We start from the raw sequence: 57671 nt of genomic DNA on the forward strand, positions 1-57671 counted from the left end.
ACCCAATTCGTCCTGCTGGAAGCGGTTAAACAACTGCTCGATAGGATTCGAGTGCGCTCGTGCCTTGTGTGGGTAGTGCGTACCGCCCTCACGTGCCACTATATCCGAGTATAGTTCCTGCATTCGTGCCGATTTGTGTCCTGTTTGACGATCGTAGGTAATCAGGTACGGACGGCATCCAGCGGTTTGTATTCCCATTTCAATACTTTCAAAGTGCGTGTGCATGTTTTCTGCGCCTTCTACAAAGGCGTAGCCTATAATTTTTTCCGAATAATAATCGACTACTGCGTCTACCGTGAGGCGTGCGCGACGATTACCTTCTTCTAAATACATTAAGTCAATTTTAGTCCCGTCAATCATCCAGTAAGCATTCGGGAAATTGTCGGTTTTGTTCATTTTTAGTTTATGACCAAAAATCTTGCGATACTCTTCCGTTCCGTCGCGGTTAATAATCCACTTGCGCATATTTACAGGCTCGTATAAATAGTTGTAAATGGCTTGGTGGGTTACGGCTTTCCATCCCTTTTCACTGCGTACCTGCTCGTGTAACTTGTGCAAGGCAGGTATATCGTACTTAATGGGTAGGGCATACATAGCGATGAGCCAATCGCCCACCTCAGGGGTTATTTTGACTGAGTTCACGTGTCCTTCGCCTTTATGGACCAGTATTTCATATTGTCTAGGAACGTAGGCTAAATATTTCTTTTTGAGCAACCGCCCGTTTAAAGGCAGTTTAAAATCGAGTTTGTCCTGTAAGGCTTTGAGTGCATCGCTCAAATTTTGCCATATCTTGGTGGAGTTGACTCGGGCATTAGTGGTTTTAAAGAGCTTTTGAATGGCATTTAAAATCATGGCTGAGTTGTAAAGCTGTACTTGTTTTTCGATGCTCAAATTATCGCCATTGGGTTTTTTATGTTTGGCAAAAAAACTAATCGCCTCTTTATCCCGTTCCATTAATTGCTCCAGTTGATAGGCGAGCTTATTGGTTACCTCCGTGGGGAATTTGCCCAATTGCTGGATGCAGACCTCTTTAAAATCAACCCCACGATGCACGGGTAAATCCTCTGCCGATACATAGGCCTCACGACCTTCGCCTCGACCTTCGAGGGTGCGGACTAATTTGCCACGCACACACATTTTTTTATAATTTTCATAATCGACCAACTGCCATTCTTTGTAAATGAGCCTTGCGGGTATAGATATTTTGTTATTGATAAATTGATACATGACCAATTGTGTTTGTTTAGGTTAATTGTTCCCGCCGTGGTGTCGAAACCACGCAATGCCGTGGCGGGAGTTTTACTATATTTGTAATCTCACTTAAAAAATATAGTTGTATGGATAGTATTGATTTTTCGCAATGGCTGAAAGAATCCTTTAACTTTGATAGTAATTTAAATGTGCTGTTTAAAAATGCTTTAGAGGAGTCTTTTAGGGTATTTGCTAATTCTAGTTTTAATGGGATTCCCTTTTTTGATTATTACAAGGACAATCTTTATCAAGAGTTAAAGCGGCATTATGTAGGGCATCTAGAATTGCTGATAGGACAGATTCCCGAACCTCACTCGAGAGTTTCTCTAAAAATTTTGAATATTCCTCTGAATGATTATTACCGTCAAAAGAAGGAACTTCTACAACAAGTTTCCCTACTAAAGAGTTGATGTTTAAAGTTATCATTGGTTAATTATTAAAGTTAGTTCCCGCCGTGGTGTCGAAACCACGCAATGCCGTGGCGGGAGTTTTACTATATTGTAATCTCACATAAAAATATAGTAACAGTTTTTTTTAATGATTATATTAAGGGGCAGTACATTGAGATTTAAGAACCCAGTCGAAAAACTCTTGAGCCATGCGCAAATTACCCTCTGCTAGTTTTAAACAATCCATTTTTATATAGTGCAATCCACTATCAGTTATAGTTTCCATCATCAAATCAGTAGCTTTTGATTTTAATTTTTCAATTGCTTCCCTCAATAGCTCATCTTTTTCGTTTAGCTCTTGCTCTAATTCTGAGATTCGTTGTTGCTGTTCAATCTGTTCTTGTATCATATTTAAAATAAATTTAGTTGCGCTGGGTTAGCTGGTGGGAGTTGTTCTACCATTTGGGCATTGTCACGGTGGGCTAAATAGTAATTGGCGATTCCTTCGCTGATATACCAGCCGTTTTTGCCTTTAATGAATTGAGTTGGGTTTTTTCGGATTCTTGATCGAAACGCTCCACTATTCACAGAATAACCATTTTGAAGTAACCAATGCGTATAAGAAAAACAAGTAACACCGTTTGAAATTACTTTTTCAGGAATGGCAATGGTGTTTTGGCGTTGCTCCTTTTCAATTCGAATAAAATACTGACGTGCTTTTCGTCCTTTATCATTCTTTTCAACCATAGCCAACTCACTTTGCCATATCTAAAGTGATGGCGTATTCTTTTTTGTTGTGACCACCTCTTTGGTTTTGCTCGCCAAAATTGGCGAGCAAACTAAAATCTTGATCCTCAATAAATCCGTACTCTTCAATTCTGTTTTTTATCCAGTTGCTAAAATCTCTACCCACTTCTAAAAAATCGTGTAATTCTCTTGCGTTTACTACTTGGTTGCCGTTTTGCTGGCTGATGCTAATTAATTGATTCATATAGAATTATTTTTAAATTCATTTATTAATTGTTCACGTTGACACACAATGATATATAAAGCTCTATATGTTTTTTCGTCTTTACGTGTCATACGCATACGAATTGCATCAGTCGTCATGTTAAACATTTTAGAAAGTGTATAAACATCACCTGTTTGTTTATTTTGTTCGCAAATCGTAACAATCTCCGATAATTCAACTACTTTTGTCATTGTTATAATGTTTTGATGTAGCAAATATAAATACATTTTGTACTTTAAAACAAATAAAACAATACTTTTTGTATATATTTTTTATAATAAATGGACAAACAACTGATTTTAAATAAGATAAAAGAATATTATAAATTCCAAAAAGATAGCCAATTTGCTAAATTTTTAGGAATACCAGCTCAAAACTTGTCAAAATGGAAGAATAGGAACACTTATGATGCTGAATTAATATATACAAAATGTACTCATATTAATCCAGAATGGCTATTAACAGGACAAGGTGAAATGCTTAAATCGGCAGGATCCACCACGGTAGTACAAGAAAATAGTACGCTAGATTATAAAGAGCTGGCAGATGCTAGAAAAGAAACTATAGAGTTATTAAGGAAAGATAATAGTAGACTGGAGCAGGAAAACGCACAATTAAAGGCTAAGCTATCGGGTTACGAGTCGCAAGAGAGCGCCAGAGTTGCGGGTTAAAGTGCCTGTAGGCTGGAAAGTGATCCGCAATGTGCTGGAGGAGGTGTAGTTATTACTAAAATATGCCAAAAACCTACCATTCTATATAATGAAATATGCATAGGGTATGGCAAAATATAGGGGGCATTTGGGCTAAAAACGCTGGGAACCCTTGTAAAATATAGGAAAACGCATAAAAATAGTAGGCATTCGCTACCCACTTATTCGCATTTTTTGTATGTTTTACCTATCTATAGTCGGCAATAGGTGGCACTTTATTCGTTAAAAAACAAGTAAATTTTGTCCCCGTAAGCTTCCCCCTAAGTTTCCCTGTACTGGGTAAAAATCAAAAAAGCGGTTTTTGGGTGTTACTCAAATTTGAGTAGCAAAAAGGCGTTTTAAAGGCTTGTTTTGGGTTGGTGTGGTTATGTTGTAGGCTTTTGTTTTAAAAGGCTTTAAAACGGCTGGGGTTTAGTGTTTACAGGGGTTTTGGTGGGTTTAATGGTAGTATATAAGGGCTTTTTATAGCTCAAATGGTAGTACCACGGGTTTTTTGGAGGGTTCTGCTTTTCTAAATGGTAGTATAATGGTACTAAATGGCACAATATGTACATTTCAATTTTTCCATAAAAAAAGCCCTAAACGGTCGTCAGGGCTTGTGTTTGCTGGGTTTTTGAGGGGTTTTTTATGTTTGTGGTTGTGTATGTTTTAATTTGGGGGGCTTAAATGGAAAATCTGTAATATACAATTATCCCATTTTGTTTCATATACCACAAAATTCTAATGATTTAGAAATCATTAGATAATAAAAAATAGGTTTAACTACATTAAATCAATCATAGATTAGAGAATTACCTAATGAATTTTTATACTAATACTCCTTTAATAACCTTCAAAATTTTTAATAGAAAATTTAACAAACGGTTTGCTTTAATGGAGCAAGTATGAAACTAAACCTCCTAGCACTAAAAAAACAAGTTAAAAAACTATCATTTCAGCTACTACATATAACTTCTCTGTCCAAGTAAAAAATAAAATACCTTCGTTATCAATTCTATGAGGAGAAGTCAAATACAAATCATCAAGCATAGATTTCATCCAAAAAATATACTATTACAAAAGCAAGACAAAAAAATCATATAACTTTCGCCTTATTCATTAGATTTATAATTAAATTTGCGAGCTAATTTTTTTAAAATGAAGAATTTTTTCAAAGTATATTTTTCAGTATTGAGTTTAGCGGTTAGCGCACAAACACCTAAAATCAATGCGGAAGTAAAAAGACCTAAACTAGTTGTAGGTATAGTTGTAGATCAAATGAAAATGGAATATTTGAATCGTTTTTATAGCGACTTTTCAGAAAATGGATTCAAACGTTTATTACGAGATGGTTTCACATATCATAATATGCACTATAACTATATGCCTACTTTTACAGGTCCTGGACACGCTTCTATCTATACAGGAACTACACCAGCAATACACGGAATTGTAGGCAATGAATGGTTTAACAAAGCCACAGGGAAAAACCTATACTGTACAGATGATACCGATGTTTCTACAGTAGGCAATGGAACGGAACAAGAAGGTAAGATGTCTCCCAAAATTTTACAAGCGTCAACCATTACAGACGAACTAAAATTAAGTACCAATTTTAAAGGAAAAGTAATTGGCGTAAGCGTTAAAGATCGTGGGGCAATTTTGCCAGCTGGACATTTTGCAGACTGGGCTTTTTGGTTTAGTAAAACCGGAAATTTTATTTCCAGTACATTTTATGGCAAATCATTACCTTCTTGGGTAACCCAATTTAACAATGAAAAAAATTACGAAAAATACGTTAATCAAAATTGGGACTTACTAAAAGATAAAACAGCTTACAATGAAAGTTTACCAGATGATAACCCATACGAAGGAAAACTAAATAAAAAACAGGCTTTCTTTCCTTATTCCCTTTCGGAACTAACAAAACCAGGAGATGTAGGAATTTTAAGAACAACCCCTTTTGGAAATAATTTCTTAGCTGATTTTGCTCAAAAAACAATAGAAAATGAACAACTGGGAAAAGATGAAGACACCGACTTTTTAACCGTTAGTTTTTCTGCTACTGATTATATTGGTCACATGTATGGCCCACGTTCTATTGAATTACAAGATACATATTTACGCTTAGACCAAACATTAGCAAGCTTTTTGCAATATTTAGATCTTAACGTAGGCAAAGATAACTACTTACTTTTTTTAACAGCAGATCATGCAGGTGCTGAAAACGTTATGCACCTAAAAGACAATCGCTATGATGTAGAAGACACCAACGAAAAGAATATAGAACACGCTATAGCTGAATTTACAAAAACACAATTTGGAGAAAACTTATTATTACTATACGATTCTTTTAATGTATTCTTAGACAAAGCAAAAATTAAAGAAAAAGGCTTAGAACTTAGCAAAGTTAAAAATGCCGTTAAGGAATTTTTATATACACAAAAACATGTTAAAAGAGTATATGATGAAAATGAAATCATAGCAGGCTCTGTAGCCGATAATTATTTAAACTTTGTATCCAAAGGTTATGACCCAGTTCAAAATGGAGAATTGATCATTGTAGACAAACCCGCTTATATGCAATACCAAACCACAGGAACTTCTCATGGCTCACCTTATAGCTATGATACACACGTGCCTTGCTTATTTTATGGTTGGGGAATTAAAAAAGGGGAAAATTTTGACAAAAAAGACATTACTCAAATTGCTCCTACCCTAGCTCTAAAACTAAAAACAACACTACCTAACAGTACAGATGCCATACCGTTAACCGAAATTTTACCCAAATAACAAAAAAAGCGTCTTTTTAAAAGACGCTTTTTTTGTCTTCAAATCTCCTTCTAAACCAGTATTATAAAGATCGCTAAAACTTTCTTATTTTTACTCTCTATAAAATACCCTAACATACCAACTATCCCTAATCATGTCTAAATTACCACACATTACAACCAGCATTTTTGCTACCATGTCTAAGCTTGCACATGAAAAAAAAGCCCTTAATCTATCACAAGGATTCCCTAACTTTCCTGAGGACAAACGATTAATTGAAATAAGTCAACGACTCTTAAAAGAAAACATCCATCAATATACTCCTATGGCAGGTTTACCTACCTTAATGGAAAAAATTGCAAAACAAACCCAAACCCAGTACCAGCGATCTGTAGATTGTAATACAGAAATGCTTATTACCGCTGGTGCTACACAAGGTATATACAGCACAATCAATGCGTTAATATCTACAAATGATGAAGTAATTATTTTAGACCCATGTTATGATAGTTATGAACCCTCCGTTTTAGTAGCAGGCGGAAAACCAATACGTCTTCCTCTAAATCCAGACTATACCCCAGATTTTAACATCATAGAAAGAGCTATCACTCCTAGAACCAAAATGATTATCATCAACAATCCTCATAATCCAACAGGTAGAATTTGGACCGAAAAAGATTTTGAATCACTGGAAATCATATTAGAAAAACACCCTAAAATCCTTATTTTAGGAGATGAAGTTTACGAATATATTACTTTCAAACAAGCCCATATTTCGTTTAACACGCGAAAAAAATTAATTCATCGTAGCATAATTGCTTCCTCCTTTGGCAAATCTTTACATGTTACGGGATGGAAAATTGGTTATTTAATAGCCCCTGAATCAATCATGAATGAAATTAAAAAAATACATCAATTCTTAGTCTTCAGTGTCAACAGTTTTTCCCAATTTGCTATTGCGGAATACCTAGATGTAGTTCATTTTGATGAAGTTTCAAATATGTACCTCAAAAAAAGAAATTTATTTCAAGAGTTATTAAAAAACAGTCGTTTTGAACTGATGCCATGTGACGGAACTTATTTTCAAGTTGTAAACTATGAAAACATTTCAAAAGAAAATGATATAAAATTTGCAAAAGAATTAATTGATAAACAAGGTGTAGCCGCCATTCCTATGTCTGTCTTTTACAATAATCACACAGACCGAAAGATGCTTCGTTTTTGTTTTGCTAAAACAGACGAAACATTAATTCAAGCCGCTGAAAAACTTCTAAAAATATAACCAAGTCAATAAAATAAAGCATTATAAAATGACATCTAGATCATTTATTAAATTGTTAACAAAATAGATTTTCAAAACCCATAAATAATTGTATTTTTACGGCTCAAAATTTCGAATATCAAGATGGGTAAAATAATTGCAATTGCTAACCAAAAAGGTGGTGTAGGTAAAACAACCACTTCCATTAATTTAGCGGCCGCTTTAGGGGCTTTAGAAAAAAAAGTATTACTTATAGATGCTGATCCGCAGGCAAATGCTACCTCTGGATTAGGTATTGATGTAGAGTCAGTTGAACTAGGCACCTACCAAATTTTAGAGCATAGTTGTACGCCTACAGAAGCCTTAATTAACAGTACAGCTCCTAATGTAGATGTAATTCCTGCACATATTGACCTAGTTGCTATTGAAATAGAATTAGTAGACAAAGAAAATCGTGAATATATGCTTAAAGAAGCATTAAAATCCGTTTCTGACAACTACGACTACATTATTATTGATTGTGCTCCTTCTTTAGGATTACTCACATTAAACGCACTAACTGCAGCTAATTCAGTAGTAATTCCTATTCAATGTGAATATTTCGCACTAGAGGGACTAGGTAAATTATTAAACACCATTAAAAGTGTTCAAAAAATTCATAATCCTGATTTAGATATTGAAGGCCTTCTACTAACTATGTATGATTCACGTTTACGATTATCTAACCAAGTAGTAGAAGAAGTACAAAAACACTTTAACAATATGGTATTTGACACCGTTATTCAGCGTAATATCAAATTAAGTGAAGCACCTAGTTTTGGTGAAAGTATTATAAATTATGACGCCACCAGCAAAGGCGCTACAAACTATTTAGATTTAGCATCTGAAATTATCAAAAAGAATAGTTAATCAATTAAGTTTAGGAGGATTATATGGCATTGGCAAAAAAACAAGCAATGGGAAGAGGATTATCGGCTATACTGAAAGATCCAGAGAATGATATTAAATCAGCAACCGATAAAAATGCAGACAAAGTAGTAGGTAATATCCTAGAAGTGGATATTGAGTCTATTGAAATTAATCCTTTTCAACCTCGTACTAATTTTAATGAAGAAGCTTTACAAGAACTAGCAACCTCTATTAGAGAGTTAGGTGTTATCCAACCCATTACAGTTCGTAAAACTGATTTTAATAAATACCAATTAATTTCAGGTGAACGTCGTTTACGCGCTTCTAAAATTGTAGGATTAAAAACAGTTCCTGCCTATATTCGCTTAGCAGACGACAACGAATCGCTAACAATGGCGTTAGTAGAAAACATTCAGCGCCATGATTTAGATCCTATTGAAATCGCCCTTTCGTATCAACGTTTGATGGATGAAATCCAACTAACCCAAGAACAAGTAAGTGATCGAGTAGGAAAAAAACGCTCTACTGTTGCTAATTATCTTCGTTTATTAAAACTAGATCCAATTATACAAACCGGCATTCGTGATGGTTTTATATCCATGGGACACGGTCGCGCCATCATTACCATAGAAGATCATGATGCACAGGCTTCTATATATCAAAAAATAGTAAGCCAAAACCTTTCCGTTCGCGAAACAGAAGCTCTAGTAAAAGCTTATCACAATGGCGAATTAGACAAACCTACAACCAAGCCTACTGAAGCTGCTTTTGATATAGGTCTAGACGAAAAAAGATCTTTCAACGACTACTTTGGAGCCAAAGTAGATATTAAGGTAGCAGGTTCTGGAAAAGGAAAAATCACGATTCCTTTTCATTCAGAAGAAGATTTTAACAGAATTTTAAAACTAATAAACTCTTAGTGAAATATTGCATATACATAGTTATTGTTAGCTTTAGTTTAGGTCTTCTTTCCGCAAATGCACAAAATAAGATAAGACTAATAGCTAACGATACTATAACTAAACAAAACATAGACCCTTTACGTCCTGCCAAAGCTGCTTTTTACTCAGCATTACTTCCAGGAGCTGGACAAGCCTACAACAAAAGTTATTGGAAAATCCCCATTGTATATGCTGCAATAGGAACAGGAGCCTATGCTTATTTCTGGAATCAAAAAAAATATGACAGTTTCCGAACAGAATACATCAAAAGATTAGCTAAAGATCCCGATTTAAATCCAGAATACAATCGTTTAACTGACGATAAGTTAATTCAAGGACAACAATTCTATCAAAGAAATAGAGACTTATCCCTACTCATCACAGTAGCTCTTTATGCACTTAATATTATAGATGCCAATGTAGATGCTCATTTACAACAATTTAATGTAAACGACGGATTAACCATTCGTCCTGAAATACAAACTAACGATTTTAACACACAGCAAAACATAGGCCTTGCTCTAAACTTTAAATTTTAACCAATGAAAATAGCTCTTTTAGGATACGGCAAAATGGGGAAAGTAATTGAAAAAATTGCTTTAGAACGAGGTCACGAAATTATCTTAAAAAAATCAAGTCAAGATCTTTTTGACGGACTTGAAAAAGCAGATGTAGCCATTGACTTTAGTGTTCCAACAAGTGCTGTAACAAATATTACAACTTGCTTTGAAAAAAACATTCCTGTAGTAAGTGGTACAACAGGCTGGCTAGAACAATACCCAAAAATGGTTGATTTATGTAACCAAAAACAAGGAGCTTTTATTTACGGATCTAATTTTAGCTTAGGAGTTAATATTTTCTTTGAACTAAACTCTTATTTGGCTAAAATGATGGCCAACCTAGAACAATATAAAGTTTCTATGGAAGAAATCCATCATACCCAAAAATTAGACGCTCCGAGCGGTACCGCTATTACCTTGGCAGAAGGAATCATACAAAATTCAAAATATGAACATTGGACCATGAATCCTCCTAGCAATACACAAATTCATATAGAAGCCAAAAGAATAGAAAATATACCAGGCACACACTGTATTTTTTACGATAGTACAGTAGACCAAATAGAAATAAAACATACCGCTCATAATCGAGAAGGCTTTGCTTTAGGATCTATAGTAGCCGCAGAATGGTTAATAGGTAAAAAAGGTGTATTTACCATGAAAGACGTACTTTCCTTAAAATAATTTAATTACAATAACATTTTAGTCTAAACAAAGTTCTATAATATTATAAATTCTAACATTAAAGATGACAGCAACACAGTGGTTTATTTTTGTCTTGGTCATACAAATAATTCATGGCCTAGGAACTTGGAAACTTTATCAAAAAGCAGATAGAAAATCATGGGAAGCTTTTATTCCTGTTTATAACGCTATCGTTTTGATGAAAATCATTAATCGTCCAACTTGGTGGACAGCTTTACTTTTTGTACCTGTAATAAATTTAATTATGTTTATTGTTATATGGGTAGAAACCTTAAGAAGCTTTGGACAAAATAAAGAAAAAGACACCCTATTAGGCGTTCTAACACTCGGTTTTTATATTTATTACGTCAACTATTTTTTAGATGTCGAATACAAAAGAGACCGAAGCTTAGTTCCAACCACAAAATCAGGAGATACCATTGCTTCTCTACTGTATGCTATTGTAGTAGCTACATTAGTACATACTTATATCATGCAACCTTTTAACATACCTACCTCATCATTAGAAAAATCATTATTAGTAGGTGACTTTTTGTTTGTAAGTAAATTTCACTATGGTGCTAGAACCCCCTCTACAGCCATAGCCATGCCAATGGTTCATGATAGTATGATGATCGTAAAAGCAAAATCTTATTTAAGCAAACCCCAATTACCTTCTTTCCGATTCCCTGGATTACAAAAAATACAACACAATGATATTGTTTGTTTTAACTGGCCAGCGGATACTGTCTATCAATTTTTTGATCGTTCAGGAAGACACATAGATAAACCCAAAGATAAACGTTCTAACTACGTAAAACGTTGTGTAGGACTACCTGGTGATAACCTATCTATAAAAGATGGATATGTGTACATTAATAATAAAAAATTAATTTTACCCGAAAGAGCAAAACCTCAATATTCTTATTATGTAACAACAGATGGTAGTGATCTAGCTTCTTATGCGAGTTTACTCATTGAAGAATTAAAAATAACAGATGGCATCTATCCAACTGACAAGCCAAACGAGTATTTCTTTGGAGCAGTTACAGATGAAAACATAGCGCGTATTAAAAATATACCCATCGTAAAATCCGTTACCAAAAACCTAACACCCGCTCCAAAAGAAATAGATAAATCTATTTTTCCTCATAACCAAAAATGGTCTTTAGATAACTTTGGTCCTATTTATATTCCTGAAGCCAATAAAACAATTGTCTTAAATAAGGAAACACTCCCTTTTTATAAAAGAATTATCACCATTTATGAAGGCAATACTTTAGAAGAAAAAGGAGGAAAAATATATATTAATGGCAAAGAAGCTACTAATTATACTTTTCAACAAGATTACTATTGGATGATGGGAGACAACCGTCATCGCTCGGAAGATAGTCGTTACTGGGGATTCGTTCCAATGGATCATGTGGTAGGAAAACCTGTATTTATCTGGTGGAGTATTGACCCTAACATTCCTTGGAGCAAAGCCATTGACAAAATTCGTTGGGATCGACTATTTTGTACTGTGGGAGGTGACGGACAACCTACCTCTTATTTCAAATTTTTCTTAGTGGCACTTGTTGCTTGGTTTGGCTTTGATTGGTACAGAAACAAAAAGAAAAAAGCATAATTTAAATCAATAAATTTATCTCAGGTTTCAAATTTCAGGTCTATAAAACTTGAAACTTGAAACCTTCAATTTTTAAACAAATATGAATCTATTAATCCACCCTACTTATTTTCCCTCTATAAGTCATTTTGTGGCTATTGCACAAGCAGAAAAGATAACTTTTGAAATGGATGATAATTTTCAAAAGCAGACTAATAGAAATAGAATGTATATTTATAGTCCTAATGGGATTCAATTACTAAATATTCCTGTAAAACATTCTAAAGAAACCCATCAAAAAACAAGAGATATTCGATTAGAAACAGCTTTTGACTGGCAAAAACAACATTTTAAATCCCTAGAAGCGGCCTACAGAACCTCTCCTTTCTTTGAATACTATGAAGATGCTATTGCTCCTATATTTACAAAAAAACACGAGTTTTTAATGGATTTAAATTATCAAACCATCGAAATCGTTTCTAAATGTTTAGGATTGCATTTTAACTATGATAAAACAACAGAATACTTTAAAGAAACTACAAACTTTACTGATTTACGGTCATTAGCAAACGGCAAAAAAGATTCAACACAACTTACACCTTACACACAAGTTTTTGATGAAAAACATGGTTTTATAAACAATTTAAGTGTTTTAGATCTTCTTTTTAACGAAGGTCGTTATGCCAAGGACTATTTATTAAATCAAAACATATTTTAGTATAACGAAAGCCTAGTTAAAATAGGTAAATGATCTGAATTAACAAAATTTGGAAAATTTTTAAAACTCTTAACATTCATCTTTGGATCTGCAAAAATATAATCAATTCGGGCAGGATAATATTTAAAGTTATAAGTCTGTCCGAATCCTTTTCCTGCCTCTTCAAAAGCATCTTGCATACTTCCTTTTACCGTTCTATAGACATACGAAAAAGCACTGTTATTCATATCTCCACAAACAACTAAAGGATAAGTACATTCTTTTTTATGTTCTACGAATATTTCAGCCTGTTGTTGTTGTTTTTTAAATGCTTTTCCTATACGCTTAAAAATCATTTCTGATTTAGCCTGACTAAAACCTTCTGCTTTCTCTGATATTTCATTTACATCAGGGGAAATTTTAATTGATTCTAAATGTAAATTATAAACTCTTACAATATCTTTTCCTATTTTAATATCCGCGAATATGGCAATATTATTAGATTCCGGAAATACTACCTCTCCTTCGTTAACGATAGGAAATTTTGAAAATATAGCATTCCCTGTTTTAATTAAATTCCCTTTTGTAAAAATAGCTCGGTATGGATATAACTTAAAATCTACCTTAGATGATGCAGAGGTAGAATACTCTTGAATAGATAGAATATCAGGATTATTCTCATTTATAAATTCTAAAATTTGATCTGCTACATCCTCTCTTGGTATCCATTTAAATAAATTAAATAACCGAACGTTGTAATTCATTATCACAAAATCCTTTTCAGAATCCGCTAATTCTTTAGAAGAAAACTTATAAAATTTATTAACAAAGGTAATTCCTAATAGTAGTATTAAACCTGAAAAAATCATTTGCCTCTTTAATAATAAAAGCCAATACAAAAAAAACAAAGCATTGATTATTAAAAAAAAGGGTAAAATCAAGGTAAGTACAGATAAAAATGGAAACCATTTAGGTGCTAAAAAAGGCAGTGCATACGCTAAAAATGTCAACAACGTAAGCAAAAGATTAGCAACAAAAACGAGTTTATTAAACCACGTAAGGTTTTTCATTTTATTCTATTTGAAATAATTACAAAGAAACAATTTTTTATCAGAATACACTAATTATTTGCCTGCTCTAAAAAGAAACTCTTTTTCTTCTTTCGTAAGGCTTTCATAACCTGACTGGCTAATTTTATCCAAAATTTCATCAATTTGTTGTTGTGTTTTATCTTTCCTAATAATCCTGCTTTTTATTTCATTAGCTGGAGTAACGTTTTTATAAACAGATTTAAAAGGGGCTCTTTTTTTCACGCTGAATACACCAACCAATCTATCTAAAAACCAATTTAATCCTTTACCTAAATCAAACCCTTTTTGTAATAATTTTATATAAATAAAACCAAAAAAAGCACCTCCTAAGTGTGAAATATGGCCTCCTGTATTTTCTAGAGGCAATTGTACTAAATCTATTATTAGGAAAGCTAACGCAATTTGCCATACATAAATATTACCAAACAAAACTAATCTAACCCTCATATAAGGTTGATAAGTAGCCGTAGCAAAAACAATAGCCATAATAGAAGCTGAAGCCCCAACAAGCAAAACTGTTTTAGTAGACAAAGAAGGTAATAATAAATAAGTAAAAATATAAATTAATCCAGCAAAGAAGCCTCCCAAAAGATACACGGACAAAAGTTGCTTTTGTGTAAAATAAGTCGTAAAAATTCGACCTGCAAAATGCAACATTAACATATTAAATATCAAATGAACAAAACTACTATGAAAAAAACAGTAACTAATCAGACTCCAAGGTCTACAAAACAACTGTTTAAAATTACTTGACAAAGCAACCCATTCATAAATATTAAATTCTGTTCCTCCAATTTTTAATAAATAAACAGTAAAGACTGGAAAAACAAATAATATAATATTCCAAAAAATTAATTTCAAGGTTAAATCACCTACTTTATATTGCTGCTTTAAGTCATATAAAATATTCATATCATGTAATTTAGTTCCAGTTTGTTTTTATTATTTTTTAGTTCCAACGTTTATCGTTAAACGAGTTCTTTTTCCAATACCACATCATCAAAAAACCTATTAAAGCTCCACCTACATGTGCAAAATGCGCAATATTTCCTCCAAAAATTGAAGATCCTGTAACTCCCGAAAACAAATCTAAACCAACGACTATTGGAACAAAATACTTTGCTTTTATTGGCACTGGAATAAACATCATCATTAATTCAGCATTTGGGAACATAAAAGCAAAAGCTGTTAAAAGACCATAAATAGCTCCCGAAGCCCCCACTGCTCGTGATAAATAGGTTGAAATAAAAGAAGTTAATTCTTGTTGGGTTAAGATTTCTTCCCAAGCTAATTTATATTTCCCTTCTTTAAGTATTTCAAAAATCTCTATTTTTTTCTCACCATTTTCTAGCAATAAATTTAACCCTTCTTGAAAATGAATATAATTTACTCCTGAATGTATTAATCCCGCTCCTATACCACATGAGATATAAAAAAATAAAAATTTCTTAGCTCCCCAAAAATGTTCTAATGCAGTTCCAAAGGAATATAGAGCAAACATATTAAATAAAATATGTATAAAATTACCATGTATAAACATATAAGTTAGTAATTGCCACGGTCGAAAATTTGTATTTTCAAAATAATACAAAGCTAATATACTATTTGAATGTTGTACTAAATAGGTTCCAATAAAACAAATAACATTAATGATTAAAAGTTGCTTAACTGTTGGGGTAATTTGTATCATATACTAAACTTTTTATCTATATCTTCCACACTCAATGTAATAAATGTAGGACGATTAAAGGGTGAAACGGATTGCTCTTTACAAGCAAAAAGATTGTTAACTATATTCTCTTGTTCTAATTCGGTTAAAAAAGTCCCTGTTTTAACAGCTAAACTCCTGGCCATAGATTTAGCCATACTATCCATTTGACTAAAACTGCTATCAGGTATTTCTTCCTGTAAATCTGCTATTAATTGTTCTAAAACTTTAGTTACTTCACTTTCTGACATTGTAACAGGAATTCCTGATATTACTACTGAACCCGAAGCGGCTGATTCAAAAATAAATCCAGCATTTTCTAACGAGGCTTTTAACTCTAAAAACAATGCCATTTCTATTCCTGAAAAATACAAAGTCAAAGGAAAGAGCAATTGCTGACTATTTGCTTGTTGAACAGTTATATTTTTCAACAACTGCTCATACAAAATGCGTTGATGTGCTCGTTGTTGATCTATAATCAACATTCCTGATTTTATAGGACTTATTATGTATTTTTTTTGTAATTGATAGGTTATAGATTTTGATTTTTCTATTTCTGTATCATTAAATAAAGATCCTGTAACTGATTCTGATTCAAAATTTATTTCCTCTGATTCAAATGCGTCTTTTAATCCTACATAAAGACTCTCCCAACTCTGATTCTCCTTTTTAGAATGATAATTAAAGCTGTTATTATTTGAAGAAGAACTAAAACTAGTAGCAGATGTTTTTTTAATTACAGGTTCTTCTTCTGCAAAAGGATTAAAACCTGCATCTACTTGTATAGTAGGCATTTCGGCTTCTTTCCCTACATAACTATAAGGTGTATCGAGGTTTGCATCGCGATCAAAATCTAAAACAGGTGCTACGTTAAACTGTCCTAAACTATGTTTTACAGCCGAACGTATAATGGCATACAAAGCCTGTTCATCATCAAACTTTATTTCTGTTTTAGTTGGATGAATGTTAATATCAATGGTATGAGGAGGAACATCTAAATAAAGGAAATAACTGGGTTGCATACCTTCTTTTAATAAACCTTCATAGGCCGTCATAATAGCATGATGCAAATAACCACTTTTAATAAAACGATCATTTACAAAAAAGAATTGTTCACCTCTACTCTTTTTAGCAAATTCAGGTTTACCAATAAAACCTTTTAACTTAACAATCTCAGTATCTTCTGTTATAGGTACTAATTTTTCATTTGTTTTAGCAGCAAATATGTTAACAATACGTTGACGTAAGTTAGACTGAGGCAAGTTAAACACTTCACTTCCGTTATGATAAAATGTAAAATGTATGTTTTCATGCGCTAGAGCTACTCTTTGAAAATCATCAATTATATGACGTAACTCTACGCTATCTGATTTTAAAAAGTTTCTACGTGCTGGTATATTAAAAAATAAATTTTTAATAGCAAATGAAGTCCCTTTAGGTAATACGGAAGGTTCTTGTGATACAAATTTACTACCTTCTATGATTAAATGGGTCCCTAATTCTTCTTGATCTTGTTTTGTTTTGAGTTCCACATGCGCTATTGCTGCTATAGAAGCTAAAGCTTCTCCGCGAAAACCTTTAGTGTGTAAATCAAACAAATCTTCTGCTTTTCTAATTTTTGACGTTGCATGACGTTCAAAACAAAGACGTGCGTCTGTTACACTCATACCTTTACCGTTATCTATAACTTGTATAAGTGTTTTACCTGCATCTTTACAAATAAGCTTAATATCAGTTGATCCTGCATCAATTGCATTTTCCACCAATTCTTTGACTACCGAAGCAGGTCTTTGTACTACCTCTCCTGCCGCTATTTGGTTAGCCACATGATCGGGTAGTAATTGTATTATACTTGACATTAAATGAGTTACTAAATTAATTTTCTAAATGGGTTGGAGAACAAATTTAAAGAAAAGGAATGGGTTTTTACACCCAAGTTTTTTAATTTTTTTACAAAAAAACCATTCTATTACATTGTAATTAGAATGGTCTGTTATTATTCTTTTTTCTTAAGTTTTTTATTAAAAAATAATTTTTCTTTAGATTAAAACTGATTCCTTAAATCCACCATTTTTATAGCTGCTATTGCTGCTTCTGTTCCTTTATTTCCGTGAGCTCCTCCACTCCTAGCTATAGATTGTTCTTCTGTATTATCTGTTAGTACACAAAAAATAGTAGGTACATCGTATATGACATTCATATCTTTAATTCCTTGTGTAACACCTTCACAAACAAAGTCAAAGTGCATAGTTTCTCCCTTAATAACACAACCTATTACAATAACGGCATCTAAATCTAGGTTTTTATGCATTTGACTTGCACCGTAAATTAATTCAAAACTCCCTGGTACATTCCAACGAATAATATTTTCAGGCAAAGCACCACAATCTAAAAGAGCTGTTTCGGCTCCTTTAAAAAGACCTTCTGTAATTTTGTCATTCCATTCAGAAACGACAATCCCAAATCGAAAGTCTTTCGCATTTGGGATCATGTTTTTATTGTATTCTGATAAATTCTTATTTGCTGTAGCCATGTATTCAGTTTACAGTATTCCGTTTACAGTCTTTGGCTAATACCAAAACACTATAACTTGTTAAATTAATTATTGCGCCATTCCTATTAAAGCATCAATATTTTGAGCTTCTGGAGTGTCTTCGTATTTTTCTTTAATTTCATTAAAATATTTCAAAGCATCTGCTTTATTTCCTTTAGCAAAAGCTAACTGTCCTGCTTTTAATAAAAAACGTGGTGTTGTTAACTCATTTACATTACTTTCGGCTGCCTTTACATAATACTCTAAAGCTTCGTCTGCCTTATTTAACTCTGCGTTTGCATCACCTATAGCTCCTAAAGCTAAAGCATTCGTGTAAGCATCATCTGATTTATAATCATTCAAATATTCTATTGCTTTATCAAATTGTTTTGTATGCAAATAAGCCATACCAGCATAATAATTGGCTAAATTACCTGCGTCTGTACCACTGTGATTTTTAGCAATATCAATGAAGCCTTGTTTTCCTTCACCTCCATTTAGTGCTAACTTAAATAAAGAATCATTTGCTTGTGGTGCATCAACTGCTTGTTGAAAATATTTTTGCGCCTGATACATATCACTCGCCGCCTCATTTTCAGCTGGCGTTGACACAAATTTGTTATACATCAAATAGCCCACTACAACTAAAGCCACTCCTCCTAGAACAGATAAAATCACATTCTGATTCTTTGCAACAAATTCTTCTGTTTTACTTGCTGTTTCGTCTAAGGTATTAAAAACGTTAGCGGTTGTACTTTCACTTTCTTCAACCGCAATGGTTTGTTCTAAATCAGCTACGTTTTCAAGTACATCTTCTTCAGTCTTCTCAACTTGTGGTTTTGGAGCTTTATATCCTCTTTTATTATAAGTTGCCATTATAATTTTAAATTAGTGAGGTGCAAAAATAAAATTTTTATTGAAAAACAAAATAAGTTTTCACTTTATTTTTAATAATTTGCGAGCGTTTTTTAATAACTATTTCAAAAAAATTTAGAATCCCTCGATTTATGCATCTAAAAAAAATTTCGCTATTTAACTTTAAAAATTTTGAAGAAGCAAATTTCGAATTTGAACATAAAATCAATTGTTTTGTCGGAAAAAACGGAATTGGTAAAACCAATATTCTAGATGCTATTTATCATCTAGCTTTTGGCAAAAGTTATTTTAATACCCTTGCTATACAAAACATTAAACATGGAAGTGATTTTTTTGTAATAGATGGTGAATTTATAAAGCAAGATCGTCCCGAAAGTATTATTTGTAGTTTAAAAAAAGGGCAAAAAAAAATCTTAAAACGCAATGGAAAACTTTATGAAAAATTTTCTGATCATTTAGGTTTAATCCCAATGGTCATCATATCGCCAACAGATGCCGATCTAATTAGAGAAGGAAGCGAAGTTAGAAGAAAATTTATAGACAGTGTTATTTCTCAACTAGATAATCTTTATTTACAACAACTAATACAATATCAAAAAGTACTAGCTCAACGAAACGCTTTACTAAAATACTTTGCTCTAAATAGAATCTTTGAACAAGACACTTTAGATATTTACAATGAACAACTAGCCAATTTAGGTACTGAAATATTCAAAAAAAGAGAACAATTTTTATCCGAGTTCATCCCCATCTTTAATCATTATTACAAACTCATTTCTAATTCTGCTGAAAATGTCTTTTTAGCTTATGAAAGTCAACTAAAACAAAATTCTTTAAAGCAGCTCTTATCAGAAAACATACACAAAGACAGAACATTACAATACACTAGTATTGGAATCCACAAAGATGATTTAGCTTTTTTAATAGAAGGTTATCCTATAAAAAAATTTGGTTCCCAAGGACAACAAAAATCTTATTTAATAGCCTTAAAACTAGCACAATTTGAATTTGTAAAAAAACAAAGTGGAGAAAAACCGATTCTTTTATTTGATGATATTTTTGACAAATTAGACGAAGATCGTGTTAGCCAAATTGTTTCAATGGTAAACAATGAGGAATTTGGCCAACTTTTTATTTCAGACACTCATCCTGATCGAACTGAAAATATTGTCAAACAAACCCATCAACTTTACAAAATTTTTAACATATAATTTTTTAATTTAGCCTACAAAAAGAAAAAAATGAAAAAATTCCTATTTAATACTTTTTGTACTGCCCTGATTTTTTTTACGAGTTGTAAAGGACAAAATAATTCTATAACCGATCATTTAGAACCTAAAGTATTTGCAGAAAAAACAGCAAATACAGATGGATATATTTTAGATGTAAGAACACCTCAAGAATACAATTCTCAACATTTAGACAAGGCAATTAACATAGATTATAACGCCGCTGATTTTGAGAATAAATTATCTCAACTAGACAAAAACAAACCTGTTTACTTATATTGCTTAAGCGGAGGAAGAAGTACAAAAGCAATGGCTAAAATGAGTACTATGGGATTCAAAGAAATTCATAATATGACGGGAGGCATTATGAAATGGAATACCGAAGGATTATCTAAACCATCCTCTACATCAGGAATGACCCTTATTGAATTTCAAAAATTAACACAATCCGATAAAAAGGTATTGATTGATTTTTACGCTGAATGGTGTGGTCCTTGTAAAAAAATGGCTCCTTATCTTGAAAAAATGAAAGAGGAGATGAAAGGCAAAATAACAATTATAAAAATAGATGCCGACAAAAACCAACAATTAACACAAGATTTGCAAATAGAAGGACTCCCTACTTTAATCTTTTACAAAGAAGGCAAAGAAGTTTGGAAAAATTTAGGTTTTATGAAAGAAGAAGAATTAAAGAAAAAATTATAATATCCTTATAAACAAGACAAAATTCAGAAAAGACATAAAGATTTTACACTTTATATCTTTTCTGTTTTAACTCAGCCCCCCATTATAAATAGAACAACTTTTGAATTTAAAAAAAAATTTTCCCATCCTTTATCTTCATCACAAAGACTAACGTATAATCTTACTTAAACAAAACACAACCCTCTCTCCTATTTTCTTAAAAGCTTAAATCCCTACAATTCTTTTAAATATTTTGTTTTTTTTCAGACATCTAATACCTTTTTTTTGAAGTTAAAAAATAAAAATAACTCCGTATCTTTACATCAACATACAACCTAATGAATAATGTTTACAAAAGAAGCCATCAATTTCTTAGAGGATTTAAAAGCTAATAATAACACTGAATGGATGCACGCTAACAAAAAGCGTTATGAAGCATACAAAAAAGATTATCATAATCTAATCTATACTATTCTAGAAGAAATCAAACCTTTAGATCCTTCTTTAGAACCTCTAGAAGTAAAAAATTGTACTTTTAGAATCAACCGTGACATTCGTTTTTCTAAAGACAAATCACCTTATAAAACCAATATGGGGATTTGGATGTCTACTAACAAATTAAGAAAGAACAGTCCTGGTTATTATATTCATTTTGAAAAAGACAAATGCTTCATAGCAGGAGGTGTATGGTGTCCTGAACCAAACGAATTAAAAAAAATACGTCGTGAAATAGCTTTCTTTTACGAAGATCTAGATGAAATCGTAAATAATACCCTTTTTAAAAAAGAATTTGAAACTATAGACAAAGAAGAAGGTCAAATTTTAAAATCAGCACCAAAAGGATACGATATTAATCATCCCGCAATAGAGTTCTTAAAACTTAAAAGCTTCACCATTTCACAACCTATTGATGAAAAATGGTTTACAACCAAAGATTTCGCAAAAAAAATAGCCTCTAAACTGATTCTTATAAAACCATTTAATGATTTTTTAAATAGAGCATTAGAAACAGAAGAATAAAAAGCACAGTTCAATCTTTTTTCTTTATGTTCTTTGTAAAATCTTTGCGTACTTTGCAAACAAATAAATTAAACCAATGAATATCCAACATAATTACTCTCTTAAAAACTACAACACCTTTGGTATTGAAGCTAAAGCGTCTGAATTTATTGCTATTAAAAGCATTACTGAGTTAAAAGAAGTTTTAGAAAAAAACAAAAACAAAGAAAAGTTTATCCTAGGAGGCGGAAGTAACATGCTCTTAACAAAAGACCTAAACGCCTTAGTTATTCACATAGATCTAAAAGGAAAACAAGTTATAAAAGAAGACGAAAATTATGTTTGGGTAGAAGCACAAGCAGGTGAAAACTGGCACGAATTTGTTTTATGGAATATAGAACACAATCATGGAGGACTCGAAAATATGTCTTTAATCCCAGGAAATGTAGGCACTACCCCCGTTCAAAACATAGGTGCTTATGGCGCTGAAATTAAAGATACTTTTATATCATGTGAAGCTATTAACATTCTTACCCAAGAAACAAAAACTTTTACAAACGAAGTATGTAAATTTAGCTATCGAGAAAGTATTTTCAAACAAGAAGCCAAAAACCAATATATTATTACTTCCGTTATTTTTAAACTAACTAAACAAAACCATAAAATCAATACAGGTTACGGCGATATTCTAAAAGAATTAGAAAACAAAAACATTACCTCTCCAACTATAAAAGATGTAAGCAATGCCGTGATTACTATTCGTAAAAGTAAATTACCCGATCCAAAAGAATTAGGAAATAGTGGCAGCTTCTTTAAAAACCCAATTATTTCAAGAGAAGAATTTAACAAAGCCAAAACGGCACATCCTGAAATAAAATATTACGATGTATCCGAAAACGAAGTAAAAATTCCAGCAGGCTGGATGATTGAACAAGCAGGTCTAAAAGGACATCGTATAGGAGATGCTGGTGTACATACAAAACAAGCTTTAGTATTAGTAAATTACGGAAATGCTACAGGACAAGACATCTTAAACCTCTCTCAATTCGTTCAAAAAACAGTTTGGGATAAGTTTGGAATTGCCATTGAAGCAGAAGTTAATATCATTTAAATCATTCCAAATAATTTTATAGAAAAAGTTCTAAATAGTTACAAATCCTGTTTTTTTGTAACTATTTATTTTATCAAAAAACACACTAAAAAGAACTTCCATTATTCATAAGCCTATTAAAATTAAACCAAATCACACCCTATTTTAAAATTTAAACAATTCATACCACACAAGAAAAAAAGAAAACGCATAATACATATTGAATTTTTAAACAAAGAATTAGACAACAGAGTAAATATTATAAATTCCAATAACCACATTAAAAAAACATCTCATCCTCTTTTCCTATTAAAGATGTGTTTATCCTTTTTAAAAAAGATAAAATCAACAACTATTAAAACCTGTAACAAACAGCAAAAAACAAGAAAATTTTAATCTATAATTGATTCTTGTTATTTGGCATTTGAATTTTAAACCGCTACCTTTGCACATTATTTTTTGAAAGGATATATGGAGCTATTTTTACTCATTTTATTTTATTTTTTCCTTACCGTAGTAGTCATTCAAATAATCTATTACTTATTTGTTTTTGGCAAATTTTCTTTTACAAAACCACAAGAAAGCAAGGAAAAGCACATTTCTGTTTCAGTTATAGTATGCGCAAAAAATGAAGAAGAAAACCTGACCAAACTAATTCCGCTATTAGCAAAACAAAACTATCCTAACTATGAAATTGTCATCATTGATGATGCTTCCTATGATAACACCCGCTTTTTAGTAGAAGATCTACAAAAAGAAATCCCAAACTTAAAATTAGTAAAAGTAGAAAACAACGAAGCTTTTTGGGGAAACAAAAAATTTGCCCTTACTTTAGGTATCAAAGCAGCCTCTAAAGAATACTTACTTTTTACAGATGCTGACTGCTTTCCTAATTCAGAAAATTGGATAAAAGAAATGAGTTCTCATTTCACTATGCACAAAACAATTGTTTTAGGATATGGCGCTTATGAAAAAAAGCCCGGTTTTTTAAACAAACTAATCCGATTTGAAACTTTATTAACCGCTACACAATATTTTTCTTGGGCAAAATTAGGAAAACCCTATATGGGCGTAGGAAGAAATTTAGCCTACAAAAGAGAAGAATTTTTCAATACAAACGGCTTTATTAACCACATAAAAGTGCGCTCAGGCGATGACGATTTATTCATCAATGAAGCAGCTAACAAATCCAATACCACTATTTGTTTTTCAACTGACAGCTTTACTTATTCTATTCCTAAACAAACCTTTGGAGAATGGTTTACCCAAAAAAGACGGCATACTTCAACCGCTAAATTATACAAAGCTTTTGACAAAAACCAATTAATCCTATTCTATCTAAGCCAATTTTTATTTTTCATTACACCTATTACCTTGTTAGCTATGCAATACCAATGGATTATTGTATTATGTGCTATAGGTGTTCGCTACTTAAGCAGCTGGATTTCACTAGGCTTTTCCGCTGGAAAATTAGAAGAAAAAGATGTTATGTACTGGTATCCTATTCTTGAAATTATTTTAATTTTCACACAACTAAACATGTTTATCAGAAACCTCATTTCAAAACCTGTTACTTGGAAATAAAAAAACACATAGAAAAAGCCATAAAAGGAGATCAAGTAGCCTTTACATATTTATTAGATAAATACTGGAATGAGGTCTATGCCTTTATGTTACAACGCACCGAAAATGAAACCGATGCGGAAGACATCACCATAGAAACTTTCTCAAAAGCATTTGACAAAATAAACAGCTACAATTCTGAATTTCAATTTAATACATGGCTCATTGCAATAGCTAAAAACGTACATATTGATTTATTAAGAAAAAAGAAATCCTCCCTATTTATAGACATTACTGATGAAGAAGATCACATTGCTTATGCCATAGCAGACAACTCACCTTCAGCAGAAGACCAACTTATTACCGAACAAAATCTGAATCGTTTACTTCAATTTATCAAGCAACTAAAACCCGCTTATCAAGAAGTTATTCAGATGCGCTATTTCCAGGAAATGACTTATCAGGAAATTGCTGACGACCTGAACGAACCATTAAATAACGTAAAAATTAAGATTCTTCGTGCTAAAAAACTATTAGCAGATATTATCAAAGAAGCATAATTAAAAATATTTTGTTACTTTTTTCCAGACTATATATAAATTATACCATTTAAACTTAAAATATACTGGATTAAAAAATAAAGTTCTCGATACGTTTTTTTTCATTTTAAAGCAACTCGAACAAAGGGTTGAGTATATAATTGAAATAATCATTAGTTCGAGCGCGAAACATACCCAGAACCAACGCTAATTTTTATTGCTTTTGTAGATGTGCTATTTAAAAAAATCAAAGTTTAAAATGGTATAAAATACATTTTTAAGAATAAAACAGCAATAAAAAAGGCTATCCTAAACTTTTAGGACAGCCTCTCGTTATTCTCTCTCAAAACTTTACGAAAAAACCATAATAATAGAAGTAGAGCAGTTCCGTTCAACAGAGGTTTCATTATTGGCTCTTCCATTTCCAAATAGCAAGTCCATTTTCTGATAATTTTTTAGAACGATTATTTATTTCTTCAATATCCCACTTTGGCAAATTACTTTCTTTAAGCTTTCTCGATAATGCAGAAACTTCTGTATAAAGATTTATCTTTTCTGCGAATGGTTTCTGTCCAAATGTACTGTTTGCAGGGCTACTGTTTAAAAGCAAGTTGCCAACAGTATTAATTACAACTTTTAAATTCGGATTTTCTGCATCGTCTTTTAAATATGTTGCCCAATGTTCATTTAAATTTTGGGGCAAAATATGCTCAATAGTATTAATTGTTGAATAGTCTGGATATTCTTTAAACTCCTGCAAATATTTGTCTAACTCTTGTAAAATATGTCTTGCAAAATTTAATTCTCGCTGATTGTAAAGTTCTTTGGTTAAAAAAGCATCTTCAAACTCTTGGTTTGATACCCATAAACCTTCTGATTGAAATTTTTTCTCAATAGCTCTTGACTTGTCCGGTTCGTTGATAATATCGTTTAATAAAGAAGGAAAAAATGTATCAAACTTTGTGACACGTCTGTTTCCAAATTTACTACGAACTAATAATACATAAGTTTCTTGTAAAAGATCAATGGTATCAGTATCAGATAGGTTGTTTAACTCGTAACTTTTTAAAACACTCATTAAAAATGGTGTAATTGAAGTCATATTAGTTTGTGAAATATTATAAAGTAAACTTTTTATTCTTCCGTCTTTATGAGGAAATTTCAAAGGTTGTTTTATATTGTTGTAATACTTGGCATTTTCCAAAATATCATTTAGCGTTGCCACCGCTTTATCTTTTGTAATTTTCTTATTTCGGTTTTTAAAATGAACATACATTCTTCGTCCTTGTCCAATTCGCTTTTTTTCTCCAATTGAAAACAAGTTGATAAGATAATCTTCAAAGTTACCTTCTCCAACTTCTTTTCTTGCTTTTAGCCAAAAGTCATTATGAAGTTTTTCGTGTTCATTCGTACTGTCATTTAATATTGGCTTAAAAATATAATTACATAATAATTCTGATGCAGTCAAAGGCATTCCTGCATCGTTTAAACTTTCAAAAATTGCTTGTGCATCATCTTTTTTTTCGTCCAATGGTATCCAGACAATTGTAAGGGATTTTGTAATTACTTGAAATAACTGCCATAGGTCTTGAACATTATAAGTTTTAGTTCTCTTGTCATAGAACTTAACAAATTGATCGATTTTATTTGTGTCAGGAAAGTATAACTTTTGGTCTTCTACTAAATATGGACTACTTGGATTTTCAAGGAATACGGTTTTATATGTTGGGTATCTGTCGCCTTTACTACTAAAAACTTTTAACTTTAAATAATCGTCTCCACCATTAACATTATTACTCAACAATTTATCAATTTCTGCACAGTAGTTTTGTGCTTCCGATGAAAGATGACTTAAATTGTTTAGTGATTTCCTTATTAGTCCTAAAAGTAAATAGATTGTTGTAATTCTTTGTTGTCCGTCAATGATTAAATATCTTTTTAGGTTTGGATGTGGTGCATTGCTTTTTTCTAACACTACAACTGGTCCAAAAAAATGTTCTTCATCTTCAAAGTTGTTGTTTTCTAATGCTGGTAAAATTTCTTCATAGATATCGTCCCACAATTTGTCCCATTGCTTTTTCTCCCAAGCATATCCACGTTGAAAAAATGGAATTTCATATCTAACATTTGTATCAAATATATCTTTAAAACATCTGCTTATTATTTTTTGTTCTTCTGTCATTTCTTTTTAGAATTTTCTGTTTATATAGGGTCTCGTTTTACATTATCACTAACGACAATCTATAAAAAAACCTCACAAACCCTGTCAAATATAACTAAAACAATTAATTTAAAATAAATTTCGTATTTTTAAGTATATAACATATCCAAGGAATCTCCCGTCATCAACTACAAACAACCAATTTAGAAGACAAAATAGCTCTAGATAATCCAATACGTTTTATAGATGCTTTTGTTAGACTAATAGATCTTAATAAAACAGGATTTACGACCGTTGTTTTAAAAACCGAAGAATCGTCAGAGTTTCAAGAACAAATCTTTCTTAAAATCTATTTGTATGACTATTTAAACAACATTCGTAACTCCATAAAGTTAGAAAAGAGTTCATCCGAAATATCGAGATGCAATGACTTTTAACCTATATTCGTCCGAATTAGCATAGCATTTCTGATTTCAGAAAAAACAACCCCAAAGCACTCTAAAAACTCTTTAAATTATTTGTTTCGTTTTTAAAAAATGCTGATTTAATTACAGACGAAACTATCTCTATTGATGGTGCTAAATCTAGAGCACATAACGGTAAAAAGTCTAATTTTAACAAAAAAAAATAGACAAACATTTGGCTTATATTGAAGCCCGAATTCAAGAATACTTAGATCAATTAGATCAAAATGATAGCCAAGAAAATGCTGCCGTTATCAAAAACATTCAACAAAAAATCGAGCCCTTAAAACCCAAATTCCACATTAGGAAAAAATTCAACCAAGTGACCAATCAAAAAATAAGCGATTTTTTCTATTCTTGGATTTTCGATAATTTCAAATTCGACAATTTTACTTTAGATATAAACTCTTCTGTAGTAACAAGATATGATACTCAAGAAGGAGCAAAAAAAGAATACAACCCCTCTAAGAAAGGCAAATTATCACACCATACTTTAATAACTTTTACAAATGATATGAAATTAGTTCCAGATATGTAGTTGCACAGTGGAGATAGTACTTCTACAAATAATTTTTTTTCTTTTTTAGAAAATACGTTATCAAAATTAAAGAACAAAACGTTAGTTTAATTCGATTAGATAGTGGCTTTTTTTCAAACGAGATAATGGATTATTTAGAAACTTCTAAAAAGAATTACATCATTGCGGCTAAATTTAATCATTCAACTCAAAGGATAATTAACTAATCTAACAATTGGATTATTTTAGATGACGGTATTGAGATTTGTGAGCAAAATTATAAGGCTAAGCCTTGGAAAAAATCAAGAAGAATGGTAGTTGTACGTCAAAAATTAAAAGAAAAAACCAATGCGCCAAGTAAAATATGAAGTCTTTTTCCTGAGGATGAGATTCACAAAAAATACAGATACACAGCCTATTTTACAAATCTAGAATTTGCTCCATCAGAAATCTGAAGATTCTATCGTGGTAGAGGCCATGCTGAAAATAAAATAAAAGAATTGAAATATGATTTTATCTTTGACAACTTTAATTTGAAAGATTTTTTCCCAACCGAAGCAGCTCTTATTTTTACTATGATAGCTTATAATTTAATGTTTCTTTTCAGAACATTTGTTTTACAAGAAAAACTCAGAAAACACTAACAACATTGCGATATAAAACCTTTGCTATAGGGGCATATTTTGAAAAACAAAATGACAGGCTTATTTTGAAAATTGCACTTAACAAAAAAGAAAAGCTTGGTTCAGTGGTCTTTGAAATTATAACATCACCTATCCCTTTGAAATCTCTAATGTGTAATTTGAATTAAATATTATTTTTCGCAATAAAACTATATAAAGATACATAAAATACGCATTTGACGTGTCTTTAAAAAGCATTGATTTTAAAGAAATTAGCTAAACGAACCTAGTTTTGTTTGTTTATCCTTGTAATCATCGCTGAGTTGCGTATATTTGTGTGTTATCCACAATTACCGAAAAACTGTACTTAAATGAGAAAATTCATTAATAAGGATGGAAAATTTATAATCACATTACCAGAAGATTGGTTTCATAAAAACAAATTATACGAAACTAAAGATGGCGAAGCTGATTCGTTTGAATTTATAACCGAACCAGTTGGAACTTTTCAATTAACTTTAACTTCAACTGACAAAGGAAGAATTCCTGACATAATCAAAAAACATAATTTGAAAAGTCAAGAATACGGTAAAAATAATTTAGAAATTACTGAAGATTTTTTTCCAAGCGAAAAATTCGACATGCATTTGTGGTTTATAGTTGTAGACAACTTCTTTTTAATGGCTAAATACATCTATAACTCGATTGACAGAGGAAAAGAAATTATTACGCAAGAAATTACCAAAGCAAGAAAAGCACTTGATACTGTAATTTTTGTAGAGACAGAATATCAAGAGGCTGTTTTAGCCAGCTTTCAATTTGATAAATTTATGTTTTCACTTGTAACATCTCGTGAATTAACTGATAAAGCATACAAGAACAACAATCCTATTGAATTAGTAATCCTTTTGGCAAATCAAATTGATGCTGCATTAAGATTATGTTTAATTCTCCATGAACAAATAGAAACTGAGTCTGAGTATATTGATATAAAATTGATATATCAAAAAGATGATGACAAAGCAATTATGGAGAAAGCAATTTACAAATTAGCTTTAGATAAAGGAATTATAGACGAAAGTCTAAATGCAGAATTATACAACCTATATAATCAACGCAATAAAGTTGTTCACCGTTATATAATTAGTGAGATTACTACAAAAGAAGTAATGAAAATATCAATTGATTATAGTTTAATGGAGAAGAAAATTGGAGAAATAGTCAAAGGTTATGAAAAAAGACAATTTGAAAAAAAAGTTGGAATATATGGACATGAACCTGCTGACACACCAATAACTGATGAACAAAGAAAGTTGATTCAAAACGCTATAAATGAAAAACATTCTCATTATAGCTTTATTGAAATACCCGAAAAAGATAAGTAACTGTGCATAACAGGCGTTTGGCAAGATTGCGAATTTTGTAGTAAATACACGTTTACATTTCGCAAGAAATTTTATCTTTGATAGAAAATAATCGGTTCCGAAGTTCGCCACTTCGTGAAGCCGGCGGGACGTTGTGCATCAGTTTGACCCAACTTTGTCTAAAAACGAAATGTGAAAAATGACAAACTTTTTTAAGGTCGTTTACTATAAACTTTTTTGTTCGCGGAAACTTTACTTTGAAGACTATAAACCTTTATATCGTTATGAATTTGATTTATTGACTTTAGCAGGGAATCTTGTTTTAATAACTGTTGTTCCTGTGATTGTAATATTGTACTCTCGTATTTTTTATCTTCTTCTCTGTAATTTATTCCAAAATATGTAAGCGCATCAAAAATACCTAAAACACCAAAAATAGCAGAAAGAATTAAAGCCCAAATAGCAAAACTACGAGCAGATTTAGAATCTTTTTCTGAGTTTTCTATAGAAGTTTGAGCTAAAGAGAGTTGAGATTGTAGCATCTGAACTTGGTATTGATATAAAGCAGTTTGTTGTGTAAGTTGTTCAACTAATTGATTAGATTTTTCAGCTTCTTCGTAACTTAATATTCTTAAACAAGTTTCAGCTTTTAGAATAAAATTACAGCCGTAGTGGTCTTTTAATGTATGTATTGTCATATTACCGTGGTCACAAACCATTTCTTCGTGGAAAAAAGAGTTGAAAAACCACTCTCGTAAACATCTGTCTAAACAATCATTTTCTGTTTCAAATCCCTCTTCTTTTAGACGTTCTTTAAGCTGGTTAAATGATATTCCACATTCCAAACATTCAGAACCAATTTCAAGAACTCTTTGATAAATATTTTGTGTTGGCATAAAAAGAAAAGTTATGGTGCAAACGTAAGAAAAAATTTCAGAACTTAGTGAAGAAATAAAAACCGAACACACAACAGCGGTTTTGCAAGATGGCGAGAATTGTGGTGGCTACACGTTTTTCGCCCGCAAGAAAAATAAAATTAATAGAATATTAACGGCTTCCGAAGCTCGCCACCTCGCAAAGCCACAAAACGCCGTCAGGCTGTGAAAAAACCTCTTTTTTGAATACAATTCATCCCACCAAACTGACATAACTTTGTTTTAAGCAATGCTATTTTTGAACTTACTTTGAGGTGTTTCAAAAAATACAAACGCTAAAAAGAAGTTTAAATAAGTCGTTTTTATCAAAAAAAAGTCCTTTGTCTTGTAAGGTGAGTTCCAAGCTTTGATTTTTGCTATTAAATCAGGGACTCCAAGGATATTTATGGTACGCTTGATGTTATAGACTAGCATAATCAAGCTATGTTCACCGTTTACTTTTTCAAGTCCTATTAAATTGGTATAATTGTATCCCCATCGGCATCTTTCAAAAAAGAAACAAACAGTTTAAAGAGTTGCTTCAATGCATTGGGATTGTCTTTTCTAAAATCAGAAATACTGTGATAATTAGGACGAATATCTTCCAGTAACCATTGCATTTCAATATTACGAATACACTCTTTTTCTAGCTTTCTGGAGCTACGTATGCCATTTAAATAACCATATAAATAGATTTTAAGAAACACTTGGATATTGAAACTTGGACGACCTTCGGATTTTAAAACAACAGGTGTAAATCCTACTTTTTGAAGGTCTATGTGTTCAACAAAAGCATCTATGAATCGAACTGGGTTTTCAGAAGTAATTTTGTCTTCTAAACTCGATGCATGTAACTGATTACGGGAAATCCCTTGGATATGCTGCATTTTTAAAAATACGAAAATCCCCCTTTTTTAACAATCTATTTTAGTTATATTTGGTGGAGTTTGTGAAGTTTTTTCACAGACTGACGTTAGCGGTAATTTTAGCAAGATGCAAATAGAAGATATTTACAACCAAAACTTAAAGCTTTCAAATAATCATTGGAAAATTGAATTGTATTACGAACACGAATTTTCAGAAAAGAAATCCGAGGACGTAATTGAGAATCCCATATATATTAACGATTTTGAAAGTGGTACTTTTCTTAAAATCATTTGCTTTGATTCTATCAACAATAAAAAGACTTATTTTCTGACTGGTATTGATGGTGGTTTTTATCTAAGAGAATCAGACGAAATAAGTAAATCCTTTATCATAAAGTTAGAAAATCAAAATCTTATAATGAGCTTAGGATTTACTTTTCTTTCATTCAACTGTGAAACAGGAAAATTGAATTGGAAAATCAGATCTGACACCGCAGAAATATTTGAGTTTTATGAAATAGAGAATGATTACTTAATTCGTGGAGAATTGGCAATACACAGAATAAATAAAAATGGAGAGATAATCTGGAGTTATGGTGGCAGAGACATTTGGGTTAATGTAAACGGTAAAGAAGAGGTAAAAAATAACTCCGACAACATTCATTTAATTGATTTTGAAAATAATGAATATATAATCGACTACAATGGAGAAACCTTAAAAGATATACCAAAAACAAACAGAAACCAAATAAGACTAAAAAAATGGTGGGAATTTTGGGCATAAAAACGACCGCTAACAGCTAAGGTTTCGTTGGGCTCGAAGAGCTAACAATCAAACCCATGTTGGACGGAACCGTTGAGATTCTATCCACTATGGGAATATCGAAGTAAAAATTTAAGAATATACAAGAGGCATAAACGCCTCTTTTTTTTGAAGTTATTTTATTTTGGTTTTTTATACCATCTAACTTTGAAATTTCCTCATAATACTTTTTTACCCCTGAGACTGCCCAAAAAATTCGCAATCTTGTCATTTCGACCAAAGGGAGAAATCACACAATGTTGATTATAAGACTCCTCTTTACGTAGTGACAAACTGCATGTTGAGACACTATCCTACAAAAGCAATAAAAATTAGTCTTGGTTCTCGATGCGCTTCACGCTCGAACGAACGATGATTTTAATTATATACTCAACCAGAATCCTCCGAAATTTAAGATCAACATCAAAGATTATTTTTTGTAAATTTGACAAAGAAAACAAGTTGAGAACATGAAGGCAAAATACATCAATCCCTTTACGGATTTTGGGTTTAAGAAGATATTTGGGGAAGAAGCCAGTAAAAACCTACTTATCGACTTCCTCAATGCCTTGTTGCCAGAATATGACCAAATCAAAGAACTTTCTTTTAAAAACACCGAGCAACTCGGGCAGAGTGACCTCGACAGAAAAGCCATCTACGACATCTATTGCGAAAACGAAAAAGGCGAAAAATTCATCGTAGAACTCCAAAAAGCCAAGCAAAACTATTTCAAAGAAAGAACCATCTATTACTCCACATTTCCCATTAGAGAACAAGCCGAAAAAGGCGAATGGAACTATAACTTGAAAGCGGTTTATTGCGTAGGTGTTTTAGATTTCACCTTCGACGATTACGAAACAGAACCCGAAAGAAGCGAAGTAGTACATACCATCAAACTAAAAAACCAAAACGGAAAAGTATTTTACGATAAACTGACCTATATCTACTTAGAAATGCCCAATTTTAACAAACAGGAAAACCAATTAAATTCCCGTTTAGACAAATGGTTATATTTCATCAAAAACTTGGAAGATTTTCAAAATATTCCCACAATTTTCAAAGACGAAGTATTTACCCAAGCCTTTGAAAAAGCAGAGTTGGCAAATTTCGGGCAATTAGATTTAGACAAATACGAGAGCAGCCTTAAAGTTTACCGAGATCTAAAAGGCGTTATCGACACTGCTTTCGACGAAGGAAAGATGGAAGGATTAATTGAAGGAGAAATAAAAGGAAAAATTGAAGGAAAAATTGAAGGAAAAATTGAAACGGCTAAATCCTTAAAAAGATTAGGTGTTTCAGTAGAAATCATTACGCAGGCAACAGGCTTAACCAAAGAAGAAATCAACAAATTATAATAAGGCACTACCGCCAACAGCTAAGGTTTCGTTGGGCTCGAAGAGCTAACAATCAAACCCATGTTGGACGGAACCGTTGAGGTTCCATCCACTATGGGAACATCGAAGTAAAAATTTAAGAATATACAAGAGGCATAAACGCCTCTTTTTTTTGAAGTTATTTTATTTTGGTTTTTTATACCATCTAACTTTGAAATTTCCTCATAATACTTTTTTTAACCTCGAGACTGTCCAAAAAGTTCACAATCTTGCCATTTCGACCAAAGGGAGAAATCACATAATGGTAATTATCAAACTCCTCCTTACGTAGGAGTGACAAACTGGATGTTTATTTACACCATCTAACTTAGAAATTTCCACATAATAGTATTTTTTTAACCTTGAGATTATCCAAAAAGTTCACAATCTTTTTCGACCAAAGGGAGAAATCACATAATATTGATTACGAGGCTCCTCCTTGCGTTATCGGAGTGACAAACTGCATGTTGATTTAGTCACTATCCTACAAAATCAATAAAAATTAGTATTATTCTCGATATGCTTCGCGCTCGAACTAACGATGATTTCAATTATATACTCAACCGTTTGTTCGAGTTCTCTTAAAATGAAAAAACATATCCAGAATTTTACTTTTTAATCCAGTATATTTTAAGTTTAAATGATATAACTATTGAATTATTTTCAGAATACTTCTCTTCTTTAAACTTTTAAATTAAATAGCTATTCTATAAAACGCCATTCTCTTGAAGAAAGTTACATTTTCAATCTACTCTTTTTATTTAAATAAATTTTATACAAAATACTCTCTATAGTAAATATATTCTAACAACAGTTGCTTAATGAGGCAATTTATCCTTTAACAACCCATATACAAAGGTTCCTAAAAGAGCCCCTAAAAGAACGATAAAAATAGCAGGAACTCCTGTTCCTAACAATATAAAAATAGGACCTGGACACGCCCCTACCAGAGCCCAACCTAAACCAAAAATGATACCTCCCAGCAAATAACGAACAACAGAAATATCCTTATCTGGGATTAAAATAGGTCGCCCTTCAACGTCTGTCAACTCTTTTTTCTTGATAAGTCGTATTCCTAACACACCTACTAAAATGGCTACCGAAATAATACCATACATGTGAAATGACTGAAACATAAACATTTCATAAATACGATACCAAGATACGGCTTCTGCTTTTGTTAAAACTATTCCAAAAAGCAACCCAACTGCAAAAAAACGTAGTAATTTCATTTGTTTAAAAAAGTAAAGGTAAAATAAAATGAGCCATAACTAATCCTCCTAAAAAAAAGCCAATTACAGCTATTAAAGAGGGTAGTTGTAAATTACTTAATCCAGATATAGCATGCCCTGAAGTACATCCTCCTGCATAAGGGGTTCCAAAACCAATTAGAAAACCTCCTAACAAAAGCAAACCTAATCCTTTATATGTAAAAACAGAATCTAAACTAAATAACGCATCAGGTAAATACTTACCATTAGGAGCATCAATTCCCATCTTTTGTAATTGTACAATTGTATTAGGATTAATTTCCACATTATGGATCCCTTCTAAAAAATGAAAGGCAATATATCCTCCTACAATGGACCCTAATACTACTGCTAAATTCCATTTTTGTTCCCTCCAATCAAAATTAAAATATTCAGCTGATCTCTTACCTCCTGTCATAGAACATATTGTTCTCAGATTTGAAGACATTCCAAAAGTCTTCCCAAAATAAGTTAACAACAACATAACGAGGCCTATTAACGCCCCAGAAATAGCCCAATGCCAAGTTTGAGTTAAAATTTCCATTTCTTTTATTTTTACACAAAAATAAAAGAAATGATGTGATGAGGTAAAAAGTTATGAAAAAAAAAAAAAAAATAAAATCTACAAATCTATAAATATGTTCAATTATTTTCTCTTCCTAAAATAAGCAATTACATCATAATGGATACATTGCATTTTATTAAATTTTCTAGATTAAAGAAAATCAAAAAGCACCCTTTTGAGGTGCTTTCTATGAAATTCTAAGATAACTCTTTTATTAACCCAACCAATATAATGAAAAAGAAATATCTAGACCCAAGCAAAAGCCTGGATTAAAATTTCGGGTGCAAAGTTACTATTATTTTTTTCAAAAAAACAAAGTTTTTAACTAAAAAGGAATATTTTCTTACCTATTTTTGTTTTTATATTTGTAAAAAAAAACAGAATAATGAAAAATTTTTACTTTTTGTTACTAACACCCTTTTTGTTATTAAATAGTTGTATTAGCACACGAAACACTATTCGAAACATAGATAATAACATACCTGGTCCCTCACTCGATGAGAAACACAATAGTTTTATTATTACAAAGAATGCCTCTGATAAAAAATATGCTTTTACTGAGTTTTACCCTGTAAATGTAGGCTTTACCTCAATAGAAGATGGGGAAAACAATCAGAAACGTTTTTTAAATGCTTTGGCGGGTCCAAAAGGAGAAATTATTTCATACAAACTGATAGAATCTTGTTGTCCTTTCCCTACTAATAGAGCGGATATAGGCGCAGGTATGTTAGATATTTATGAAATAACCTACCCTGGACAAAACAAACCAGTCTTAATTTATTTAAACAAATATGAAAGAGGCGAATTGATGATACCTGTAGGATTTACCGTAAAAAAATAAGAAAATAGGGGAATTTAAAACAACAAGTTTGTTTTCTTGACTCCCCTATTTAAGTCATACTACATTCCGTAGGTCAAATAATTATACACTAAGGTTTTTTGTTCGTCTGTTATTTTTGCTTTAGGTGTCATACGGTCAACTGTTTTAGCCCATCCTGCTTTATCATGTTTTGAAGCCGGAAATAATTTATGACACTTAGCACAATTGTTTTCATACAAAGATTTTCCTTCTGCAATTTCGGCAGGCAGCTCTTTAACAACTTCTGTTTTGCTTTCTACAGAGGTAGTAGGGGCAATTGCTTTTTTTGAGCATGAAAAAAGAACGCTTCCTAAAACGATAGCTCCTATTATTTTTTTATCTAACATAACCTGTTTTTTTGATTTTGGTAAATATAAAAAAATCCCATCTTTTTCAAGGTAGGATTTTTAAATTATACGAATGTAAAATTTAATTATTATTTCACATCCATCAACTCTACATCAAATACTAAAGTAGCATTAGGTGGAATTACACCTCCAGCACCTCTATCTCCATATCCTAGATATGATGGAATTACAAAACGAGCTTTATCTCCCACTTGCAACAAAGCTATTCCTTCGTCCCATCCTTCAATCACGTACCCCTTTCCTAATGGAAAGTCGATAGGTTGTTTTCTTTTGTAAGATGAATCAAAAACCTGACCGTTTTCTAAAGACCCTTGGTAATGCACAGAAACTGTTTTCCCTTTTTCTGCTTTTTTCCCTTCCCCTTTTTGAATAATTTTATAACGTAGTCCGCTTTCTGTTCTTTCAAACCCTGCAGATAATTTGTCTACAGCTTCTTCTGCCAAACGTTTTGCTTCTTCTAATCTCTTTACACGTGATCCCTCAAATGTACGAAAAGCTTCAATAGCATTCCATTTTTCAGCTTCGGCACCTACACGAATAATTTCAACTGACTCAATTAAATCGTCTTGTAGTACTGCATCTACTACATCTTGTCCTTCTATAACATGACCAAAAACAGTATGCTTACCATCTAACCAAGGCGTTGCAACATGTGTAATAAAAAACTGAGACCCATTAGTACCTGGACCTGCGTTAGCCATAGATAACACCCCTGGACGATCATGCTTCAATGAAGGATGAAATTCATCATCAAATTTATATCCTGCATCACCTGTTCCTGTTCCTAGAGGACACCCTCCTTGGATCATAAAATCAGGAATAACACGATGAAACTTTAGTCCGTCATAATATTTTTGCCCTTGAGACTTAACTGAATTCTCTAAATTACCTTCTGCTAAACCTACAAAGTTACCAACAGTTCCAGGAGTTAAATCGTGTGTTAGCTTCACCAAAATAGCTCCTTTAGAAGTATTAAATTTTACGTAAATACCGTCTTGCATCACTTTATTTTATTAAATTTGAGAAACAAAATTACAATTTTATATTCAAATGAACATCAAAATAGTTAGCTATACCTCTAAATATAAAGAAGATTTTATCAGACTCAACAAAGCATGGCTAGAAGAGTATTTCCATATAGAGCCTCATGATCTTGTCACTTTTGAAAATATAGAACAAGATATTATTCAAAAAGAGGGAATGCTCTTTTTTTGTTTAATTGACAATATCGTTGTAGGTACTGTTGCAATGATTAAAACAAATCCTTTTACTTATGAATTAGCAAAAATGGCAGTAGATAAAAATTTTCAAGGAATGAAATTAAGCCCTTTATTAATGAATGCTTGTATTGATTATGCTATTTCTCAAAAAGCTGAAAAAATATTTCTTTTATCAAGTACTAAACTAATTCCTGCTCTTAATTTATATCGTAAATTCAATTTTATTGAAGTACCATTAGGTGAAACTGATTATGTGAGGGCTGATATACAAATGGAACTAAAGTTATAAATCATGGAAGACTTAAATTATTTAGAAATAAACAGAAAAACTTGGAACGAAAAAACAGCCATCCATATCAATTCTGACTTTTATGACACTGCTTCATTTTTAAAAGGAAAATCTACACTAAATGATATTGAATTAAAGCTCTTAGGAAATATTCAAAACAAGAGTATTTTGCACTTACAATGCCATTTTGGTCAAGACTCTATGTCTTTACAACGAATGGGAGCACAAGTAACAGCAATTGATTTATCTGATAAAGCAATAGAAACCGCTCAATCTTTCAATGCTCAATTAGGATTAAACACACGTTTCTTTTGTTGTGATGTATACGACAGTCCTAATCATATTCAAGAAAAATTTGACCTTGTTTTTACTAGCTACGGAACTATTGGTTGGTTGCCCAATTTAGATAAATGGGCTCAAGTAGTTTCTCATTTTTTAAAACCTAATGGTCAATTTATTTTTGTAGAATTCCATCCTGTTGTTTGGATATTTGATAATAATTTTAAAGAAATATCCTATAATTATTTCAATATAGAAACCATAATAGAAGAGGAAAAAGGAACTTATGGCGATCGAGATTCTGATATAAAGACAAAAACCATATCGTGGAATCACCCGACATCAGAAGTATTGAATGCGTTAATTAAAAATGGTCTTCAGATTAATTCTTTTGAGGAATACGATTATTCTCCTTATAATTGTTTTAATCAAACAGAAGAATTTGAAAAAGGAAAGTTTAGAATTAAACATTTAAAAAATAAAATCCCTATGATATTCAGTCTAACAGCTAGTAAAAAATAGTACCTAAGACAAAAAACATAATTCTATACAAACATCATAAAAATACAACATTCAATGAAAAATATTTTTACTCTTTCAGACAATGAAGAATTAATAAATCGTATTGCAAAACTAACGCCCGAAACGCAACCTTTATGGGGTAAAATGACTGTAGATCAGATGATGAAACACTGTATTGCTCCAATAGATGTTGCTACAGGTGATTTAGTTTTAAAAATCCCTTTTTTAATGAGTTTATTAGGAAAATTAATGAAAAACAAAGTTTTAAATAACGAATTTAAGCATAATAGTCCAACTGCTCCTCAGTTTATTTTCAAAGAAAAATACGATTTTGAAAAGGTAAAGTTAGAGTTAATCCAAAAAACACGAAATTTTCAAAACGGAACCAAAGTTATCAAACTCAATTTTCATCCTTTTTGGGGTAAATTAACAAATGAAGACTGGAATAAGCTCCAATGGAATCACTTAGATCACCATCTAAGACAGTTTGGCGTATAATTCAAGAAATAACAATCATTTAAAGTTAACAGAAAGTTTGTAACTTTGCCATCTTTAACTTTTTGATTTAAAAAATGCGTATTGATATCATAACCGTTTTACCTGAGCTTATGCAAAGCCCCTTTGAAGGTTCTATCATGAAAAGAGCCATCCAAAAAGGATTAGTAGAAGTTCATTTTCATAATTTAAGAGATTACACCTCTGATAAACGTCGTAGCGTAGACGATTATCAATTTGGAGGCGGTGCTGGTATGGTAATGATGATAGAACCTATTGATAAGTGTATTTCTAAACTAAAAGAAGAACGTACTTATGATGAAGTTATTTACATGACTCCTGATGGTGAAACATTACGTCAGCCATTAGCAAACAAAATGTCTATGTATGAAAACATTATCATTCTTTGTGGACACTACAAAGGAGTCGATCAAAGGGTTCGCGATTTACATATTACAAAAGAAATATCTATAGGTGATTATGTTTTGAGTGGCGGCGAAATTGGAGCTATTGTTTTGTGTGATGCTCTTATACGCCTAATACCAGGTGTTTTAAGCAATGAAACCTCAGCACTTACTGATAGTTTCCAAGACAATCTTCTTTCCCCTCCTATCTATACACGCCCCGCTGAATATAAAGGGATGAAAGTGCCTGATGTGTTACTTAGTGGACACCAAGCTAATATTGACAAATGGCGTGAAGAAAAAGCATACGAACACACTAAGAACAGAAGACCTGATCTTTTAGATGATTGATAAGAAGCTTTGTGAAACCCCAAAAAAGTTTCACAAAGTCCCACTTTTATTTACGTCCTTTAAAATGATTCATCGTATCATAAATACCCAATACATTATCCATAATCCATTCATAAACAGACAAAGGAAATATCCCTTGAGCTAAACGAATGAACCAGTATGGTAAAGGCATTGCTAGGATTCGAGTTCTTTTTTCTATAGCGCAAATAATTTTTTCGGCTGTTTTTTCGGGTTCTAATATGGGCAATACTTTTGACTGAACTCCATCAAACATACCTGTATTAATATAATACGGCATAATAGTGGTTACAGAAACGTCTTTTGTTTGTTCTAGCAACTCTAACCTAAGGCTATCACTCCACCCCACAACTGCCCATTTAGAGGCTACATAAACTGACATTTTAGGACTGGATACCAATCCAGCCGATGAAGCAATATTACAAATAGCACCATAATTTTGAGCTAACATACCAGGTAAAAACACCCGTGTTGTCTGCATCAGAGCCTCAGCATTAATCAACAGCGTACGAGATATTTCACTAGTTGTATGATCTAAAAAGTGTTTTCCAACTACAATTCCTGCATTATTTATTAAAATATCTATTATTCCTATTTCTTTTTTTATTTGATTCGCCAATGTTATTACCTCTTCTATTTTTGATAGATCAACAGTATAAATCTTTATTTTTGATTCGAAAGTAGCAAAATCTTTTTTTAATTTTTCTAAGCCTTCTTTATCTATATCCCATATAATTATTTCTGATACACCTCGTTCTAAGGCTTTCCGAACCATTATTTTTCCTATTCCCGAAGCTCCTCCAGTAATAAGCACTTTTTTATTTTTTAATATTATTCTTGACATTAATATTTCTTTTTTTAAATATTTAATCTTATACGTGTTGAGTTTTCCGACGAAGATGAACAGGTCAAATAAAATAAAAATACGGATATATTTTCTTATAAATATAATTTTAATGATAAGGAAAAGAGAATCATTTTTATTTATAATAAATTTCTAATGTGTAGTAATACGGATCAATCTCGGTAAAATATTTTCTTCTTAAAAAAAGAATGATTTCTTTTGAATCTCTTTATCGAAGAATCATAAGAAATCACTCTAAAATAATAGATCATTAAACAAAGAATCTATTTATTCTAAAATCCCGAAAGAATTTACTTTAAAAAACTCTATACCATTTATCTAATCCTAACGCAAAGCCCACAGAAGTATTTGCTGGTAAACTAATTACTCCTGTAAGATTTGTATTAGTAGTACCCATGACTACATTATAAGATGACCCTCTATGAATTATTACCACATCGCCGTATTTATGTCCTGCCGCAATAGCATTAGCAGCTGTTGGAAGTATAAAATCTGCTAAAGTAGTATTCGTTTGAAGATTACCCGACCAATTACCATCATACTCTTCATAAGTAGTAAAATCAGCAGGTAATGTATACGGAAATGCTCCTATACAAGAACAGGTATTAGGCGTATATCTTTTTTCATTTATCTTAGTTACCAAATCACCGTTATTGTCTACCACTAAATTTTTTGTCCCATCCCCAGCTGTAGATGTTGCAGCAACGTTAGCTCTTTGTTGTGTTAAACGAATCGGAGGAGTTCCTAAAGTACCTGAATTAATTTCAACTCTTCTTGAGGGAGTATTAGTTCCTATCCCTACATTTCCTGCATTAGTAATCCTCATCCTTTCGTTAAAAAAAGGAGTTGAGGCAGTTCCTGTGGAAAAAATTATTGATTTTGTATTATTTGCATTAGCAATGTGCATATCTTGTCCACTTCCTATATAAGATACATCATTTGCTCCTCCTATATTATACGCTGTGGGAAAGTTAAAACCTGAATTATTAATTCCCATCCAAACAAAACCAGAAGTAGCTGTACCATTATTAGCTGTAGCTGAATATCCGCTTTGAGCTTGAAGCCCTGAACTTGTATTTTGAACATTAAATTGAAGAAAATCATTAATATTTCCTGTTGCATTTACAACCGTTTGAACCCCTGTTGTTCCAGCCGCTACATCAAGTTTGCTCGCAGGAGATGCCGTTCCGATACCTAAATTCCCATTACTTAACAATCTCATTCGCTCGGTATAAGCATTAGATAAATAATCGCCCGAAGCAATTGAGTTGGTTCTAAAAACAAGACCGTTTTCAACGCCTGCTGCGTTAATATAGCCTGTGCTTCCATCATGAGATATAGAAACCGCATCCCAATCAGCTAAAGCTCTTACTGACATTCCACTTATTGCAGAACCTCCGTTATTAACTTGAAATTTACCCAATGGACTTGTTGATCCTATCCCTACATTGCCTGTACTTGTTACCCTCATACTTTCTGTATTATTAGTACGTGTTACAAAGTCAACTGCATCTGTAGTTCCTACGAAATTAGTAGAAGCTGATGTTCCCGAATTTCCTGTTATTGTCCATTGTGAGGGACCTGAACTAGCTTGGCTTGTTAATAACAACCAACTTGCACCATTCCAATAATAAAATCCAGGCACCACATTATTTGGTGCTGTTCCCGCTGTTGCTGTGTTATATACAATGGTTCCTGTTACAGGTGCTCCTCCTCCTTGCGGATTTACTACTGGAGCTGACGCATTCGAAGAAGTTAGAGCTACTTGAGGAGGAACAAAACCGTTTGTAGATGAATTTATCTCTAATGCTCCTCTAGGTTGGTCTGTTCCAATCCCTACTTGACCAAAAGAATAAGACGAAACAAAGAAAAAAAATAATGTTTTAAGTAATTTCACACCCATATACTTATTGTTTTTAATAATCTATAAAAATATCTTTCAATATTTACGAAATATACAAATTTTCTACAATATATAGTATTGCTCAAACTTATTTATATTTTTATTCTTAAAAACGCAAATAATAAAGACCTAGCAGTACTATTTTATCTTTGTTACACTTCATCATTTTCTTACTATTTTGCTTTTTTTATCTTATTATGGTATAAAAAAATAAAACTATTGTAATTTAAAATGGATCAAAAAAATAATCTTTCGTTTTTATATCCTTTAATTCATAACCATAACATCGAAGTAAAATTGACCTGCCCAGCAAGATACTGTTCCATTTCCAAGTGTATCATTTCGGGTAATATTAACGGTAATGGAAGATTGCGATTTTGCAGCATAGTTTAACGAAAAGGTATCAGGGTATCCGCTATTGTTAAGAGCATTAAATATGATTCCCTTAGGGTTGAATGGTAATTGTGGTGAAAAATTATACCTAACCTGTAATCTTTCTGCAGTTATTGGAAAACTAGCATTAGAGGTTTGTTTTGACAATACCGTCCAAGTTACTGTGGTATTTACACCACTTATGCTTGTTACAAAAGAACCCGTTGAATTTACCGACACATTAGCACATATAGGTATTACCATACCCTGAAAGGCAGAAATTAAGGGTAAATTACTAGATTGCCAAGTAGCATTTCCATTTGCATCGGAAACTAACATTTTACCACTACCTTCACTACCGTCTACAATTCTTAATGCGGGAGAACCTGCACTACTAATGTGTAATTTTGTTGTAGGATTAGTAGTTCCTATCCCTACATTTCCTGCATTAGTAACCCTCATCCTTTCGTTAAAAAAAGGAGTTGAGGCAGTTCCTGTGGAAAAAATTATTGATTTTGTATTATTTGCATTAGCAATGTGCATATCTTGTCCGCTTCCTATATAAGATACATCATTTGCTCCTCCTATATTATACGCTGTGGGAAAATTAAAACCTGAATTATTAATTCCCATCCAAACAAAACCAGAAGTAGCTGTACCATTATTAGCTGTAGCTGAATATCCGCTTTGAGCTTGAAGCCCTGAACTTGTATTTTGAACATTAAATTGAAGAAAATCATTAATATTTCCTGTTGCATTTACAACCGTTTGAACTCCTGTTGTTCCAGCCGCTACATCAAGTTTGCTCGCAGGAGATGCCGTTCCGATACCTAAATTCCCATTACTTAACAATCTCATTCGCTCGGTATAAGCATTAGATAAATAATCGCCCGAAGCAATTGAGTTGGTTCTAAAAACAAGACCGTTTTCAACGCCTGCTGCGTTAATATAGCCTGTGCTTCCATCATGAGATATAGAAACCGCATCCCAATCAGCTAAAGCTCTTACTGACATTCCACTTATTGCAGAACCTCCGTTATTAACTTGAAATTTACCCAATGGACTTGTTGATCCTATCCCTACATTGCCTGTACTTGTTACCCTCATACTTTCTGTATTATTAGTACGTGTTACAAAGTCAACTGCATCTGTAGTTCCTACGAAATTAGTAGAAGCTGATGTTCCCGAATTTCCTGTTATTGTCCATTGTGAGGGACCTGAACTAGCTTGGCTTGTTAATAACAACCAACTTGCACCATTCCAATAATAAAATCCAGGCACCACATTATTTGGTGCTGTTCCCGCTGTTGCTGTGTTATATACAATGGTTCCTGTTACAGGTGCTCCTCCTCCTTGCGGATTTACTACTGGAGCTGACGCATTCGAAGAAGTTAGAGCTACTTGAGGAGGTACAAAACCGTTTGTAGATGATTTTATCTCTAATGCTCCTCTAGGCTGGTCTGTTCCAATCCCTACTTGACCAAAAGAATAAGACGAAACAAAGAAAAAAAATAATGTTTTAAGTAATTTTCTATTCATATTTTTATTTTTTTAATGTTCAACAAAATTACTGTTTAAATACAGAAATACACAAAAAAAGATTCAAAACACTATAAAACAAACACTTAAATAAAAAACATAAAAAAAAGATTTAACATTTAAGTTTTTATAAATGGTGTATATCTATAAAGTTTTTATAAATCAATTATTTTAAATTTATAAATATTCAAAAAACACTATTTTTTTATAAAACAAGAATCTTAAAATAAATTCTATCCAAATTGAATTGTCTTTTTAAAACAGAATAATTATATTTGCGGCTTAGTTTGACCAACCTCTGGCGAGAATCGTGTATGTTGCTCAGGTTTTAACTTATAATTTTTATAAAAATGTCAAGTTTATTAGATTTCGTAAACAACGAATTAGTTGCAAAAAATGATTTTCCTTCATTTAAAGCAGGTGATACTATCACTGTGTACTATGAAATTAAAGAGGGAGAAAAAACTAGAACTCAGTTCTTTAAAGGAGTAGTAATTCAAAGAAGAGGTACTGGTGCAACTGAAACTTTTACAATCCGTAAAATGTCAGGTGCTGTAGGTGTTGAGCGTATCTTCCCTGTCAACATGCCAGCATTACAAAAAATCGAAGTTAACCAAAAAGGTAAAGTTCGTAGAGCTCGTATTTTCTACTTCAGAAACCTTACTGGTAAAAAAGCTAAAATCAAAGAAAGCCGTAAATAATCTTTCTTTAACCGATAAAAAAGCTCCGAAATTCGGAGCTTTTTTATTTTAGTTTTCAATAAAACAATAGAAAGAATAGATATTAAATAACTAGAAATATTATCTCACTTACTTTTTTACAAAACGAAGCAAATTCTTAATGATTTTATCTTCTGTTTCCATTGCAAAAAAATCATGCCTTTTAAAATTTTCTCTCGTTTTGTTCTTGGAAAACTGTCAATGTGTTTCTTTTTTTAAATGATTATAAAAATCTAATGTTTTGTTTGTAAAAATCCCTTACTATTACATCCTCCATTAACCTAATCTATCAAAAACAAGATTTTAACACCAGAAAGAATGTAAGATTAATATCATCTGATTGTTTTAATTTTTCATTTATTTAGTTTATCCAAACGAATAAATTAAACTCAATTAATAGAATTTTGTTCTTATTTTACAATATAATCTTCTGATGATACCTCGCTTAAATTAAAATAGCCAAAAGGAAAACGATCATTATGGGTTTGATTAATAATGTTTCCTCGTAAAGTTGCAGGAGGTGTACTAAAAGGTCCTCCCCCATTTTGTCCTGAGATACTGAGCAATTTACTCATATAATAAAAATGTTTTTCAGTAATACTTTGTATACTGATTTTTATTTTATCATTAGATTCTATTTCATCATAAAAAAGACCAAACATAACATTTCCTTGAGAAAATTTATCATCTAGTAATCTATATTCAGGAAAAGCAATTTTGCTATTATCTATTTTAAATAAATAATAATTTTTTTCTTTTCCATTATCTTGAAAAAAACCTTTAATTCGTATTTGATCTTTTCCGTTCACTCCTTTTTGATTTTCTTGTTTAATTTCAATTATTTTAGGTGTAGCAAGTAAGGTATTACTAGCAGTATAAACATCACCTTGATAAATTATTTTCAGGGTATAGGTTTGACCTACTAAGGGAACAAAGTTGTCACAAACATAATCAGTAGTACCAGGTACTTGATTAAAGGTATAAGTTTGATTAGCTGTATTTTGTATAGTTACTGCAGCATTATTAGCAGGTAAAATATTATTAGAATAAAAAGAATTAGTAAGACTCAGTTTAATCGTTTGGTTTTGTCCTGTTGTGTTAGGAGACCATTTAAGATTAGCGTCAATTACAAGTTTAGGAGTAGCAGTTTCTAAAGGTATATCTACCACGTCTTCACAATTTGCAAAGAATAAAACAAGGACGCAACTATATAAAAATAAAAATATTTTTTTCATGGGGTGTAAAATTTATGGGGTGTATATAAATAACTCTTATTTATGTAAGTTTATTTGTAATCAATACCCGTTACGTTAATAGTAATTTAATATTTTTTGTAATGTATTTACTTTAAAATTTAAAATTATACGATACAGACGGAATCATGCCAAAAATAGATAATCTAACGGCTTCGTTAATTCCAGTATCTTTATTTTGTCTAAAACTAATAGAGGCGGCATTTTTTCTATTGTATAAGTTATAGATACTAAAAACCCATTCTGCTTGCCATTTTCTATTTATATTTTTTCTAGGTTTTAACGTAGCAGATACATCCAAACGATGATAAGCTGGTAATCTATTATCATTTCTTACCCCATAACTAGGCACCACTAGATCTTGATATACATATTGAGCATTAGGATACGTAACGGGTTGTCCTGATTGAAGAGTAAAATTAGCTCCAAAACTCCATTTTTCATTTAATTTATAGGCTCCTGTAAATACAATATTATGGGTTTTATCATAAGCGGAACGGTACCATTTTCCATTATTAATTCCTATTTCTTGATTATTTCTTCCAGGAGTTTGTTGTTCAGAACGAGATAACGTATAGGATAACCATCCTGTTAAGTTACCACTATTTTTTCGGAGTAAAAGTTCTAAACCATACGAACGCATTTGTCCATTTAAAACAACCTGTTCAATAGCTTCATTAGCTATCAAATCGGCACCATCAATATAATCCATTCTATTCTGTATTTTTTTGTAGAATGTTTCAACTTCTAGGGTATATATGTCGTTTTTAAAATTATTAAAATATCCTATAGCAACTTGATCTGCAACTTGTGGTTTAATATAATTATCACTAGGAGTCCAAACATCAAGAGGGGTAGGAGAAGTTGTATTAGAAACCAGTTGTAAGTATTGCACCATACGATTATAGCTTAGTTTTAATGACTGTTCAGGAGTTAACTCGTATGCCATTGCAAAACGGGGTTCTAAATAATCATGAAAAGCTATTTTTTGAAATGAACCAAAGGTTTTTTGACCAATAGGAGTCGCTTTTCCATAAATTTTTGATTCAGAATCAAAAATTACAGGATTATCATTATCATAGTAATTAATAGTAGAATTTCCCAAACGATAAAATTGACTATAACGCAAACCGTAAGAAATTCCAATTTTTGAACCTATTTTTTGTTCAACATCTAGATAAAGGGCAGGTTCAAAAGCATACTTTTGATCTAATTTTTTATAAGTTATAGGTGATTTTTGATCCGTTGGTTCTATAATTCCAGGATTAAAATCACTATAAATGGCATTTAAGCCATAGTTTAGCTTTAATTTGTCTGCTATATAATGTTTAAAATCATATTTAATATTATAATTTTTGATACCAGAGTTCCAATTAAAGCCCACAAAATCTAACCTCAAACCATAATAATAATCACTATAAATTAGAGATAAATTAGAAAAAAGTTTATCTGAATACAAATGATTCCATCTTAAATTAAGTGTCGTATTACCATAAGTATTGTAGAAGGTCTTACTAAATTCAAAAACATCACGACCAAAATAGCTTGATAAGTATAGGTTATTATTACTATTTAATTTATAATTTAATTTAGCGTTTAAATCATAAAAATAAGCCGCATTTTTATTATCACTTAATTTAAGGAATAGATGAGCATAAGAAGACCTTCCTCCTACCAAAAAAGAACCTCGTTCTTTTACAATAGGTCCTTCTGCCAAAAATCGACTTGTAATAAGCCCAATACCACCATTGACTGAAAAACGATTACTATTGCCATCTTTTTGATAAATATCCAAAACAGATGAAGCTCTACCTCCATATTTTGCAGGAATTCCTCCTTTATATAATTTTAAATCCTTAATAGCATCTGGATTGAATACTGAAAAGAACCCAAAAACATGTGATGCGTTATATACTGTAGCTTCATCCAATAAAACTAAGTTTTGATCTGCTCCGCCTCCTCGAACATTAAAACCCGATTGTCCTTCTCCTGCATTAGTAACACCAGGTAATGATAAAAGTGACTTGATTACATCTACTTCTCCTAATACTGCTGGAATTTGTTTGATTGTTTGAATATTTAATTTATTAACACTCATCTCAGGTTTACGTATATTAGCCTTTTGTTTCGTATCTGTTATTACCACTTCTTTTAATTGCTTATTTTCTTCTTCTAACCGAAAATTTAATTTAACATCTCCTTTTAGTTCCAGTTTTTGGCGTTCTGTTTTAAAACCAAAAGAGCTTGCAACTAAAGTATATGTTCCTTCAGGTAAAGTAATAGAAAAGAACCCATACTCATTAGTTGAAGAGGTTATTGAAGTCCCTTCAATTTGTAAATTAACACCTATTATAGTTTCATTTGTTTTAGCTTCAGAAACAATACCACTTAAGGTAAATCTTTGTTGACTAAAAAGAAATGAATTGTACAAGGCAAGAAAGAACAGTAATATATTTTTTAAATTCATTGTATGTTTGTTTTTTAATTTTTAGAAGAGCATTTATTTAAAATTTTAAGACATATACACTTATTGTATTCTATAAATTAGTTTAACAATAAGACTAAATGTTACATTTTCTACAGAAAATATTGCTTTTTAAAATGAAATAATTTTAATCAAATTTACATTAAAATAGAATACCAAATAAAAATGTTTTATAATACGATTTAAAAAAAATCAATTCTTTATAAACATTCATTTAAAAAGGAAAAATAGCTTAAAAATTAAGATTAACAGAGAGCCTTTAATCTAACAACAAGAAAAGTTTTACAATTATATTGAATTTATTCTACTATTAAATCTCCCTTTATTTCAAGAATCATCAATTGATTGAAGCAAATTAAACATTGAAATCTCTTATCCTCTTAACCCTTTTTATAATTTATTTCATAAATTATGTTTTTATACATGATTAAAAAAATAGTATTACTAATTTTGTCCACTAAGGCTAATTCCTGATTTACTTTTTTATGAAAAGTGTATTTAATCTCAAATATCAAAATTTATCAATTGATAATAAAATTGTGGCAGGTTTAGATAAACTGGCAACAGTGCATCGTTATTTAATTTGGGAACAATCTAAAAAATGGGCTTTAAGTCCTATTCAAATTCAAATACTCATTTTTATAAAATATCATGATCAAAAATATTCTACCGTTAGTTACTTAGCAAAAGAATTTGGCGTTACCAAACCTACGATAAGTGATGCTGTAAAAATATTAGAACAAAAAGGATTAATTGAAAAAATACAAGATTCTAATGACTCCAGAAGCTATTGTATGAAGCTGACAACTAATGGATGTGAAATTGTTTTAAAAGTAGAAGACTTTACCCAACCTTTACAAGTTTTTTTTGAGAAACAAGAAATTTCAGATAAAGAAGTTGTTTGGGAATTATTATCAAAATTAATCTTTAAATTAACTCAAATAGATGTTATTTCAGTACAACGTATGTGTTTTAGTTGTAAATTTTATGAAAACAAGGAAGATGGCCATTTTTGCAATCTTATGCAAACACATTTAAAAAAAACAGAGATCAGAATGGATTGTCCTGAGCATATAATTCCATAAAAAACAGGAAAATTATTATCCTTTTTTTTTATATTTATTAAAAGATTTTCATAAAATCAAATCTATTTTACTAGACATACTAACACAATAAAAGAATCATTATATCGGATTGTGAAAGCTCTTTCAATTGCTTTATTTTATCAAAAACTAAGACTGTCCAAAAAGTTCACAACCTTGTCATTTCAACCAAAGGGAGAAATCACATAATTTTGATTATGAAACTCCTCCTTACTGGAGTGACAAACTGCATGTTGATTTATTACTTTTTGGACAGCCTCTATATTAGATTGATAAATAATGGTATAAAATTAGATTCCTTATCTATTTTAAATTTATTTTTTAGTATAATCTCCCGCTAAACTAGCACCACCTCCACAGAAATACATTAAATCAAAACGTTCATCAAATTTAGAAGAAAATACTTCTGCAATTTTAGTATCATCCTTAAATTGAATGGTCATAGTAGCTTTTAAGTGGTTTTTGATTTTATTTAAATCAAGATCAATCTGGTTATTCACTAATTTACCTTTTCCTTCAAAAGTACATCCTTTAGTTGCTCCAGTAAAGGTAATTTTTACATTGTAAATACTATCGTTATCCGCTTTTAGTTCTAAAATTTGATTATATCCTTTACCATCAATACTTGTTTGGTACGTTCCGTTCAACATTTTAGATGTATAGTTTTCTATTTTTTCAAAAATATATGCCTTAGCTAATTCACCAGAAACTTCTTTTTTATCAGCATTTAACAAAGTTAAAGTATGATCTGGTTTTATAGTATAATATTCTTTAGGAGAATTAGGAATAGTAACCTCAATAATATTATTTTCTTTACTCCATACTCCATACTCAGTTAATGACGTATCATCACTGTCTAAATACAGTGTACTTTTTGCAACTTTCCCATCCTTTTTAAATGTAATATTTGTGTATATACCAGGACAATCAGCACATGGTATCGTACCGTTATACATTCCTATGAAATCGTTTTCAGAAGTGGCTTCTGTAGGATTTACAACTCCCGTCTCATTTTTTTTACAATGAGTTAATAATAATGCACTAGATGCTAAAAGAATAAATGTTATTTTTTTCATGATTTGATATTGATATATGATAATCATCAACCAATAATCTTGCCAAATTTTGGTTTATTTTAAAAAAAGATTTTAATATATTTTTTTACATAATACTGACTAGGTATAAATTATCCTAATATATACTAAAATAGTACTCGTAACCATCAACTCAAAGAGGTAAATTCAAAAGAAGTAACTTTTAGTTTCAAGGGTTACAAGACAGAAGGTATTAAAAAACAAATGATCCTTTCCTTAGAGGAGTTCACAAAGAAATTTGTATGGCATATACTACCCCAAAACTTTGTCAAAATAAGGCATTATGCTTTTTGAGGAATACTATAAAAAGCAATAATTTACCTGCTTAACAGACAAAATTACAAGTAGAGCTAATACAAAAAAATCCTAAATCAAAAGTAGTACCTAAATATTCCTATTGCAAAAATGGAAATTTGCATACCCTAGCTGTTTTTGACAAAAGAGGTTCACTGGATTGGTATCCTGAGGATAGCCAAAACTCCAATTTCTGTAAAAGTAAATTTTGTGGACAATGTATTTTCATGTTCAAGAGCGACAAAAAATACTCATAAATTCTTAAAAATAAATTTCAAAAAAACCGTCAATTATCTATTAATCTCTCCATAGTAGACGACACATAATAGGTTCTCTTTAGCAAGGATTTCATTGTTGGCTCTTTGATGTCCAACGAAACCTTAGATGTTGGCTTTAGTATTTTTTATTTAATTATTGGAAAATCAAAATCTTTATCGTAAAGGGAATAAATAATATCTTTTGTAAATTCTTCTTTGCGAATTCTTTCACCATTTGTGGTATAGGCAATTGATAAATTTTCGTCTTTATTATATATAAGAAGCGCATGTGAGCCTAATGTATCTCCTCCGTGTCCATAAAACACAATCCCATCAAACATCCAGGTTGCAATTCCTCTTCCCCAGCTATCGGTATTTCCAGAAGGCAGCATCATCTCTAAAGATTCTTTTTTTATAATCTTGTTTTGAAATAAATTATTAATAAAAATATTCAGATCTTTAGGTGTTGAAGCCATGTCACCCACACCAATAACATTAAAAAAATCTATCTCTTTTTCTAATTCCTGCCATTTATTCATCTTATAATGATAAGGTTTAAACACATTTTTTGGATTTGATTTTATGGATACCAAATTTCTTAGTTTAAGCGGTTGGGCGATTTCTTGGGTGAATACTTTGTGAAATGGTTTTTTGTATTTTTTTTCAATAATTTTAGTCAACAAATAATAAGCTGTATTGGAATAAGCTACTTTTTCATTTGGCTCGAAACTTACTCCTTGCTTTATTATTAAGTTAAAAATTTCTTTTTCGGTAACCTTTTCAGTTACCCATACTTGTCCCTCTTTTACGACATAACTACCCAATCCACTTGTATGTTCTAACAGGTTTTTAATAGTTATTTTTTCTGAATTAGGTATTTCAGGATAAAAATCGGATAGCTTATCATTGATTCCTAGTTTTTTCTTTTCAATTAACTTATATATCAAAGTAGCTGTAATCAGTTTAGTCACTGAACCAATTTGATATTTAGTTGTATTATTATAAATCAAATCTGGGATGTTTTTCTGCCCAAAATCTTTATTATATATTTCTTCACCGTTTTTAAAAATTGATACACTACCAGTTCCTAAATTGTTGTTTTCAATATAATTAAGATAATTACCTAAGTTCTCAAAATTAATTTTTTGTGAAAAAAGATTATTTGAAATAATCAATAATAGGACAATTATGTTTTTGTTCATAATATTATGTTATAGTGTTGATGAATATTACAGCTAACCTCCCGCTGGCTTTAAGAAGTCGGGAATTTTTGTTCCAAAACCTTTCGTTAAGACTGAAGTCAAATATATAAAATAACCATTAAATTTAGACTTAAACTCCAATTTCTTTAAACCGCTAATTGTCCTTAACTTGATTATCAATAATTTCTTTAAAGGTTTCCAGACTACAAAATCAGGGAGCGATGTCAGCTCGTGGGCGAAACGTATCGAGTATTAACACTAAATTTAGTTAATCTTGTAGGTATATCTTTTAAGATCACTTTAGATTGCCTAGCCTCTTTTCAAGGAGCTTTTTTCTGAAAATTAAACTGATTAATTGTGAAATGTGTTCCGTAGAATATATTCTCAGCAAGTCTTTTTTAAATTTATCCACTAGCAATATGTTCAAGGAATTTGATTCGTTCTTTGGTACCGTTTATAGTTTGGGTGCTTTTCCCTAACGGTCTTATAGAACCATCGTCATAATAATTTTCAATAACTTCCAGATTAGATTCTTTCCTGTTAATCCATTTTTTTGAGAGTCTATTAGAGTGTTTTTAAGTTGTAAAGCATAGGTTTCTTGGGTTTCTTTTTCTTCTTTAATTTGAATGTTTAGTTGCTGTAGCGTTTGCTTATATTTTAAATTCAATATACTGTCGTATTAGGCTAACTCTTTTGAAGAACAGATATTCACGTCTAATTGAGAACCTTCATAACAGTCAAATAATGGATTAGGGCTATCCTGTTCAATAGGATTGTATTTTTCTTTAACGATTACTTCTTTGGTAATGACTTTGATATGTTCTTTTGATTGGCAGGAAAAGAGGCTGATACCAATGAATAGGAATCTATATAGTTTCATAATTTATATATAAAAAAGCGACCCGAAGGTCGCTCTATATTAATTTAATTTGGCTAAGATACTATTCAAAGTGTCACTTGGACGCATGGCCTTGTCAGTCAATTCAAACGAAGGTTGGTAATATCCTTTGATTTCTTGTGCTTTTCCTTGTGCAGCAATTAACTCAGCGTCAATTTTAGCTTCATTAGTGGTCATTTCCTCAGCGATAGGCGCAAAAGTAGCTTGCAAATCGGTATCTTTTGTTTGTTTTGCTAATGCTTGTGCCCAGTATAAAGCTAAATAGAAGTGAGACCCTCTGTTGTCAATTTCACCCACTTTACGCGCTGGTGATTTGTCATTTGCTAAGAATAAAGCGTTGGCTTCATCTAAAGTGTCTGCTAAAACTTGTGCTTTAGTATTGTTTTGTGTTTGTGCTAAATGCTCTAAAGAAGCTTGTAATGCTAAGAATTCTCCTAAAGAATCCCAACGTAAATACCCTTCTTCTACAAATTGTTCTACGTGTTTAGGCGCTGAACCTCCTGCACCTGTTTCAAATAAACCACCACCGTTCATTAAAGGAACAATAGATAACATTTTAGCAGAAGTTCCTAATTCTAAAATAGGGAATAAATCAGTTAAATAGTCACGTAATACGTTACCAGAAACTGAAATGGTATCTTTACCTTCACGGATTCTTCTTAGTGTTTCAGCCATGGCATCTTTTACATCCATAATACGAATGTCAAGACCAGTAGTGTCGTGATTTTGTAAATATTTCTCTACTTTTTGAATCATTTGACTATCGTGTGCACGCCCTTTGTCTAACCAGAAAATAGCAGGAGTGTCAGATAAACGCGCTCTAGTAACTGCTAATTTAACCCAGTCTTGAATAGGCGCATCTTTGGTTTGACACATTCTGAAAATGTCTCCAGCTTCTACTTTTTGCGTTAATAAAACGTTTCCGTTTTCATCTTCTACATTTACAGTTCCGTTAGCATCGATTTGGAAAGTCTTGTCGTGCGAACCGTATTCTTCTGCTTTTTGCGCCATTAAACCTACGTTAGGAACTGTTCCCATTGTTTTAGGGTCTAAAGCACCGTTAGCAATCATGTCATCTACTACCGCCTGGTAAAAACCTGCATAAGTACGGTCTGGGATAATACAAACTGTATCTTCTTCTTTCCCTTCTTTGTTCCACATTTTACCGCCACTACGTGCTAGTGCCGCCATAGAAGCATCTACAATAACATCAGAAGAAACGTGGAAATTCGTAATACCTTTATCAGAATTCACCATAGCCACGCGAGGACCATTGGCTAAAGCCGTATCTAAAGCCGATTTGATTTCAGCTTCTTGCGCGTGACCTGCAATTTTAGCATATAAATCTTGTAAACCATTGTTAGGGTTAATATCTAAAGCTTTAAAAGTAGCAGCATAGGTCGTAAATACATCAGCAAAGAAAGTTTCTACAATAGCTCCAAAAATAATAGGGTCAGACACTTTCATCATCGTCGCTTTTAAGTGTGCTGATAACAATACGTTTTTCTCTTTAGCTTCTGCGATAGCTTCCTTAACAAAAGCTTTTAAAGCTGAAAGATTCATTACCGAAGAGTCGATAACTTCTCCTGCTTTTAATGATGAAAAATCCTTTAAAATTTTTGAAGAACCATCAGCACCATTGAAAACAATACGGAATTTACCGTCGTTAGCTACCGTAGTAGAAGTTTCAGTACCATAAAAATCGCCAGTATTCATGTGTGCTACCGAAGTTTTGCTATCGGATGCCCATACGCCCATACGGTGCGGATTCGCTTTTGCGTAGTTTTTAACCGCTTTAGGAGCACGACGGTCCGAGTTTCCTTCACGTAAAACAGGGTTTACTGCAGAACCTAATACTTTAGCATATTTAGCTTTGATGTTTTTTTCTTCTTCCGTTTGTGGTTCTTCTGGGTAATTAGGAACCGCAAAACCATGAGCTTGTAACTCGGTAATTGCTTCTTTTAATTGAACGATAGAAGCAGAGATATTAGGTAATTTGATGATGTTAGCTTCAGGCGTAGTGGCTAGTTGTCCTAGTTCGGTAAGTGCATCTGCGACACGTTGTTCTTCGTTTAAAAACTCAGAAAAGTTTGCTAAAATACGACCTGCCAACGAGATATCACGAATTTGAATATCAATGTTTGCTGATTGTGTAAAAGCTTGTACTATAGGTAAAAACGAATGCGTAGCCAGCATGGGTGCTTCATCCGTTAGAGTGTAATGAATCGTTGATTTGTTTGACATTATATGGTATGTTTTATTTTCGAACACAAATATAAGAAAATCAGCCTGAAATCTTTTTGAATTTAAGGGCTGGCTTCTATTTTTATGAAATTGAAAATTAAGAGAGGATGAAAATAGGATTTTGGGAAAATTGCTTCATTGTTTTTGTACAAAAGATAGTTTGAAGGTTGTAGATTGTGGTTCAAAAACTTACTTTTATTCCTTATGTTTTCTAGTATGAAGAAAACGTATTGCTAATTAATCGTTTTTTTTCGGACTTTCAAAAAAACGAAACTTACATTTATTATATGGCTTCTATTATTTGCTGAATTTCTGTTTTTTGTGATTCTTTTTTTATTCTTTTATTTCTAATTATGATCCTAAAATATGGACATTTTCCATTTATTGACAAATCTTTTTCGTCATTTCCTTTTCTGAATTTTATTATTTCAAATTGGTCAGGATTAAATTTATGTAAAAATGTTATGGGTACTCCCATAAATCCATCGTAGTCCATTGGAATATTCTGGGTTTTATCTACATTGATTCCATTGTAATTGTCATATTTAGGGTAGTCTGATTCGTTACCATAATATTTTTTTATAAGGTCAATGTCTTCGTGTCGTTTAGATGTATCTAGGTTTGTTAGCCATAAACAATTATTTGGTGAAACTATT

General features: G+C 31.7%; 55 protein-coding genes and 3 pseudogenes (2 of these 58 running past the window's edge). 29 read left to right on the forward strand and 29 right to left on the reverse strand.

Going from position 1 to position 57671, the window contains the following annotated elements; genetic code table 11:
• Window positions 1–1227, reverse strand: the 5' portion of a protein-coding gene (locus tag AWN65_RS08195) for a hypothetical protein (RefSeq protein WP_060382717.1). 735 nt of this gene lie to the left of the window's left edge; 1227 of the gene's 1962 nt are visible here — the first part of the coding sequence; its start codon is at window positions 1225–1227; the stop codon falls past the left edge of the window.
• A gap of 110 nt (window positions 1228–1337) precedes the next feature.
• Between AWN65_RS08195 and AWN65_RS14905 the strand changes: the two genes are divergently transcribed.
• Entirely contained in the window at window positions 1338–1661 is a 324-nt protein-coding gene (locus AWN65_RS14905; RefSeq protein WP_060382718.1) for a hypothetical protein, read from the forward strand.
• A gap of 136 nt (window positions 1662–1797) precedes the next feature.
• On the opposite strand, the gene AWN65_RS08205 is transcribed toward AWN65_RS14905, so the two are convergent.
• Genes AWN65_RS08205 through AWN65_RS08220 form a run of 4 tightly spaced genes read right to left on the reverse strand, consistent with a single transcriptional unit; the run spans window position 1798 to window position 2843 of the window.
• Window positions 1798–2049, reverse strand: a complete 252-nt coding sequence (locus tag AWN65_RS08205) for a hypothetical protein (RefSeq protein WP_060382719.1) — start codon at window positions 2047–2049, stop codon at window positions 1798–1800.
• A 2-nt stretch (window positions 2050–2051) separates the two neighbouring features.
• Window positions 2052–2387, reverse strand: coding sequence for a hypothetical protein (locus tag AWN65_RS15230; protein ID WP_060382720.1), 336 nt, complete (start codon window positions 2385–2387; stop codon window positions 2052–2054).
• A gap of 7 nt (window positions 2388–2394) precedes the next feature.
• The gene (locus AWN65_RS15235) at window positions 2395–2631 is read right to left on the reverse strand and encodes an antA/AntB antirepressor family protein (RefSeq protein WP_060382721.1); all 237 of its coding nucleotides are present in this window, start codon (window positions 2629–2631) and stop codon (window positions 2395–2397) included.
• Complete coding sequence (locus AWN65_RS08220; protein WP_060382722.1) at window positions 2628–2843, reverse strand: hypothetical protein; 216 nt, start codon at window positions 2841–2843, stop codon at window positions 2628–2630. Before AWN65_RS08220 ends, AWN65_RS15235 begins: the two co-directional genes overlap by 4 nt.
• Before the next feature lie 90 nt (window positions 2844–2933).
• Here AWN65_RS08220 and AWN65_RS08225 point away from each other — a divergent pair, with 90 nt between their 5' ends.
• The 9 genes from AWN65_RS08225 to AWN65_RS08265 all read left to right on the forward strand — a co-directional run bounded on the left by AWN65_RS08225 (window position 2934) and on the right by AWN65_RS08265 (window position 12792).
• Entirely contained in the window at window positions 2934–3323 is a 390-nt protein-coding gene (locus AWN65_RS08225) for a helix-turn-helix domain-containing protein (RefSeq protein ID WP_060382723.1), read from the forward strand.
• Window positions 3324–4499: 1176 nt separating this feature from the next.
• The gene (gene pafA, locus AWN65_RS08230; protein WP_060382724.1) at window positions 4500–6134 is read left to right on the forward strand and encodes an alkaline phosphatase PafA; all 1635 of its coding nucleotides are present in this window, start codon (window positions 4500–4502) and stop codon (window positions 6132–6134) included.
• A gap of 133 nt (window positions 6135–6267) precedes the next feature.
• Entirely contained in the window at window positions 6268–7395 is a 1128-nt protein-coding gene (locus tag AWN65_RS08235; protein WP_060382725.1) for a methionine aminotransferase, read from the forward strand.
• 123 nt (window positions 7396–7518) lie between these two features.
• The gene (locus AWN65_RS08240; RefSeq protein WP_060382726.1) at window positions 7519–8283 is read left to right on the forward strand and encodes a ParA family protein; all 765 of its coding nucleotides are present in this window, start codon (window positions 7519–7521) and stop codon (window positions 8281–8283) included.
• Window positions 8284–8306: 23 nt separating this feature from the next.
• The gene (locus tag AWN65_RS08245; RefSeq protein WP_060382727.1) at window positions 8307–9203 is read left to right on the forward strand and encodes a ParB/RepB/Spo0J family partition protein; all 897 of its coding nucleotides are present in this window, start codon (window positions 8307–8309) and stop codon (window positions 9201–9203) included.
• Window positions 9203–9763: a DUF5683 domain-containing protein gene (locus AWN65_RS08250; protein WP_060382728.1), complete on the forward strand. Its 561-nt coding sequence runs from the start codon at window positions 9203–9205 to the stop codon at window positions 9761–9763. Before AWN65_RS08245 ends, AWN65_RS08250 begins: the two co-directional genes overlap by 1 nt.
• A 3-nt stretch (window positions 9764–9766) precedes the next feature.
• Window positions 9767–10468, forward strand: a complete 702-nt coding sequence (gene dapB / locus AWN65_RS08255) for a 4-hydroxy-tetrahydrodipicolinate reductase (protein ID WP_060382729.1) — start codon at window positions 9767–9769, stop codon at window positions 10466–10468.
• A gap of 64 nt (window positions 10469–10532) precedes the next feature.
• Window positions 10533–12095: a signal peptidase I gene (lepB, locus tag AWN65_RS08260; protein ID WP_060382730.1), complete on the forward strand. Its 1563-nt coding sequence runs from the start codon at window positions 10533–10535 to the stop codon at window positions 12093–12095.
• 82 nt (window positions 12096–12177) lie between these two features.
• Window positions 12178–12792, forward strand: a complete 615-nt coding sequence (locus tag AWN65_RS08265; protein ID WP_060382731.1) for a WbqC family protein — start codon at window positions 12178–12180, stop codon at window positions 12790–12792.
• Here AWN65_RS08265 and AWN65_RS08270 read toward each other — a convergent pair.
• The 6 genes from AWN65_RS08270 to AWN65_RS08295 all read right to left on the reverse strand — a co-directional run bounded on the left by AWN65_RS08270 (window position 12789) and on the right by AWN65_RS08295 (window position 18979).
• Complete coding sequence (locus tag AWN65_RS08270) at window positions 12789–13841, reverse strand: endonuclease/exonuclease/phosphatase family protein (RefSeq protein WP_060382732.1); 1053 nt, start codon at window positions 13839–13841, stop codon at window positions 12789–12791. The two genes, AWN65_RS08265 and AWN65_RS08270, sit on opposite strands and share 4 nt — an antisense overlap.
• Window positions 13842–13895: 54 nt before the next feature.
• Entirely contained in the window at window positions 13896–14774 is an 879-nt protein-coding gene (locus tag AWN65_RS08275; RefSeq protein WP_060382733.1) for a rhomboid family intramembrane serine protease, read from the reverse strand.
• Between the two features lie 37 nt (window positions 14775–14811).
• Complete coding sequence (locus AWN65_RS08280; RefSeq protein ID WP_060382734.1) at window positions 14812–15552, reverse strand: rhomboid family intramembrane serine protease; 741 nt, start codon at window positions 15550–15552, stop codon at window positions 14812–14814.
• Complete coding sequence (gene mutL, locus AWN65_RS08285; protein WP_060382735.1) at window positions 15549–17429, reverse strand: DNA mismatch repair endonuclease MutL; 1881 nt, start codon at window positions 17427–17429, stop codon at window positions 15549–15551. The genes AWN65_RS08280 and mutL overlap by 4 nt, the downstream gene beginning before the upstream one ends.
• Before the next feature lie 185 nt (window positions 17430–17614).
• Complete coding sequence (ribH, locus tag AWN65_RS08290; protein ID WP_060382736.1) at window positions 17615–18103, reverse strand: 6,7-dimethyl-8-ribityllumazine synthase; 489 nt, start codon at window positions 18101–18103, stop codon at window positions 17615–17617.
• A gap of 69 nt (window positions 18104–18172) precedes the next feature.
• Window positions 18173–18979 carry a tetratricopeptide repeat protein gene (locus AWN65_RS08295; protein WP_060382737.1) on the reverse strand — a complete coding sequence of 269 codons (807 nt, stop codon included), beginning with the start codon at window positions 18977–18979 and terminating at the stop codon, window positions 18173–18175.
• Between the two features lie 131 nt (window positions 18980–19110).
• On the opposite strand from AWN65_RS08295, the gene recF reads away from it, so the two are divergent.
• The 6 genes from recF (at window position 19111) to AWN65_RS08325 (ending at window position 25104) form a co-directional block, all read left to right on the forward strand.
• Window positions 19111–20190: a DNA replication/repair protein RecF gene (gene recF / locus AWN65_RS08300; protein WP_060382738.1), complete on the forward strand. Its 1080-nt coding sequence runs from the start codon at window positions 19111–19113 to the stop codon at window positions 20188–20190.
• Between the two features lie 30 nt (window positions 20191–20220).
• Window positions 20221–20913 (forward strand): thioredoxin, encoded by a 693-nt coding sequence (gene trxA / locus AWN65_RS08305; protein WP_060382739.1) that lies wholly within the window; start codon window positions 20221–20223, stop codon window positions 20911–20913.
• 324 nt (window positions 20914–21237) lie between these two features.
• Window positions 21238–21912: a DUF2461 domain-containing protein gene (locus tag AWN65_RS08310; RefSeq protein WP_060382740.1), complete on the forward strand. Its 675-nt coding sequence runs from the start codon at window positions 21238–21240 to the stop codon at window positions 21910–21912.
• A 76-nt stretch (window positions 21913–21988) separates the two neighbouring features.
• Complete coding sequence (murB, locus tag AWN65_RS08315; RefSeq protein WP_060382741.1) at window positions 21989–23002, forward strand: UDP-N-acetylmuramate dehydrogenase; 1014 nt, start codon at window positions 21989–21991, stop codon at window positions 23000–23002.
• A 450-nt stretch (window positions 23003–23452) separates the two neighbouring features.
• Window positions 23453–24565: a glycosyltransferase gene (locus tag AWN65_RS08320; RefSeq protein WP_060382742.1), complete on the forward strand. Its 1113-nt coding sequence runs from the start codon at window positions 23453–23455 to the stop codon at window positions 24563–24565.
• A complete protein-coding gene (locus AWN65_RS08325; RefSeq protein WP_014166525.1) occupies window positions 24556–25104 on the forward strand; it encodes an RNA polymerase sigma factor in 549 nt (182 codons plus the stop codon). The genes AWN65_RS08320 and AWN65_RS08325 overlap by 10 nt, the downstream gene beginning before the upstream one ends.
• A 385-nt stretch (window positions 25105–25489) precedes the next feature.
• Here the strand turns inward: AWN65_RS08325 and AWN65_RS08330 are convergent, their stop codons facing one another.
• A complete protein-coding gene (locus AWN65_RS08330) occupies window positions 25490–27265 on the reverse strand; it encodes a DUF262 domain-containing protein (RefSeq protein ID WP_060382743.1) in 1776 nt (591 codons plus the stop codon).
• Window positions 27266–27883: 618 nt separating this feature from the next.
• Between AWN65_RS08330 and AWN65_RS15045 the strand changes: the two genes are divergently transcribed.
• From AWN65_RS15045 to AWN65_RS08340, 3 genes and pseudogenes are all read left to right on the forward strand, one after another.
• A complete protein-coding gene (locus tag AWN65_RS15045) occupies window positions 27884–28246 on the forward strand; it encodes a hypothetical protein (RefSeq protein ID WP_060382744.1) in 363 nt (120 codons plus the stop codon).
• Window positions 28247–28695: 449 nt separating this feature from the next.
• Window positions 28696–28869: pseudogene (locus tag AWN65_RS15440) on the forward strand (transposase); the annotation flags it as partial.
• A gap of 350 nt (window positions 28870–29219) precedes the next feature.
• Window positions 29220–30233, forward strand: coding sequence for a hypothetical protein (locus AWN65_RS08340; protein ID WP_060382745.1), 1014 nt, complete (start codon window positions 29220–29222; stop codon window positions 30231–30233).
• 191 nt (window positions 30234–30424) lie between these two features.
• On the opposite strand, the gene AWN65_RS08345 is transcribed toward AWN65_RS08340, so the two are convergent.
• Together AWN65_RS08345 and AWN65_RS08350 are read right to left on the reverse strand one after the other, a co-directional pair.
• Complete coding sequence (locus AWN65_RS08345; RefSeq protein ID WP_060382746.1) at window positions 30425–31108, reverse strand: hypothetical protein; 684 nt, start codon at window positions 31106–31108, stop codon at window positions 30425–30427.
• Window positions 31109–31611: 503 nt separating this feature from the next.
• Window positions 31612–32013, reverse strand: a pseudogene (locus AWN65_RS08350) (transposase); the annotation flags it as partial.
• Window positions 32014–32119: 106 nt separating this feature from the next.
• On the opposite strand from AWN65_RS08350, the gene AWN65_RS08355 reads away from it, so the two are divergent.
• Both AWN65_RS08355 and AWN65_RS08360 read left to right on the forward strand, forming a co-directional pair.
• Window positions 32120–32776 (forward strand): hypothetical protein, encoded by a 657-nt coding sequence (locus AWN65_RS08355; protein ID WP_060382748.1) that lies wholly within the window; start codon window positions 32120–32122, stop codon window positions 32774–32776.
• Window positions 32777–33264: 488 nt separating this feature from the next.
• Window positions 33265–34149 carry an Rpn family recombination-promoting nuclease/putative transposase gene (locus tag AWN65_RS08360; protein ID WP_060382749.1) on the forward strand — a complete coding sequence of 295 codons (885 nt, stop codon included), beginning with the start codon at window positions 33265–33267 and terminating at the stop codon, window positions 34147–34149.
• Between the two features lie 836 nt (window positions 34150–34985).
• Here AWN65_RS08360 and AWN65_RS08365 read toward each other — a convergent pair.
• Both AWN65_RS08365 and AWN65_RS08370 read right to left on the reverse strand, forming a co-directional pair.
• Window positions 34986–35399: a DUF6691 family protein gene (locus AWN65_RS08365; protein WP_060382750.1), complete on the reverse strand. Its 414-nt coding sequence runs from the start codon at window positions 35397–35399 to the stop codon at window positions 34986–34988.
• Between the two features lie 4 nt (window positions 35400–35403).
• Window positions 35404–35961, reverse strand: a complete 558-nt coding sequence (locus AWN65_RS08370; RefSeq protein ID WP_060382751.1) for a YeeE/YedE family protein — start codon at window positions 35959–35961, stop codon at window positions 35404–35406.
• Window positions 35962–36367: 406 nt separating this feature from the next.
• Here AWN65_RS08370 and AWN65_RS08375 point away from each other — a divergent pair, with 406 nt between their 5' ends.
• Window positions 36368–36823, forward strand: coding sequence for a hypothetical protein (locus tag AWN65_RS08375; protein ID WP_060382752.1), 456 nt, complete (start codon window positions 36368–36370; stop codon window positions 36821–36823).
• Window positions 36824–36882: 59 nt separating this feature from the next.
• Here the strand turns inward: AWN65_RS08375 and AWN65_RS15050 are convergent, their stop codons facing one another.
• Together AWN65_RS15050 and AWN65_RS08385 are read right to left on the reverse strand one after the other, a co-directional pair.
• Window positions 36883–37188: a c-type cytochrome gene (locus tag AWN65_RS15050; protein ID WP_060382753.1), complete on the reverse strand. Its 306-nt coding sequence runs from the start codon at window positions 37186–37188 to the stop codon at window positions 36883–36885.
• A gap of 89 nt (window positions 37189–37277) precedes the next feature.
• Window positions 37278–38210, reverse strand: a complete 933-nt coding sequence (locus AWN65_RS08385) for a peptidylprolyl isomerase (protein WP_060382754.1) — start codon at window positions 38208–38210, stop codon at window positions 37278–37280.
• A 49-nt stretch (window positions 38211–38259) separates the two neighbouring features.
• Here AWN65_RS08385 and AWN65_RS08390 point away from each other — a divergent pair, with 49 nt between their 5' ends.
• From AWN65_RS08390 to trmD, 4 genes are all read left to right on the forward strand, one after another.
• Window positions 38260–38718: a GNAT family N-acetyltransferase gene (locus AWN65_RS08390; protein ID WP_060382755.1), complete on the forward strand. Its 459-nt coding sequence runs from the start codon at window positions 38260–38262 to the stop codon at window positions 38716–38718.
• 3 nt (window positions 38719–38721) lie between these two features.
• Window positions 38722–39519: a class I SAM-dependent methyltransferase gene (locus AWN65_RS08395; protein ID WP_060382756.1), complete on the forward strand. Its 798-nt coding sequence runs from the start codon at window positions 38722–38724 to the stop codon at window positions 39517–39519.
• 54 nt (window positions 39520–39573) lie between these two features.
• The gene (locus tag AWN65_RS08400) at window positions 39574–40017 is read left to right on the forward strand and encodes a DUF1569 domain-containing protein (protein WP_060382757.1); all 444 of its coding nucleotides are present in this window, start codon (window positions 39574–39576) and stop codon (window positions 40015–40017) included.
• 74 nt (window positions 40018–40091) lie between these two features.
• Entirely contained in the window at window positions 40092–40769 is a 678-nt protein-coding gene (trmD, locus tag AWN65_RS08405; RefSeq protein WP_060382758.1) for a tRNA (guanosine(37)-N1)-methyltransferase TrmD, read from the forward strand.
• A 46-nt stretch (window positions 40770–40815) separates the two neighbouring features.
• Here trmD and AWN65_RS08410 read toward each other — a convergent pair whose 3' ends face one another.
• The 3 genes from AWN65_RS08410 to AWN65_RS08420 all read right to left on the reverse strand — a co-directional run bounded on the left by AWN65_RS08410 (window position 40816) and on the right by AWN65_RS08420 (window position 45466).
• Window positions 40816–41631 (reverse strand): SDR family oxidoreductase, encoded by an 816-nt coding sequence (locus AWN65_RS08410; protein ID WP_060382759.1) that lies wholly within the window; start codon window positions 41629–41631, stop codon window positions 40816–40818.
• A gap of 316 nt (window positions 41632–41947) precedes the next feature.
• Complete coding sequence (locus AWN65_RS08415; RefSeq protein WP_060382760.1) at window positions 41948–43555, reverse strand: hypothetical protein; 1608 nt, start codon at window positions 43553–43555, stop codon at window positions 41948–41950.
• A gap of 267 nt (window positions 43556–43822) precedes the next feature.
• Window positions 43823–45466, reverse strand: a complete 1644-nt coding sequence (locus AWN65_RS08420) for a hypothetical protein (RefSeq protein WP_060382761.1) — start codon at window positions 45464–45466, stop codon at window positions 43823–43825.
• Window positions 45467–45816: 350 nt separating this feature from the next.
• Here AWN65_RS08420 and rplS point away from each other — a divergent pair, with 350 nt between their 5' ends.
• Window positions 45817–46167 (forward strand): 50S ribosomal protein L19, encoded by a 351-nt coding sequence (gene rplS, locus AWN65_RS08425; RefSeq protein ID WP_060382762.1) that lies wholly within the window; start codon window positions 45817–45819, stop codon window positions 46165–46167.
• Between the two features lie 428 nt (window positions 46168–46595).
• Here rplS and AWN65_RS08430 read toward each other — a convergent pair whose 3' ends face one another.
• Window positions 46596–47420 (reverse strand): DUF4249 domain-containing protein, encoded by an 825-nt coding sequence (locus AWN65_RS08430; RefSeq protein WP_060382763.1) that lies wholly within the window; start codon window positions 47418–47420, stop codon window positions 46596–46598.
• Between the two features lie 112 nt (window positions 47421–47532).
• A complete protein-coding gene (locus AWN65_RS08435; RefSeq protein ID WP_060382764.1) occupies window positions 47533–49905 on the reverse strand; it encodes a TonB-dependent receptor in 2373 nt (790 codons plus the stop codon).
• Window positions 49906–50408: 503 nt separating this feature from the next.
• Here AWN65_RS08435 and AWN65_RS08440 point away from each other — a divergent pair.
• A complete protein-coding gene (locus tag AWN65_RS08440) occupies window positions 50409–51008 on the forward strand; it encodes a MarR family winged helix-turn-helix transcriptional regulator (RefSeq protein ID WP_060382765.1) in 600 nt (199 codons plus the stop codon).
• 332 nt (window positions 51009–51340) lie between these two features.
• Here the strand turns inward: AWN65_RS08440 and AWN65_RS08445 are convergent, their stop codons facing one another.
• The gene (locus tag AWN65_RS08445; RefSeq protein ID WP_158447592.1) at window positions 51341–52102 is read right to left on the reverse strand and encodes a copper resistance protein NlpE; all 762 of its coding nucleotides are present in this window, start codon (window positions 52100–52102) and stop codon (window positions 51341–51343) included.
• A gap of 153 nt (window positions 52103–52255) precedes the next feature.
• Between AWN65_RS08445 and AWN65_RS15445 the strand changes: the two are divergent.
• Window positions 52256–52414 (forward strand): annotated as a pseudogene (locus AWN65_RS15445) (transposase); the annotation flags it as partial.
• A 403-nt stretch (window positions 52415–52817) separates the two neighbouring features.
• Here AWN65_RS15445 and AWN65_RS08450 read toward each other — a convergent pair.
• From AWN65_RS08450 to AWN65_RS15240, 5 genes are all read right to left on the reverse strand, one after another.
• Window positions 52818–53873, reverse strand: a complete 1056-nt coding sequence (locus AWN65_RS08450; protein WP_060382767.1) for a serine hydrolase domain-containing protein — start codon at window positions 53871–53873, stop codon at window positions 52818–52820.
• Between the two features lie 484 nt (window positions 53874–54357).
• A complete protein-coding gene (locus tag AWN65_RS08455; protein ID WP_060382768.1) occupies window positions 54358–54540 on the reverse strand; it encodes a hypothetical protein in 183 nt (60 codons plus the stop codon).
• 12 nt (window positions 54541–54552) lie between these two features.
• Window positions 54553–54753, reverse strand: coding sequence for a hypothetical protein (locus tag AWN65_RS14805; RefSeq protein WP_123861983.1), 201 nt, complete (start codon window positions 54751–54753; stop codon window positions 54553–54555).
• A gap of 39 nt (window positions 54754–54792) precedes the next feature.
• Window positions 54793–57015, reverse strand: a complete 2223-nt coding sequence (locus tag AWN65_RS08460) for an NADP-dependent isocitrate dehydrogenase (RefSeq protein ID WP_060382769.1) — start codon at window positions 57013–57015, stop codon at window positions 54793–54795.
• Window positions 57016–57298: 283 nt separating this feature from the next.
• Window positions 57299–57671, reverse strand: the final stretch of a protein-coding gene (locus AWN65_RS15240) for an EcoRI family type II restriction endonuclease (RefSeq protein ID WP_081078413.1). It continues 686 nt past the right edge of the window; the window shows 373 of its 1059 coding nt (coding positions 687–1059); its start codon lies beyond the right edge, outside the window; it ends in the stop codon at window positions 57299–57301.

Source organism: Flavobacterium covae (assembly GCF_001534645.1).
Taxonomy (GTDB): Bacteria; Bacteroidota; Bacteroidia; order Flavobacteriales; family Flavobacteriaceae; genus Flavobacterium; species Flavobacterium covae.

Bases quoted from the DNA above. Each gene is read 5' to 3' on its own strand.
- AWN65_RS14905 (WP_060382718.1), top strand. From the start codon at position 1,338: ATGGATAGTATTGATTTTTCGCAATGGCTGAAAGAATCCTTTAACTTT.
- AWN65_RS08205 (WP_060382719.1), bottom strand. From the start codon at position 2,049: ATGATACAAGAACAGATTGAACAGCAACAACGAATCTCAGAATTAGAG.
- AWN65_RS15230 (WP_060382720.1), bottom strand. From the start codon at position 2,387: ATGGTTGAAAAGAATGATAAAGGACGAAAAGCACGTCAGTATTTTATT.
- AWN65_RS15235 (WP_060382721.1), bottom strand. From the start codon at position 2,631: ATGAATCAATTAATTAGCATCAGCCAGCAAAACGGCAACCAAGTAGTA.
- AWN65_RS08220 (WP_060382722.1), bottom strand. From the start codon at position 2,843: ATGACAAAAGTAGTTGAATTATCGGAGATTGTTACGATTTGCGAACAA.
- AWN65_RS08225 (WP_060382723.1), top strand. From the start codon at position 2,934: ATGGACAAACAACTGATTTTAAATAAGATAAAAGAATATTATAAATTC.
- pafA (WP_060382724.1), top strand. From the start codon at position 4,500: ATGAAGAATTTTTTCAAAGTATATTTTTCAGTATTGAGTTTAGCGGTT.
- AWN65_RS08235 (WP_060382725.1), top strand. From the start codon at position 6,268: ATGTCTAAATTACCACACATTACAACCAGCATTTTTGCTACCATGTCT.
- AWN65_RS08240 (WP_060382726.1), top strand. From the start codon at position 7,519: ATGGGTAAAATAATTGCAATTGCTAACCAAAAAGGTGGTGTAGGTAAA.
- AWN65_RS08245 (WP_060382727.1), top strand. From the start codon at position 8,307: ATGGCATTGGCAAAAAAACAAGCAATGGGAAGAGGATTATCGGCTATA.
- dapB (WP_060382729.1), top strand. From the start codon at position 9,767: ATGAAAATAGCTCTTTTAGGATACGGCAAAATGGGGAAAGTAATTGAA.
- lepB (WP_060382730.1), top strand. From the start codon at position 10,533: ATGACAGCAACACAGTGGTTTATTTTTGTCTTGGTCATACAAATAATT.
- AWN65_RS08265 (WP_060382731.1), top strand. From the start codon at position 12,178: ATGAATCTATTAATCCACCCTACTTATTTTCCCTCTATAAGTCATTTT.
- AWN65_RS08270 (WP_060382732.1), bottom strand. From the start codon at position 13,841: ATGAAAAACCTTACGTGGTTTAATAAACTCGTTTTTGTTGCTAATCTT.
- AWN65_RS08275 (WP_060382733.1), bottom strand. From the start codon at position 14,774: ATGAATATTTTATATGACTTAAAGCAGCAATATAAAGTAGGTGATTTA.
- AWN65_RS08280 (WP_060382734.1), bottom strand. From the start codon at position 15,552: ATGATACAAATTACCCCAACAGTTAAGCAACTTTTAATCATTAATGTT.
- mutL (WP_060382735.1), bottom strand. From the start codon at position 17,429: ATGTCAAGTATAATACAATTACTACCCGATCATGTGGCTAACCAAATA.
- ribH (WP_060382736.1), bottom strand. From the start codon at position 18,103: ATGGCTACAGCAAATAAGAATTTATCAGAATACAATAAAAACATGATC.
- AWN65_RS08295 (WP_060382737.1), bottom strand. From the start codon at position 18,979: ATGGCAACTTATAATAAAAGAGGATATAAAGCTCCAAAACCACAAGTT.
- recF (WP_060382738.1), top strand. From the start codon at position 19,111: ATGCATCTAAAAAAAATTTCGCTATTTAACTTTAAAAATTTTGAAGAA.
- trxA (WP_060382739.1), top strand. From the start codon at position 20,221: ATGAAAAAATTCCTATTTAATACTTTTTGTACTGCCCTGATTTTTTTT.
- AWN65_RS08310 (WP_060382740.1), top strand. From the start codon at position 21,238: ATGTTTACAAAAGAAGCCATCAATTTCTTAGAGGATTTAAAAGCTAAT.
- murB (WP_060382741.1), top strand. From the start codon at position 21,989: ATGAATATCCAACATAATTACTCTCTTAAAAACTACAACACCTTTGGT.
- AWN65_RS08320 (WP_060382742.1), top strand. From the start codon at position 23,453: ATGGAGCTATTTTTACTCATTTTATTTTATTTTTTCCTTACCGTAGTA.
- AWN65_RS08330 (WP_060382743.1), bottom strand. From the start codon at position 27,265: ATGACAGAAGAACAAAAAATAATAAGCAGATGTTTTAAAGATATATTT.
- AWN65_RS08340 (WP_060382745.1), top strand. From the start codon at position 29,220: ATGAGAAAATTCATTAATAAGGATGGAAAATTTATAATCACATTACCA.
- AWN65_RS08345 (WP_060382746.1), bottom strand. From the start codon at position 31,108: ATGCCAACACAAAATATTTATCAAAGAGTTCTTGAAATTGGTTCTGAA.
- AWN65_RS08355 (WP_060382748.1), top strand. From the start codon at position 32,120: ATGCAAATAGAAGATATTTACAACCAAAACTTAAAGCTTTCAAATAAT.
- AWN65_RS08360 (WP_060382749.1), top strand. From the start codon at position 33,265: ATGAAGGCAAAATACATCAATCCCTTTACGGATTTTGGGTTTAAGAAG.
- AWN65_RS08365 (WP_060382750.1), bottom strand. From the start codon at position 35,399: ATGAAATTACTACGTTTTTTTGCAGTTGGGTTGCTTTTTGGAATAGTT.
- AWN65_RS08370 (WP_060382751.1), bottom strand. From the start codon at position 35,961: ATGGAAATTTTAACTCAAACTTGGCATTGGGCTATTTCTGGGGCGTTA.
- AWN65_RS08375 (WP_060382752.1), top strand. From the start codon at position 36,368: ATGAAAAATTTTTACTTTTTGTTACTAACACCCTTTTTGTTATTAAAT.
- AWN65_RS15050 (WP_060382753.1), bottom strand. From the start codon at position 37,188: ATGTTAGATAAAAAAATAATAGGAGCTATCGTTTTAGGAAGCGTTCTT.
- AWN65_RS08385 (WP_060382754.1), bottom strand. From the start codon at position 38,210: ATGCAAGACGGTATTTACGTAAAATTTAATACTTCTAAAGGAGCTATT.
- AWN65_RS08390 (WP_060382755.1), top strand. From the start codon at position 38,260: ATGAACATCAAAATAGTTAGCTATACCTCTAAATATAAAGAAGATTTT.
- AWN65_RS08395 (WP_060382756.1), top strand. From the start codon at position 38,722: ATGGAAGACTTAAATTATTTAGAAATAAACAGAAAAACTTGGAACGAA.
- AWN65_RS08400 (WP_060382757.1), top strand. From the start codon at position 39,574: ATGAAAAATATTTTTACTCTTTCAGACAATGAAGAATTAATAAATCGT.
- trmD (WP_060382758.1), top strand. From the start codon at position 40,092: ATGCGTATTGATATCATAACCGTTTTACCTGAGCTTATGCAAAGCCCC.
- AWN65_RS08410 (WP_060382759.1), bottom strand. From the start codon at position 41,631: ATGTCAAGAATAATATTAAAAAATAAAAAAGTGCTTATTACTGGAGGA.
- AWN65_RS08415 (WP_060382760.1), bottom strand. From the start codon at position 43,555: ATGGGTGTGAAATTACTTAAAACATTATTTTTTTTCTTTGTTTCGTCT.
- AWN65_RS08420 (WP_060382761.1), bottom strand. From the start codon at position 45,466: ATGAATAGAAAATTACTTAAAACATTATTTTTTTTCTTTGTTTCGTCT.
- rplS (WP_060382762.1), top strand. From the start codon at position 45,817: ATGTCAAGTTTATTAGATTTCGTAAACAACGAATTAGTTGCAAAAAAT.
- AWN65_RS08430 (WP_060382763.1), bottom strand. From the start codon at position 47,420: ATGAAAAAAATATTTTTATTTTTATATAGTTGCGTCCTTGTTTTATTC.
- AWN65_RS08435 (WP_060382764.1), bottom strand. From the start codon at position 49,905: ATGAATTTAAAAAATATATTACTGTTCTTTCTTGCCTTGTACAATTCA.
- AWN65_RS08440 (WP_060382765.1), top strand. From the start codon at position 50,409: ATGAAAAGTGTATTTAATCTCAAATATCAAAATTTATCAATTGATAAT.
- AWN65_RS08445 (WP_158447592.1), bottom strand. From the start codon at position 52,102: ATGAAAAAAATAACATTTATTCTTTTAGCATCTAGTGCATTATTATTA.
- AWN65_RS08450 (WP_060382767.1), bottom strand. From the start codon at position 53,873: ATGAACAAAAACATAATTGTCCTATTATTGATTATTTCAAATAATCTT.
- AWN65_RS14805 (WP_123861983.1), bottom strand. From the start codon at position 54,753: ATGAAACTATATAGATTCCTATTCATTGGTATCAGCCTCTTTTCCTGC.
- AWN65_RS08460 (WP_060382769.1), bottom strand. From the start codon at position 57,015: ATGTCAAACAAATCAACGATTCATTACACTCTAACGGATGAAGCACCC.